Here is a 54,906-nt window from a genome sequence, read left to right on the forward strand (position 1 = left end):
GTTCGAGCAGCTGCGGAGCATGGCTGTGTACGGCGCGGATGCGCGCGCCCTGATCGTGAGGGCGATCGACGCATTGGGCTGACCGTGGTTGAGGATTTCGCGCTGCTCGCCGACAGTCCCTTCGCGTAGACGTCGTGATCCCACCTACCGGATCGAAGCCCGGGCGGAGAAGAATTCCTCCCCGTACCTGCGGGGAGGTTCGGGCGCGCGCCTGGGGCAGACGCCTTCTTTCGGGCTGGTTGTGGACTCCCAGCATTCGGCTTCTGGACGAGGTGATGCTGCCCAGGGGTACCGGTGGGATCAAGGGGGCGTATAGGCGCGACCGCCGGAGCGTCGATAGAGGGATATCTGGTCCGACCACCGGGTGAGGATGTGGAAGAGTGAGCGGTGCCCGGGGTGGTCGGCTGGTGTATGGCGCCGGATACGGAACGGCCACCCCAGGCATCCTCTTGTCCAGGCATGGTCGTCGTTGCGGCGGCGTTTGGGCTAGCCATCAGACACGAGCCGGGCCCCGCCGGGGTGCTTGGTGTTCAGGTCTTCGGCACAGTCCCCGAGCTGCTCGACATCGAGACCGCCCAGCCACCGCGGACACCCTCGCCACTCTCCACGACGACCTGCATCAGATGGCCCAAGCTTTCGGTCAATCCGACGATGCTGCCCCGGCTGGACGAGTTGGAGCTACCGCCGCTGGCGACCACCGGTCGCACGCACAGTCTCCTGGCTCGTCCACCACGGCAACCGCAAACTCCGCTACCGCGGCACCATCGCCAACAACATCTGGCTCCACACCCGTGCCGCTGCGCTCCGCCGACTGATCAACCTCGGACTCACCCGCACAGACGGAGCCTGGACGATCAACCCAGCCACCGCATGGACCGAGGGGCCGCCCGGCTTACGGCCGGACAACCCCTCACCAAGATCTTCATGAGTCTTCTAGTGTCTTTCGGATCCGGCCAGCTCAGCGGCCCCCGGCCAAGCGGCCTCGCGGCCGGCCTCGATGAGGCCGACCATCCGGAACGCGGCGTCCGTGAGGCCGCCGAAGGTGTGCCGGTGGGGGCCCGTGGGGCCGTGGGCGGGCCGGTACCCCGCCAGGTTCCACGTGTAGACCGGAATATCGGCTGGAACCGGTTCGGCCGGCCCGCCCCCGCCGGGGCCGTGGGGGGCGGCCTGCTCGTCGGTGACGATCAGGACCCGGTCGTGCTCCCGGTAATGAGACCGCACCGCCTTCGTCGTGTGGGTGCCTCCGAGAGTGTGGAACCGTTTCAGCACCTCGAGCACCGAATCGCCCGGCTCGAACGGCACCTCTGCGCTGCGCCAGCCGAACTCCACCAGATCCGCCTGCTCGGCACGCATGGCCAGCATGGTCCCGAACACAGCCGCCGCGTCCGCCCGAGTCAGCTTGGACCGCTCGGAGACGGTGTCCCAGAACATGGAGTCGGACCGGTCCACCAGGATCAGAGTCCGGCCGGGCAAGGACGGTACGTTGGCCAGGGAGTGGCCCAGTGCCCGTTCCAGCGCGACCGCCCAGCGCTGCGACGGCGCGTGCTGGTGGGCAGCCAGGTAGCGGAAGGGGAACTGCCGGGACCGGGCGACCTCGAAGGCGTCCCAGAGCCGTGCGGCGACCCGGGCCGCGACTTCGTCCGAGACCCCCGCCTCGTCGAAGTTCCGCAGGTTCCGCAGGAGCGCCATCGGCGCCATCGTGGGAATCACCGCTTCCCAGACGGCGGCGTCCATCGGTCCGTGGAGCCAGCCCGCCAGGGCCTCCCACGTCATGCCCGCCGCGGCCAGCCGCTCGGAGCCGCCCGGCCCGGACACCACCGCCGACCGCTCGTCTGCAGCCAACTCCATCAGTGCCCGGTGGGCGGTCAACACGTGGTCGGAGGCTGGCGGAACCGCCTGCTCTGGGTGGTGGCGGCGGTCCAGGACGTACCGGAAGAGCGCGCCCTGCCAGGGCTTGTCCGGGTCGGGGAAGGCGTGCACCAGGTTGAGCACGTCACCGAAGCGGAAGTCCTTGGACACGGTGTCGTACTTGAGCAGGGAACGGGACGTGTACAGCCGGCGTACGCCGTCGGCAATGCCCCGCTTCACGGGCTGGGGCACGTTCCGCCCGTACTCCGAGATCCAGTGGGCGAGCAGCTCGCCGGGCTCGTCGGCGCGCTGGAGCACCGAGTCGATCACGGACCGGTTGGACGGGCCTCCGGACGCGCCAGCCTCGAGCCGGGCCCGCACGTACGCGGCGGCACCCACCAGGGACGCCGTGCGCATGTTGCCCTCGCTGCGAAGCCAGCGCAGCAGGCCGGCCGTCCACACGGGGTCCTGGACAGCGAGTTCACCGACGAGACGGGCGTACCGGTCGTCCCGCTCCTCACCACTTTCGTAAAAGGTTCGCTGGGAGACGAAGTTGCCGACCGCAAGGAGGAAGAGCTCCTCGCGGGGCTCCCGGGCGAAGGCCGGGCCGCCCTCATAGGTGCGGAAGTCCGGCCTGGCGGGCCCATGATGGAGCAGTGGTGGGGGCAGGGAGCGGGCGGCCGCTGAGACGTGCGGGGCCACGAGCATCTCGGGCCAGATCTTGGAGACGCGTGGGGTGTAACGAGGCAGCGAATTCCCCCGGATTCAAAGGATTGGACGGCCCCGGCAAAAGGTTCGATGGGGCGAAGACGCCCGCGCCTGCCGAGATCAAAGAGGGCGGCGGCGTCACTTGGTTGTCAGAAGGAAGTAGCCGCAGCCGAGCGCATCGGAGGCGCGGTCGCGATGCCAACGTACAAGGGCCACGGGGTCACACACCAACGATTAACGCGGGCCCGTTCTCGGACTCCGACACGGGCGCCGTGGGTCCAGGGAGGGAGGGCCATGCAGGGCACACAAGCAGGGTTCTTGCGGGCACCGCCTGCGGGTCGTGCCAGGTGAGGGTGGTCGTACCGGTGAGCCGGGGGGCATGGTGTGGGTCATGGCCCAGTAGACGCGGGAGACGGAGGAGGCCGGCTGGTGTTGGTAGTCGCGGACTAGGCGCCGGTTCAGTATCAGGATCCCGTCGGTCTGCTCGACCCTCCATCGTTTCGGCTGGGGGGACGATTTCCTTGTCCTGCGGGTTGGCCTTCTCCGTCCGGCTCGCGCGGGATGCGCGGGCCGGACGGGCAGCGGTCAGGCTGGTCAGTTGGCGGAGCGGAGCTCGCGTCCGTTGATCTCTACGCGTTCGACGACGGGCTGGGGGAGGTGGATGTTGGGGCGGACGTGGACGGGCGGGGTCTGGATGTCGTTGTGGACGTGGACAAAGGAGGAGGGGCGCAGGGTCAGGCCACGCAGGGCGAGGGTAGAGACGGCGGCCCAGGTGAGGGCGGCGAGGCCGGTTGCGAGGGCGCGGCCGGTGGCTGGGGAGGCGGTCCAGATCATTCCGGTGGTGCAAGCCCCCCACATGGCCCAGGTGAGGCGGGCGCCGGTGGCGCGCAGCCACCAGCTGGCGATGAATGAGGCCGTGCCGAAGAGTTGCCAGGCGGTGTAGGCGGTGGTCGCGGAGACGGGGAGCTTGGCGGTGTGTGTCTGGAGGTAGTCCCGGACGGGCTGGTGCATCGTGGCGATCAGCCCGGTTCCTTGCGAATGCCATTCGGCGGCGCGTACGGCGCCGATGAGTGCGGTGATGCCCCACCAGGTGGCCCAGAGGATCAAGGCTGTGCCGGTCACGATGATGAGGGCCTTGAGCCAGGTGGCCATGCCCCTCCAGCCGTAGGTGGGGGCGTCGAGGATGTCCTCGATGCGGTCACTGGCCCAGTCGACCGCCGGGTCGGCAAATCGCTGCCACCCGGTGGGCGGCGGTGGTGCGGTGGGCTGTTCGTTGTCGTCGCGGCGCTTCTGCTCGGGGAAGGGGACGGTGTTGTTCATGGGCTGCTGCCTCCTTGGGTCGGTCAGTGCGAGGGCGTCGGGCGGGGTGCGGGGTTGACCGTGCTGTCGGTGCCAGGGTTGACGGGCGCGGTGTGTGCTGGCCGAGGCGTGTCGGTGCGGGGCGCGGCGTCGCTGCTGTGGGTGCCGAGGTAGATGCCGCCGATGAGGCCGAGGACCAGGAGGGCTTTGTGGCGGTTGGCCCTCCACCAGGTCGGTGGGGCGGGCTCGGTGAGGACACCTATGACGGCGGGCGCTTTCGCCAAAACGGCTGCTCTCCTTGTGGGTTGTCCGCATCCGCAGGGATGGCTGCGGAAGGGGGATTGTGTGAGGCCGGTCGGCCTGTCCGGGCCCCGGAGCCGCCGCGGTGCGCGGGGATCCGGGGCCCGGGCAGATCGGCGGGCGTTGGGGAGTTACTGCTTGTTGCGGTCGCCGACTTGGATGTTGACGTCGCCGCTGCGGCCGATGAGGCGGTTGCCGCCGGTATTGATCCGCGGGGCGAACACCATCGGCTGCGCGTTCTGGCCGGGGGACTCGGCCGCGCTGGGTCCGGCCGTGGACAGCAAGTAGCGGCCGACGAGGCCGAAGCCGAAGAAGATGACGGCCAGCGTGAGCGTGACCTTCCAGACCATCTCGAGCAGGTCCACGAGTCCTCCCAGAGCGGGTGCGGCGATACGCAGGGCGATCGCGCTTCCCAGTGCCATGAGCGTGAGGCTGCCGGCCACCGCGCAGATGGCCTTGGCCCAGCCGGGTATCGCCTCGCGCGGCGCCCCGGCAGGGGGAATGACCTCCAGCCGGGGCTCTACGGGCTTGCCCCAGGCGGTCCGCCCGTCCGGCAGGACGACAGGAACGGCTCCGGGCACCGGGACCGGGTAGAGCGTCAGGTCCGGCGCGGCAGGCAGCGGCGCGGAGAGCGGGCCCTGCGGTACGGGCTGCAGGACGGTGGCCGTGGTGTGGCGGACAGGGATGTAGGAGCCGACTGTCTGGTCGGCCTGGAGGTCTTTCTCGTAGCTCATCAGGGACTCCAGATAGCGGCGCGGTCGGTTCGGGGTCGGGGGGCTTCGGCGGATTTGCCAAGCCCCCGCGACCCGTTGTGCGCCGGGTGGCGGGGGCTCAGTGGAGCCGCCGAACCGCTGCTCAGGGTCAGGCCGCGTCAGCGACTACCGGCGCCCACGTACCGTGGGCGAGTGCTTCGACTTCTCCCTTCTTCGCGGCACGGGTGAGGGTCGAGGAGACGGTGGACAGCGGGATGCCTAGCCGGTCGGCGATGAGGCCGGTGGTGGTGATCCGCTGGGTGGCGACGAAGGCGAGGATCTGTGTCTTCTTCGTGCCGGAGGCGGGCTTGGCCTCGGCCTGGATCAGGGCCGTGAGTTCGCTGACCGGTGTCTGGCGCTGCTTGACCACAGGCGGCACCGTCGCGGTGCCGGCCTTGGCGGTGGCTTCCTCGCCGTCGTCGTTGACGCCCGGTACCGGCGGCTCTTCACCGGCCCGGCGGGCTGCCAGGCGGTCACGCCACTGGGTGTAGAGCGGGCCGATGTTCTCGCCCGCGCCCGGGGTGAGTTCGGCGATCGTGTCGGCTTTCTTCGCCCAGCGGGTGGCGACTTCCTTCGCTTCGGGGGACCATCCGCGGAAGACTGCGGCTCGTTCCTGGACGCCCTTCATGTAGCCGAGACCGGAGGTGGGCACGCCGATCTCGTCCGGCCACACGGCGGGGATGTCGTTGGGGTCGGCGGGGAGATTGATGACGTAGCCGGCTGACCGTTCCGTGGTGCGCAGGGCGATGTTGTTGCCCGCGGTGAGTGGCTGGCGGAGCTTGGAGCTGCCGAGGGATTCCAGGGTCGGCAGGTGGGTGCCGAGGCGGAGTTTGATGCCGCACTTGCGGCCCAGGATCGCGATGCGGACGGCGAGTTCGATGGCTTCGTCGCCGTAGGCGCCCCAGACGTCTTGCCACTCGTCGATGGTGACGGCGAGCAGCGGGTCTTCTCCGGGTTCCCAGTCGGTCTCGCCGTACATGGTGTCGCCGTCGGCGTCGACCCAGGTGGATACGGCGCTGTTTTTGGAGCGGCGGTCGAGCTCGGTGTTGGCGGCGATCAGCATGCCCATGCACTCGTCGGGGCCGCAGGCGAAGTAGTCCAGGTAGTCCTGCCAGAAGCCGAAGCTTTTGCCGTACTGGGGGTCGCCGCCCCAGGAGACGACGAGGCCGGATTGCTTCTCGATTGCGAAGAGGGATCGGAAGATCGCGGACTTTCCGGCGCCGGTGGAGCCGGAGATGTGGGAGTGGACGGCGCCCCAGCCTGGGCGCCACATCTGGTACATCGCCGGGGTGCCGTCGATGTACCAGCCGATCGTGGCGATCCCGGTCTTCTTGTCCAGGACCTGCGGGCCGGGAAAGACGGGCACTGCCTTGAGCGGGTTGCGCTGGTAGACCTGCAGGCGGGCCAGGGCTGCGTTGCCGGTGTGGTCGCCTTCGACGGAGATGGAGGTGACGGAGACACCGAACGCGGCGGCGATCCGTTTGGTGGCGGCGATGGCGTCGTCGGTGGTGTGCCGGACCGCGTCCAGGGCGATGGTGCCCTGCCACGCGCCTTCGACGTCCATGTCGACGGGGTCGACGAGTTCCGCGCCGGGCAGGGCGCCCTTGGCGGAGCCGACCGTGGCCAGCCAGCGCTCCACGCGCGCCTCCAGACCCTCGGGGATCTCCTCTTGGGTGGGCCGGATCCGTCGCCGGTACCACCACGGGATCGCGACCGAGGGCAGCCAGCCGAGCCACCACACCCCGGCCATCCCCGGCTCGAACGGCCCGGCGTCCAGGGCGGGCATGAGTGTGGTGAGCACGGCCGCGGAGCCGACCGCGCCGGCCGAGCGCAGCAGTTCGTCCCGGCGCAGCGGCTTGCCGGGCGGACTCGGCAGGGTGCGGTGGCGGGCCAGGAACTGGGCGGGGCGGTTGTCCCAGCCGTCCTTGGCACGCCACTTCGTCCAGGCGTAGAACGCGGCCGTCGCGGCCGCGTCGGTCGCCACGGCACCGGCCGTGCCGTGTGGGGCGGAGGTCAGGGCCTGTCCGTAGGCGGCGAGGGCGACCGACCCGTAGAGGGGGGTGAGGTGGCGGCGGTTGCGCCACCGCCAGCGGCGCACGGCGCGGAACGCCCGTACAGCGGTGGAAGCATCGGTGGCGGTGTCGGCCGTCTCCGGCTCCTTGGCCAGGACGACCCGGTCGGGTGCGGGCGTGCGTGTGGCGGACAACTCGGGACCTCCGGGAAAGGGCGCGGCAGGCCGGCCCCGCGGGGACCGGTCCCGCCGAAATGGGGCGGTGTCGCGGGAAGAGAGGGGCGGTGCGGGGTCGGGCTTGTGCGTGTGAGGCACACGGCCGCAGCCCAACCCGGTGGTGCAGTGGGTTGGGCTGCGGCCGTGCGGTCACATCACAGGCGCGTGTAGGCGGTGTTCTTGGCCGGTGCGACGGGCGCGGACTGGACGGCGGAGTGGATGCCGCCGTGGTTCTTCTGCACGGTGTCAGCGGCGTCCTGAGCGCCCGTGTTCAGGTCGCGGGCCGCGTTCGCCGCCTCGACCGCGCCGCGGGCCTGCCCCGTGAAGTTCGCCGCGATGGTGGTGATGTCGCGCCGGGTGTCTTCGTCGAAGTCGAGTTCGGTGAGCCGTCCGATGACGGCGTGGGACTCGGTGGCTTTCGCTTCGATCCGGGCCCGGCGCTGGTCAGCCGCCTGCGCTTCGGCGCTGGTCGCTGCGATCAGCCGGGCGATGGTGGCGAGCAGTTCCCGGTAGGAGATCTCTGCCATGGGTGGTGCCTCTCTGGTCAGGTGAGGAGGAACGGGGGAGGGGCAGGTCAGTCGATGTAGGTGGTGGACTCGGCCATGTCGGCCGGGGCGGCGGCGGCGGCCTCGTTGATGCCGCCGTGCCGGGCCAGCACGTTCTGGCCGGTGATCTCGGAGTTTCCGGCCGCGTCCGCGCTGTTGCCGGCGTCGTTCTCGCGGGCGGTACGGAGCTTGGCCAGTTGCTCGCGCAGCGAGGCGAGTTTGGTGAGGACCTGGCGGTCGTACTTCGCGGAGGCGGCCGCGTTGTACGCGTTCTCGACCTTGCCCTCCAGGTCCCGGATGCGGCGCACGGCCGCGACGGCGTCGTCGCGCTCGCGGTTGGCGAACTCGAGGGTGTCCTCGAGCCAGATGACGAGGGTGTCGACGGAGCGGACCTCGATGTTGCCGGGGGTCGTCACAGTGCTGCTCCCAGGGGTAGATGAGAACGGCCCGGCGGATGCCGGGCCGGAGACGGTGGGTGGGAAGGACGGTGGTGCGGGGACCATGCCGTCCGGGGCGGTGGACGATGGGGGGTCGCCGGGTCGGGGTGGCGGGACGAGGCCCGCGCCGTCGGCTTCGGTCAGCGGAGGCCGGCCGTCTCCGGTGGGGACGGCGTCGCCCTTCGCTTTTGCTTCCTTGAGGGCTCGGTTCTTCGCGCGCTGGGCGGTGACGACCTGGCGGGCTTCGGGCCAGGCTTCCTTCCACCCGTGCTTGAAGCCGGAGCCGAAGGTGTAGACAGCGGTCCCGGCTGTGAGCATCCCGGCCGCGATGTTGGTGCCCTTGCCGGCCTTGTCGCCGTTCTTCTTCGGGGACAGCTTCTCCTTGTTGGTGTCGTGGGCCTTCTTCACGTTGTTGCTGCCGTTGGCCAGGCCCTTGCCGACCAGGTAGGCGATGACGAAGAGGGTGAGTGGTTCCACGAGTTGGGCCCTTCTCAGCCGAGTCCGAAGAGGCCGGCGACGATGCCGCCGATCCCGGTGGAGATGAAGGCGATGACGGCCGCGGCGGCAGCGCCGACCGTGCCGGGGATCGCGACGACCGCGAATGGCGCGGCGGCGGCGATGCCGAGGGTTCGGGGGGCGGCCTTGTCGTCGCGGATGTCGCAGATGAGTAGCACGACCAGGGCGAGGCTGACGAGCCAGCCCAGGCCGATGCCGACCCACTGGGTCATCAGTCCGGCGACCTTTTCGTTGCACCATGACAGGACGGTGTTGATCCAGCCGCCCAGCCGGGTGCCGGCGAAGCCGAGGCCGCCCGCGATCCATAGCGCGATGTGCAGGCGTGGCATCTCCAGCTTTGACAGGAGCTTGCCGCCGCCCCGGCCGCCATTTCCGTAGTGTTTGCCGGTCTTGCTGCCGCTTCCGCCGCCCTTACGGGCGATCATCTGGAACGCGACCGACAGGGCGATGCATGTGGCACCGACGCCGGCGCCAACCGCAGCGTCCACAGTTGCCATTTGTGTCCCCTCCAAGGGTTCCGTTTCTGCCGGGTTTGGTGATCCAAAGCCGGTGCGGCCACGGCTTGCCGATTACGCAAGGCGGCCTGTACTGTCGCGCGCGCTCGTGGGCGCGCCTACGCGTTAGGGGTCCGGATACGCTCCCGACCCCGATGCGAATGGTGCGTATATGACGGTTTGTCCGTGGGGTGCGAATATCACGGCCTGGGGGTTCGCTTCCCGTCCCAGAAGCCGAAGCGCAGGTGGACGACGGCTTCCGTTTTCTCCAGCCGCCGAAGCGTCGAGGAGGCTGTGGGGGCGGGCAGTTCAAGGGCTTGGATGACCATTCGAGGTGGCCAACGTCAGGGCTTCTGAACTGCGGCGTTCTCCGCGATCTGGCGAAGGGTCGCTGCCGTCTGTCTCCACAGGTCGTCTCTCTGTTCCTGGGGCAGCCTGCCGATTGCCGAGCGCACGATGTTCCACTCCGCCTCGGCGACGCCCTTAAAGCCGCGCGCCGCGCCCTGCCGGCGTAGCTCCTGATGGTGGTTCGCGGTTCGCTGCGCCCTGACGTCCTGACGCTTCTGGGCCCGCTTGCGTTCCCAGGTCGGTCGATCTCCGTTTGTGCTGGTCAACTGCCGGTTCTCCTCCATGACGAGTGGGTTGGAATGAGAAGGTGGTGCCGGCGCTTCGGCGCCTTCGCCGCGTCCCCGAGGTGGTATCAGCATCTCGGGGACCGGTGGAACCGTCGAAGCGAGTCATTCGTGCAGCTCAGCGGCCCTTTTTAGGCCGCCACGGCGATCTCGTCGCCGTCCCGCTCGATGCGGGTGGCCCCCACTGGTGGTGCCCAAGGGGCGGATCAGGGCCGGTAGCCGTCGGCGAGCAGCTCGGCCGCCTCCTGGCGGTACTTGGACGCGGTGTCTGTGGAGGAGACCTGCAGCTCGCGCTGGATGTCGGCGAGCGGCAGTTGGTCGGCTTCGCCACTGGCGGCCGTCAGGATCATCCGGGCGACCTTGCGGACTGCGCGCTCGCGCGGGGTGAGCTTCGCGGCGTCCTCGGTTTCGACCGCGCTCCGCTCGATTTCGGCGACGGCGAGCCGCGTTTCGGCAGCGGCCATCTCCGCTTCGGCAGCGGCCTTCTGGGCAAGCAGCGTGTTGGCAACAGCGGTCTCCCGGCGCGCTTCCTCCTCCGCCCTGTTGGCGTCGAGTTCGGCAGCAGCGCGTCGCGTTTCGGAGGCAGCCCGCTCTATTTCGGCAGCGGCCTGATTCGCTTCGGCAGCACGCTTGCGGGCCTCGGCGATCTCTGCCGTCTCGAGGGCCTGTGCCTCCGCCGCGGCGACCCGGTCGGCCTCCGCCGCCTCCTTCCGCTTCTGTGCTGCCTGGCGCTCCAGCTCGGCCGCCTGGAGGTCGGCGGCAGCCTTCGCCTCGCGCTCGTGTGCCTGCATGCGCTCGGCCTCGGCTTGACGGGCGCGGGCTTCGGCGATGACGGCCGTCTCCAGTGCCTGCTCCTCCAGCTCAGCGGCCCGCTCGGCGGCGCTGACCTGGGCGCGGGCGTGGGCGCGGGCCTGGCCGGTCTGGCCCTCGACTCGGGCGCGGACGGTCTCGAGCTGGCCGTCGGCCTCCAGCCGGTCGGCCTCGGCCTTCTTCTGCGCGAGCTCCCGGCGCGTCTGTGCATCCAGACGCCGGCGTTCGGCCTCCTCCGCCCGTTTCTCCGCCTCGCGTTCCTGCTGCTCAGGCATCGCGAGGGCCTCGGAGACGGTGTAGCCGTAGGCTGCCATCTTCATCGGCAGCCGCTCATCCTCACTCGCCTTGCTCAGGTCACCCTTGTACTTGCGCTTGAGCCACTGCTCGTAGCCGATGAGCTCCTGCTGACGCCGGATCATCTCCAGGTAGCTGGTGACGCCGTGCAGCCGCATCCGTCGGTAGAACCGGGGCGTCGCAAATGGGCTCAGGATCCAACGGTGCAGCGGGATCCGGTCGGCCGCCGTCCCCGCCTCCAACCTGGCCTTTTGGATGATCAGGCGGCGGGCAGCCTCCACGCCGATCACGAAGAGGACCGGCATGACGCCGTGGGAGGCGGCCTTGACCGGGTCGGCCTGGATGGCGCCCTGCGAGGACGCGTTGAACCAGATCGTGGCCCCCGTCATGGCGTGGGCGGCCATCCGCAGCAGCGGCCAGGGGGTGTTCTTGCGGATCAGGTACAGGTCCAGCGCGAGGAACGCGATGATCGACGCGTCCACGCCGACCGGGAACCACGGTGCCAGCCTGTCGCTGAATCCCCAGCTCAGGGCAACTTGAGCGAGGGTGTCGTAGGACATCGCAAAGCCGATGACGCCGACGAGTGTTCCGCCGATCGCGGCGGCGAGCGACAGGCCGGTCATCAGCCGGTCGCGACCGGGCTGGTCCGGGTTCCGCTTCGGCGTCCGCGAAACGCCTCCGGCCGTTTCCGAAACGAAGTCGGGTGCGTCCGAAACGAGGGTCGGCGGGCGCGAAACGGGGGTGTCGGTGGCCGCGCTCTGCGGCACTTCAGTGATCGTCATGGGTACCTCCGGAATGGGCGGTTCAGGGTGTGCGCGAAACGGCGGCCGGTGCTCCCGAAACGCGTCGGGGCGTTCCCGAAACGACGGTCGCCGGACCCGAAGGCCCGTGGGTTGGGCCTTCGGTGCGGACGGTCGCCCGCGAAGCGGACACCTCGTGGCGGGGGCTCTTCCCGAACCGGACGGCACGAAGGGGCGGGCAGCCCGGGGTGCGGGCGGCTGGGCCCGAAACGTGCTGCGGGACGGGCAAGAAATTGCCTGCGGCTCCCGGGGGGCGGGAGCCGCGGGTCCGAACTTTCCGGCTCCCCTTCACCGCCCGTCCCGAACCGCGAGGGTCGATGCGAGCGGATCAGGCAACCTGTACCGTCACCAGCCGTTGAGGACGGCTTCGTAATGCGGCCAGCCCAGGTGCGCGGCCGCCGCGTGCTGCCAAAACTCCTCGGCGCCGCGCTCCCAGATCCCCGCCGCTGTTGCGTGTCCGTCTGCAGCGAGCCGGTCGGCGACCGCCTGCTGACGGGCGGCCGACTGTGCGTGGTCGGCGGCGATGGCCTGCATCTCCGCGTGGCTGTGCAGTGGCGGGGGAGGCGGGTTCATGTCCCCGGTCGTCAGGTAGCTGTCGATCTCAGCGGTGCACCAGGTGGCTGGATCGCCGTGCCGGTCGCGGAACTCGTCGAGCGTGAGCGTCATGTCTGTGCTCCTCACGGGGGTTCGGGGTCAGCGCCTGCGCAGGCGCTGGTTGTAGGCGTCCTGAAGGCGGCTGAACCGCTCGTACAACTGGGCTCCGGTCGGGCAGCGCTGGCTGCCCTGACAGGGGTGACAGTTGTCGAGGTGGGCACTCCAGGTGGCGGTGGCGTGCATGTAGCGGGTGTGCAGGTCGTCAGGCACGACGGCCTGCCGGATGGTTCGTCATGAGGGGCGGTGCCTCTCGGGGGCGCTTTGGTGCGGGGTGGGTGTCGGTAACGCGGTGGCCGGCGTCCCACGCCTTGGCGGCCGTCGTGGCAGCTGCAGCGAGCAGGGCGAGGGCGAGTGGGTGGGCCAAACCGCGTGCGGTAATGGCCCGCACCGCCCTGTGCTGGGCGGTGCGGGCACCGCTTATATGGAGGTTCAGGGCTCGATCAGCTCGTCTGACCGGAGCCGTTGCAGTCGGTGCAGGTCTGCATCTCGACGCCCTGGTAGGGGGTGCCGTCAGCGCCGATGTGGTTGACGGTGACCATCTGCTGGCCGGAGCCGCCGCAGGAGGTGCAGGTGGTCATCGGGCCACCTCCGCACTGCCGCAGCGGCACGTCCAGTAGCCGCACAACACGCAGGCGTCGTCAGCCGCCTGGAAGTTGAGCGGTCGGATGAGCCGCAGGATCGGCTGGCGGGCGTAGCCAGGCGACATCTCGGCGAGGGTGCGCCGTACCCGGCGGCCGGCGGCCCGGGCACGGTCGTCGCCGTCGGCGACCAGCTGACGCACGACCCGGTGGAACTGGTCCGTCTCGTCCCGCTCGTATCCGCGGCTGTCGTCCCCGCCGCGGTCGTCCTCGCGCCGGATGTCGTCGATCGTCCCGGCACAGGGGGTGAGGATGCTGGTCATGCCGCCACCCCCCAGCCGGTGCGCGCCCGGCGGGCGGTACGGATCTGGCGGATGCTGGCGGCGAGGGCTCGGATCCGGAGGTTCTGCTCGGTCCGGTTCGCGTCCTGGTGGAGACGGCCTCCGTTGCGGCGGCCGTCCGGGTTGAGACCGGCCTGGGTGCGGAGCTCGATGGACAGGTCGTCGAGCAGGCGGCCCTCGGTGTCGCGGTCCGCGTCGACCGCGGCCGCCAGACGCTCGGCCTGAGCGGCGTGGGCGGCGGCGAGCTGGGTACCGGAGAGTCCACCGCGCACCATGTCGTCGACACGGTGGTTGCCGTCGCCGTTACGGAGGGCGAGTTCCTCGCACGCGGCGCGGACCGGGCAGCCGTTGCAGACCCGGATCGCTTCGCCGCGGCGGGCCTGCCAGGTGATCTGGGGCTCGCCGTCGGTGCGGAACCACAGGTCCGGGTCGCTGGTGGCGCAGCGGGCGCCGGCGTCGATCGTGGACTGGAGTACGGCCCGGCGTGTATGCCGGGCCTGAGTGGATGTCATCCTGTGCATGCGCGTGTTGCCCTTCTCTAGAGGGTGACGTGCGAAGACGAACCCCCGGGGGTGCAAGCCCTGGGGGTTCGTCGCGTTCGAGGCCCTGTTGGCCCCGTAGCTGCTGTACGAGCAGCCACGGCCGCCGCCACCCGTTCGTCGGGGTGGCGGCGGCCGTGGTCGTTCGTCGGTGTTCAGCTCAAGCGGTCAGCAGTGGAAGGCCGGGGCCGCGGAACTCGGAAACCGTCTCGGCCGGTCGGATCCGGCATGCGTTGTTAGCCTCTTCGACGGTCGTGCCGCTGCGCTTGGCCGTGGCCTTCTTCGCGTCGACCGTGTCCTCGCGGTGCTTCGCCCACTCGGCTGCGGTGTTCTTCGTGGCCGTGGCCACCCGGTAGCGAGTAAGCAGTGCATCGACGCGGGCATCTTCTTGGTGCTCGCGGTCTCGGCGCGGCTGGGTCCGCTCCAGCTGCTCGTACAGTGCGGCGAGCCGGGCGCCATCGATGCAGCGGTGGGTACCACCGCAGCAATCGGCCGTGTTCCTGGCCCGGCACTTCTTGAGGTGCTCGCGGTAGGCAGTGAGCACGTCGGCCGCGTTCACCGGTGCCGGAGTCATCCTTGCGACGGGCTTGGCCAGCGCGGGGAGCGGCTTGTAGTGCTGTCGGGCGGAGCGGCGGCCGGTCGCCGTGCTGTCAGCCGTGAGCAGCTTCTCGCCCCACTGCTCGACGGTGATGTCGATGGTGATGCGCTGTGCGCTGCCGGGGCAGCGGCGACCGCCGGCCGGTTTGTCGCCGAAGTAGCGGTGGGGCCTGTCGTTGGAGGCGATGACGCCGGCGCCGGAGCGGTGCGGGGTGATCATTGAACGGGTGAGGCGGTGCCACGTCTGGCAGTCGGGGCAGACCGCCATGCGGGGATCGCCTTCGCGGAGGTTGAGGTGTTCGGGCCGCATCGTGCTGGCTAAAAGCGGGGTACGTCCGTTGTGACGCATCAAGTTCTCCCTTGCTGTTACGTTCTCCGCCGGTCAGGAGCTGGACGGGGTCCTGCTCCTGACCGACGGGCAGCGCAACGGCCACGGGTGGCACAACTGGCTGCTGCTCTCGGAGGACCGCGTCGTACTCGTCACCCCGAGCCGGCATGTAAGCCGAACAACCAGACGTATGAAGTTGAAGGAGGAGCTGGGTTGTGAGGTCCGGCTCCCACATCCGGCGCCGCCGGGGGCGGTTCCGGGTGAAGAAGCCGGGTCTGAAGACCCGGCGGGCGAGGGGCCTCAGGCCGCGAGCGGCACCGGCGCGCCCGCGACCTGCGGCGCGATGCGCAGCTGCCTGACGTAGGGGAGGAGCATGTCGACCAGGCGCTCGCGCACCAGCTCGGTGGCGGTCGGCTCGGTGGCGGCGATGTCGCGGGCGGCAAGCATGCGGTTCTCACGGGCCTCGATCGCGGCGATGGCGGCGGTGATGTCCAGGCCGTCCAGCTGTTCGTGAGGGAGGGGATCGGCGGCGTACATCTCCATCGGCGTGCCGAACGCGACGTCCAGGTCGATGCCGGTGAAGTCGGGGAGCGGCACCTCGACCGCCTCCAGGAGCGCGAGTGTCTGAGCGTCGGAGTGCTCGGTGGCGAGACTGGCGGCGGGGCGACGGGTGACGTTCATGAGGTGGTGCTCCCTTCGGATTGGCGGACTCTGCGGGATCCCGCGCCGGTGGCAGTGGAGGCTTTAGCGCCCACGTTATCGGCATAGCTAACTTAGCTGATACAGTCAGGGTCGTGTCAAGCGGTTAGTTGAGGAAGCTATGGAAGCTAGCTAAGCCAAGGGGGTCGTCCTACGATGTGGCTCATGAGCAACGAGGCCGTGCAGCCATATCAACGGATCGTCCAGGACTACAGCGAGAAGATCCGCTTGGGGCGGCTCACGGCCGGCACGAAGCTGCCGAGCACACGAGAACTGGCCGACACATACGGCATCGCGCCGGGCACAGTTCAGCGAGCTCTTACCGAACTTCGTAACGCCGGACTGATCTACTCCCATCAAGGTCGTGGTTCGTTCGTCAGCGACACCGCTGGCGACGCTGAGCAGGACGCAACTACCCGAGCCATCAGAACGCTTGAGGAGCAGGTCGCCGCCCTCGCCGCGCGCCTCGAAAAGATCGAGAAGCGCAATGGCTGACGCCCTTCCCTTCGTCTCGTTGCGCATGTTCCGTGCTCCCTGGTCCGCTTCGACTTCGTCACCCAATTGGTAAGGCTGGTGGGGGAGTTGGTTCTAGATCCGGCGTGTATCCATCCGTCGGATACACCGAGTTGGATACATGGAGGTGACTCAAAGTGGGTCAGCGGCCGAACCTGCTGAGGCCTGATCAGTCGCCCCGGCACCGCCTTGGCTACTTGATCCGGGAGCTGCGCGAGGCGCGCGGTCTCTCCATGAGGGACTTCGCGGCCAAGACGTTCGTTTCGCACTCCAAGGTGCAGCGATGGGAGAACGGTGCACGCCCCCCGAAGGACCGGAGCGAGGCGGAGCTGATCGACAAGGTACTTGGCGCTGGCGGGTTCCTGATCGAGTTATGGCAGGAGATCGGCCGGGAGATCTCTGATCCCAACCATGTATCTGATTCGGCGTTCCATGTATCCGATGCATCGCTGGCCCTAGCCACAGCCGTATCCCAGGCGGCACCGTCGGGCGGTGAAGGGATCTTCATCCCTGCACGTCTAGACGATGGAACGGTGGTACTTGTGGCGGTTGATCGACGCGCAGTGTTGCGCGCTGGGATGGGGATCGGTGCAGCGACGGCCGCTGGTTTGACCATGCCAGCAGCCGTTGCAATCAACGCGTCAGAAGATCCATTCGGCTTCGCAAGGAGCGTCACCAAGAACTGGTCCGGCCTTCGTCTATCCCGGCCTAACCCTGACTACGGTGTCGACTGGCAAGCTCTCCTTCCTGGCGGTCGCTCCATGCTCGGCTCTCAGCTCTCGCTCCAGGTCCACCCCGCCCGCATCGATGAAGGACGGGTGGTCGTATCCGTCCCTGACCAGCGACGGGTCGAGGAGTTCTTGACCCGGCCGAATCGCAGTCTGCTGGTCGCTGCAATTGCCACCGAGGATGCCTCGCAGTTCTACGTCCTCGACGGCCGCAAGGCATGTGGCAGGCTGATGAAGAACGGCGGTGTGTACGAAGTCACCGCTCCCAGCGCCTACAAGCTGGATGACCTGACGTACGGCATCCTGTGGGCTGTCGCAAACTACGACGACGCGCTCCAGGCGGATGACCAGGTTCTCGCTGAGACGCGCAGCGATCTCAAGGCATATGAGCGGTTGTCCGCGTCTGCGGTCAGTCGGGAAGCTGCACCCGGGTTGAATGCTGTCGCCCACATGTGGCTGGGCTCGGACTTCTGTGCTCGCCATATCCTCCGCGCTTTGCCGGAACTGCCAGAGGTGCCCGCGTTCTGGACCCGCGAGCAGCGTGGGGAGGAGGCCAGCGCATGGCTGATCTTCGATCACAAGTACCCGTACCTGCGAGAGACCACCAAGGCCCTCGGCGGTACGAGCACCCGAGCCTTCTGCATCCCGGAGGGCGTGGTCTGCTCCTCCCCGCGTCATGAGCGCATCCTGTTGTTCCTCTCCATGGCCCTGATGGAGGCGATGGGCATCCACACCCAAGTCACGACCGACCCCTCATATGAGGCCGTCGAAGGCTTCGTGGTCGCCCCCGACAAGGAAGCAGTAATCGCCAACTGGGTCAGGGCCGAAGGCATGTGGCATGTCGACGTGACAGCCCGATCCTCGATCGTCCGCGACTGCACGAACTCAGCGCAGGACGTCAACGCGCATTCAGTCACCGCAGCGCCGACGGCAGCTGGACGACTCCGTGCTCTCGCCCATTACCTCGATCTGCCGTGGGCCTGGCTGGTCCAGCGGTGCGCCCAACTCGCCAGGGCTGGATCATCCGGTCTGATCCAATCCCGAAGCCGACTCGTCTCAGCAGCCGGCATCGATACCGCCTGCAAGTACGTGGGATCCCTCCCTGCCGATCACTGACTCGCTGTCCCGAAGGAGATAGGAAACATGACCGACAACGTCCGGTGCGTCGCCGTGTTCTCGCTCGGCGGCACCATCGCGATGACCGCGCAGACGGGAGGCGGAGCGACGCCGACCCTCTCGGCCGACGACCTCGTCGCAGCGGTCCCGGGCCTTGCCGAAACTGGAATCGCGGTTAAGGTTCACGACTTCCGCCGACTCCCCGGTGCATCGCTGTCCTTCTCCGACTTGCTCGATCTCGCCGTGGCGATCGAGACACTCCCAGTCGACGGCGTAGTCATCACTCAGGGGACGGACACGATCGAGGAGACCTCGTATCTGCTGGACCTCGTCACCACCAGCGACATGCCGATCGTGGTCACAGGCGCGATGCGCAACGCCAGCCTGGCCGGAGCAGATGGTCCAGCAAATGTGCTGGCCGCCATCCGCGTCGCGGCCAGCACCGAAGCGCGGGGCACGGGCACCGTCGTAGTCTTCGGAGAGGAGATCCACGCTGCCCGCTGGGTCCGAAAGACCCACGCCACGAGCCCTACGGCCTTCACCTCGTACCCTGGGCCGCTCGGGTATGTCGCGGAAGATCGAGTGCGGATCATGACGCGTCCCAGCGACTCCCCGAAGGTCGATCCTCGAGGTGCCACCACGCCCGCGCGCACTGCAATCGCTACGGTCGGTCTCGGAGACGACGGGGCAATCCTTCAAGCCATCGGTGACCAGGCTGACGGCTTGGTGATCGCAGCGTTCGGCGCAGGGCATGTACCTATGGCCTGCGTAGACGCGCTTACCGATCTCGCCAAGCGCATGCCAGTCGTCCTGGCTACGCGGACCGGGTCCGGCCCCGTACTCAGGCAGACCTACGGCTTCCCCGGATCCGAATCCGACCTGCTCGCTCGCGGGTTGATCTCCGCCAGCACGTTGGATCCGATCAAGGCGCGCATCTTGCTGCAGCTACTCCTGATGATCGCCTTGGACAAGGACCAGATCACCGAGTTCTTCAGCGTCATCCCGTAACCGCCCCAGCAGCCTCCGGAGAATCATCTTGCGCAGCTTTGAACTGACCACCGGCCGGACTTTCGGCGTGAATTTTGACCACGGCGACGACTTCTTTCCGACCCTCGCCGAGTTTTGCCGCGAGGCCGGCGTCCGGCACGGCTACATCCCGATGTTCATCGCTGGTTTCGCGGAGGCCGACATCGTTGGTGCATGCGAGAAGCTCGAAGATCCCGAGGCTCCGGTCTGGAGCAAGGTGCACGTCACGGGCGTGGAGGCCATGGGGTGCGGAACGCTCGCCTACGACGCTGAGACGGACTCGGTCATGCCGCATGTCCACACAACTCTGGGCGAAAAGGCGCGGTCGGCCAACGGATACACGAGCCATCTACTCAGCGCCCGCGTCCAGTTCCTGGTCGAAATGCTCGTAGTCGAGGTCACCGCACCCGTAATGACCCGCCCGACGAACCCGGATCTCTACAACGTCCCACTGCTGGCCTTCGGATCTTGAGAGCAACGCCGCCCGTGCCGTGCGGAGGAACAACTCTGATGCCGCGTCAAGCGGGAGCTAGGGATGCTCTCCGAGGTCCCGCAGCGAGCCGAGGCCGCCGACAGGCAGCTGGAGTGCGAACTCGAGCCGAGGCATCCTGGTCCGCACCACGCGATCGGTGTCTACTCACGTCCCGTCGAGGCAGGACCGCATGCCGACGGGACGGCTGTGAGATGGGCCGACCGCGAGCGGCTCGATGTCGTGGCGTTTGCGAGGTGTCCGTCAGAAACCCGCCTGGTCAGGTCAACTCCGCGGTCTGCACCCTCTTCTCCGGGCATCCCGGGCGGCACGACCGCGACTGGACAGTGCCGGACTATTTCCGCGCGGAGGGCCAGTGATCAGGACAGAACGCGTCTATCTGATCGGCTCTCCCAACTCTCCACTCGCGAAGATCAGCTGGACCAACAAGGGTTCTACCTGCACGTTCTCACGTCTGGAACGGGACGGTCATCGGCAGAGGGAGGGAAGTCAGGTGGAGCCGGTCGGTATCTCGCACAGCAACACGCTCGTCCTCGATACCGGAGATCGCTGGGGCCGTGTATGTTTTGGGGGATGTTTCCCTACTGTGGAGGCTCCAATGTCCGATCCGCTGAGGCGAATTGATGCCCTGGTGGAGGAGGACACCCTCCCCACACCCCAGGTCCGGCAGCAACTCCGGCTCGCCGCCGGCCTCACCCAGACCGAAGTCGCAGACGCTATCGGCGTCAAGCGCCTCGCGGTCGCACGGTGGGAGGCCGGGCTCGCCCAGCCTCATCGAGGAAACCGTCGCGCGTACGCGCATCTCCTCCGACGACTGGCCGCGAAACATCCGGACGCCGTCATCGAGGAGGCGCCGGATGAGGGATGACCTCGCGGTCCCGGCCGTATTCGGGTACGCCGACTCCACCTTCGCGATCGAGGGGGTCGGGGTGACGTAGCCGCCACCGGCCGCGCGCGCCACTCAGCGGATTAACCACCCGCTCGGCCTCGCGCGGCCCTTCGCTCCGACCGGACTAACCATCCAGGTCGGCCACTCAGTCCCGGTTCGCTCCCGGTCCTGAGCTGCGGCTCACCGAGCCGCTCATTTTCACCATCGGCCCCTAACCAGGGCCATCAGCACCACCGGTCGCTAACCACGGCCACCACAGCCACAGCAGCACCGACCTGCTTTCCTCGCGGGCTCCCACCACAGGGGCTTCGCAATTCAGCAGGACCGAGAAGAGAGGAGAAATCTCCCCCACCCGATCGGTGTCGCCCGCTTCTCACGAAGGGGGCTACCCAACCCGTCCGCACATCCGGCTCGGCCCGGCCCCGAGGGGCTCTGGTCGGTCCAGCTATATGGAGAGCAGGTCGTTTCTCATAGTGCACGAGAGTGGTGTCCCCTGTCAGCTCAACTCTGTCCGTTTCACCCCGGTTCGGGGGCTGCGGATTTCCCGCACGACGGGACTGTCGCCCGATTCATGCATCTTTGCGCAGTTCGCAGCGGAAGTTTCATTTCCGGTAGGAAGTTACAAGAGCAGCGCTTTCGGGGTGTCGATGAGCGCGGTCGCGGTGTCGGCCGACCCGCTCGTGCACGCGCGGGTCGGTGCATCGGACGGTGGGGTTCGCGAGGGCGTCGTCTCGTGCGGCGGGACGGGTCTCAAGATTGTTGCCCGCCGTGTGGGAGCACCGGCTGAGCGGGCTCTGTCCACAGGTGATCTGGTCCATGGTCGCCGGATGGATCATGTTCTGACGTTCCCTTGGGGTGTCCGGTGAGCGCCATGGCGGCACCGGCCGCTGCTCAGGAGCACTCTCTCTGGGACTCCGTCGACGGGGCCTCGGCCGGGCGTCCGCGGCGTCGGCTGCAGTCGGTTCCGGCGCAGGCCGGTCCGGTGGCTCGGCTGGAGCTGGGCAACCCGCTCCAGCTGTCGAAGACGATGCGCGCGCGGCTGCTCGCCGCGGTGCGTGCGCTGGTGACGTCCCCGGCGCTGGCCGGTGCGTCGGACGGCGCCCGGCTGGCCTCGGTGGTGCTGACGGCGAAGTCGAAGGTCCGCGACGACTATCAGGCGTCCATCTGGGCGGCGGAGCTCGGTCGGTGGCTGGGGGTGTCGCAGTCGACGGTCGCGCACACGGTGCTGCCCGAGCTGCGCGGCGCGGGGCTCCTCGGCTCGAACGTCGCGACGAATGCCTTCGGGCACGCGACGGGCCTGGAGTGCTGGGTGATCCCGATGTACCGGGCGCAGAAGGCCGGCGACCGGCGGCACGCTCTGGCGCTGTCCCGCTCGGAGCTGGCGGTGCTGCTCAGCCTGATCGAGGTGCTGTTCGGTCCGGGATGGACGCCGAAGGACAAAGCGCCGGTCCCGGCCGGGCTGCTCGCCGGGCGTACGGGGCGGGGGGCTGCGACGGATCGGCTCGGGCTGCTGCTGATGGTGCTGACGACGGGGTCGGCGGGCTGGCTGCAGCTCTGCCCCGGGTCCGTGGACACCGACCGCGGGCGTCCGGCCGCGACCGTCGCGCGGCTGCTGGGCTGCACGGCGGCGGCCGGGGCGAAGGTACTCAAGCGGCTCCAGAAGCACGGCGTCGCGGAGTTGGTCCGGCAGGAGACCGGCGCGGGTCTGCACGCGCGGTCGCGGGTGCGCCTGGTGCCGGTGGCTGATGCCCATGGGCTGGCCGTACGGGAGGCCCGCCGGGTGGCGAACGCCGTGTTTTCAGACCTCGCCGGTACTGCATCCGGAGATCTTGAGTCGGTCAAGAGGGGCGAGACCCGTGGGACGACTGGGGTGGAGGACACCAGGCAGAACAAGAAGGCCGGATCGGCAGACCTCGCCGCAACTGCACAGCACCACGCTCTCCACGCTTCTGTGGTTACTCCTGGTGGGTCTCTCGCGCTCTCTGGTGGCTTTTCCGGCGAAGGCCGTGGTGGGTCCGGTGAACTGCCGGACCGCGCGTGCGTGCGCCAGGATGGCGGCCCGCTCCGCGGGGAACAGCGGAAGAAGTCCCCGGTCGTCGAAGGCGTGAAGGGCAGCCGCGGGCCGGTGGCTGGTACCCCGGTGTGGGTCGGGGACGGTGCGGGCCAGGGCAGACAGCAGCGGGGGAGGGTGCTCCTGCCGCCGGAGGAGCTGCGGGTCGTCCTGGCTCCGGTCGACCTGGTGTGGGCGCGCCTGGAGCGTCCAGCCCGGAAGTTGGTGGAAGACGCCGCCCGTAGCGAGCTGGACAGGGTGGTCGGGTTCGCCGGTCGTACGGATGCGCCGCGGGTCCTCGCCAACCGGGTCGCCCGGCGCCTGGAGGAACAGATGCGGCTGGCCGCGCCGATCAAGAGTCCGGTGGGCTGGCTGATCGGCCTAGCGCTGCCCCAGCGTCAGCAGTGCGGCGACGTGCGGTGCGACGACCGGGTGCTGCTCGACTCCGGGCAGGACTGCCCGCGCTGCGCGGAGAGGCAGGACGACCGCCGCGACCAGCGCCGTGCGGTCGCGGTCGCCGTCGACGCAGCGATGCCCGGCGCCTCCGAGACCGAGCGCCGCGCGGTCACCGAGCAGCAGCTGCACCAGGACGTGACCGCCAGGGCGTGGGCGAAGGCGCACGAGTGGGAGCAGCACCGTTCCCGGCAGGCCGCCGCAGCTCAGGTCCGTGCTGAAGCCGCGGCCGCGCAGTTGGCCGACGACGTCCCGGCCGCGCCGATGGTGCCGGTCGTGCTGCCCGCGCCGCGTCCCGTCGCCGCGCCCGACCCGGTCGTCGACGACGTCGACCTGGAGCAGGAGCTCGTCCTCGAGGACCTGACCCACGAGCACGTCCGCGCCTGGCGAGTGCGGGGATTGAAGGATCACCAGGTGGTGTTCGACCACATCGACCAGTACGGCGAGCCGTCGGCCAGGAGGCTGTTCAGCCACCAGCTGGTCGACCAAGCTCAGCGCCTGGCGGGCACGCAACACCTGGTCCTCGGGCACACCACCTGGGGGCAGGCATGAGCGACGGCGAGGTGTCCGGGGTCGACCTGGCCCGGGTCGCGCTGCGGTCCGCGATGGAGCAGGCCCGGAAGAACGGCGCCGGCCAGAAGACAAAGAAGAAGCCGCGGCCGGTCCGTACGGTGCGGCGCGACGGGCGCGAGCCGATGGGCCTGGGCGCGGCGATCGACGCGCTGGTCACCGAGCGGGCCTGGGCGCTCCCGGCCGCCGGCGCTTCCCTGCGCCAGCGGTGGGCGGCTATCGCCCCCGACCTCGCCGGGCACGTGGCCGCCGTCGGCTTCGATCCGGACTCCGGCCGGCTCACCGTGTGCCCGGAGTCGTCGGCGTGGGCGACGAAGGCCCGCCTGGAGCAGACCCGCGTCATCGCGGCCGCCAACAAGACAGCGGGCCGCACCGTTGTGCGCGCCCTGCGAATCCTGCCGCCCGGCGCCGTACCCGCACCGGGTCCGGCAGACGTCGCTCCGGCAGACCCGGCCCCGGCCGCGCCCACCGGTCCGGGGAAGACCATGGAGACGGCGCGCGAGGGCTACCGCCGCGCGCTCGCCGCGCACCAGGCGGTCGCCGCGCCTCGCCGGGTGGACCCGGGGATCGCGGAGGCGGTGGAGCGGCAGAATTGGGCGATGCGCGAGCTGAGCCGACGCGCGTTTCCCGAGCCGGAGGCCACCCCGGACGACCAGCCGTCCCTGATCGAGGGCGCCCGCGCCCACCGCTGCCGCAAAGTCGCCGCCACCTATGCGGCCGCGCTTCGCCGCGCCCGTGGCGAGCGCGCTCAGCAGGCCGAAGCGGAGCCGCTGGGTCGTACGGCATGAGGCTGTCGGAGTTACCAAGGGCGTCTTCCTGGGCGAGGTTCGCAGGTCGGAGATAGCCAATGGGTAGGCGGTGTTGGGGTGGTTGGATGGCCGGGTGTCAACGCCCGTTCCGGTTCGTTGAACATGCCGTCCCGCGTCTGGTGGGAGCGGTTGGACGGCGGGGAGGTAACTGATGAGCGATCGAAGCGCAATTGAGTGGACCGAGGCGACGTGGAATCCGACGACAGGATGTGACCGGGTTTCTTCCGGGTGCGACAACTGCTACGCGCTGACGTTGGCCAAGCGGTTAAAGGCGATGGGGGCGGCGAAGTATCAGAATGACGGGGACCCGCGTACGTCGGGGCCGGGATTTGATCTGACCGTGCATCCCGATGCGCTGGATGTTCCGTACGGGTGGAAGAGCCCGCGGACGGTGTTCGTGAACTCCATGTCGGATCTGTTCCATGCCCGGGTGCCACTGGACTTCGTACGGCAGGTCTTCGAGGTCATGGCGGACACGCCGCAGCATACGTACCAAGTGCTGACCAAGCGGGCCCGCCGCCTGCGGCAGGTTGCCGACCAACTGGTGTGGCCGGGGAACCTCTGGATGGGTGTCTCGGTGGAAACGGCGAAGGAACTTCTCCGGGTTGATGATCTGCGGCAGGTGCCCGCCGCAGTCCGGTTCCTGTCCTGTGAGCCGCTGCTGGGTCCGCTGGACGGGCTGAACCTGGACGGCATCCACTGGGTGATCGCCGGCGGCGAGTCCGGCCCGCGGCACCGGCCGATGGAAGAAGCCTGGGCGACCCAGATCCGTGATCTGTGCCTGGACGAGCAGGTCGCCTTCTTCTTCAAGCAGTGGGGCGGCCACACGCCTAAGGCCGGCGGCCGCACCCTGCAAGGCCGTACCTGGGATCAGATGCCTGCGTTTACCGACGCCTGACGGTTTTCACCGAGGGGGTTCCACGATGAGTTCGTGGGTTCTCCCTCCAATGCCCGTGCTGGCCGTCCGGCCGCTGCTGTGCAGCAGCTTGACGGCTTTGCGCGCAGCGGGTTCGGTGACCTGTCCGTAGTAGTCGCCGAAAACGTCCAGCGTGTGGTTGAGCAGTTTGAAGGGCCGTTGCTGCCGGTGCAGGATCTGTTCCATGTTGTCGGCCATGGCGGGCACGGCAGCGTCAGTGACCTCCTGCGGGTCCGGGCGGACCACCGAGGTAGCGGAGAAAAGAGCGTCCGGGTCTTCCCGTTCCTCCTTGATCTCAAGTCCCTCCCACCACGCGTCCCGAGCCCGAGCGACGGCGTCGCCGAAGAACCACAGGCCGTGCTCGCTGCGGGTGCCGAAGACCAGGTGGTACACCGCCTTCTGCCCCGGCTTTCTGGCGACTGGCACCGACTGCACGAACATGCCGGTCTTCTCCCTCAGCCGCTGGGCGTACTGGGCGGCCACGACCTCGTCCACGTCCGCTTCGGCTGGCTCGTCCGGCCGGAAATACTCACGCCACCACCGGCCGCCGCACGCCTCATCAAAGCGCTCGGAGGAGCGTTCCAGACCGCGGGCGGACCGGGCATTGCCTCCCAGGCGCCGTACCGCGTCCATGCTGAAGTTCATCAAGAACTCGGTCGGCTGCCAGAGCCGCGGAATACTGCGCCGCTGGTTCAGCGTCTGAACGATCCGGTCGAATGGCAGCCCCAGGCCGCACGGATCAAGGAACAGGAACAGCGGGAGCCCGTCGGCAACCCGCAGCACCTCGCCCAGAACTCCGTCCACGTCACCGCAGTGCACCCGCGCGTCCACGCCCAAGGCGCGGTAGTGGGCAGCGACCTGGTCCAGACGGGCAACGGAATCGGGTTTCTGTTCCACGAAGAAGCAGTTCCATAACAGCGCGTTCTTCTCCAGGTGATGAGCGGCCACCTGCATCGCGATCTCCGCAGAGCCGCGGTCGCCGCTCTCGTACCGCCCCTCGCCCGCATAGCCGTCGAGGTACACGACCTGGTGCCGACCACGCGAGCCGGTCATCCCGCCGAAGCGGGGAATGTACTGGCCCAGCAACTTGTGCTTGAGAACACTCGGCAGCGCCTGCGAGGCCCAATAGTCCTTGTCCGTACCCGTTGCCATGGCTTCTCCCCCCACCCCGGAATCCACTGCGATAACCGATATTGCGGTAAGCATCACGCACCGTAAAGAGGGCGCCAGGTGCTGGCTACCGGACTGAGGAGCATGGGCCTGTCCGGAAGAACGGCGGAGCGCCGGGGAATCTCTTCGTCCAGGTGCACAGCGGCCGACGGCCGTAGGGCGGACCCTGGTTCGCGAGGAGTTGAGCCAGTGGGCGTTCCCGGAGCCGGAGACCGTGCCGAAGGATGCGCCAGCCCCCTTCGCCGCGGCCCGCGTCCAGCGCCGCCGTGAAGCCGCCGCCACCGAGGCGGCCACCCTTCGGCGGGCGCGAGCCGAGCGCGCTGCCCAGCAGGCTGGAACCGCGGCCGTTGTCGCGCACCCTGTCCCGGTGCGCACGACGGCTTGATCCCAGCGATGACCTGTTGGACCAACGCCCGAACTGACACGATGAGTTGGGACGGAAAGGTGGGGGTTCGTGCAGGGTGACAGGCGGCAAATTCAGACGGCGGTGATGGGAAGTGCGAACTCAGAGGAGCCGCTGATGCTGCCGCTGGAGGCGATCGAGCTGGACGCCTTCCGCCGGCGGCACGGTGACGACACGTTCTGGTGCGGACTGCTGCTCGGCGGCTGCGGCGGTCAGCTGACGACGAAGCTCTACACCGACCGCGTGTGCCACTTCGCTCACCACCCGGGCCCGGACGGACTGCCTCACGTCTGTGGACGGCGTGCCCGGGGCGTTGCCAGCGCCGACCACTTGTACGTGAAGTCTGCGGCCGCGGCCTGGTTCCGGGGCCGCGGCGATCAGGCCGACTTCGACTTCGCCCGGCCGGACGGCGCGGCGATCGGCTCCGTGGTCGACATCCGGTTCAAGGCACGTGGGCTGCGCGTGCACCTGGACCGGGCGGTGGAGCCCATGTGGGACGAGGATGGCCTGGAGCCGGTGCTCGGGGTCTCGGTGCCGGTGGACCAGGAAACGCTGATCCGCCGCTGGTATGTCCACCGCATCCGGCTAAACAGCGAGGGCACTGCCCGCAGGGTCAGCATCGGCACCGAGGCGTTCGCGCGGCCGACCGAGTGGTTCGGTCTGGACGAGTGCGAGATGACGGAGCGGGGGCTGTCGACACCGATGGTGGAGCAGATCGTCCGTTCGCGCAGCACGCCGCCCCCGTCCCGGTGGACCGCCGTGGAGACCAAGAAGCGTGTGCCCAGTACCGAGGCGCGCCGCCGCCTTCTGTTCTTCCACCTTGACAAGGCGGTGACCGCACGGGACACCAAGCAAGTCCGTCGGCTACTGAACCGCGCCAAGGTGGCCGCAGGCAGCGGCCGGACCGAGAAAGAAAACAACATCGCGGATGCAGCCGCTGACTACCTTGCCGAGCGCATTCAAAACAGAAGGAACCGGGCGACAGCCCGGAAGAGCAACGCGGAGGTCACAAACGAGGCGGAGGCCACGGTCGAACGCCCCCGGCCGACGCGGACGGTTCCTCTGCACGAGAAGGTTGCCCGGCGGTTCTGGATCCGCCGGGCCTGCCCTGTCTGTAACGCCCGGCCCGGCCAAGTATGCGTCGAACAAGGCGAGGACGGCGGCAAGGGTGTCCAGCGGAAGCACGGCCACGATGAGCGAATCATGTCCATCGTGAAGGAACGCGAGGCGGCCGCGAAAGCCAAAGCGGCGCAGCGGGCGGAAGACCAGCGAACGCTCCGCGGGACCGCGAGCATGGTGCCCGGCTTCCGGCTGCTCAACGTCCCGTGCCCCGTGTGTCACGCCAGACCTGATCAGGAATGTGCACTGACTGTGGGAGTTCACCAGTTGAGGAAAGACATCCTCTTCCGTCGGCTTCGCGGCAGCGGCCACCGTCGGTAACCCAGCCAGTCTGAGCAGGCAGACGGCTCTCTGCCGCCAGTTGCCGGGGTAGCTCGGGGATAGAGGAGGCTGCGCTCTTGCGACTACCACCGCGTCGGAGACTTGGCTGTGTCCGGCGTGGCCGTTCTCCGCCCGGTGGGCGGCCAACTCGCCGGTGGAGGCCATACTGGTACGCAGCCAGCTGACCGTCCATCCCGGCTCGCCAGATACGGTCCAGCCGCTGGCGCCGGGCGAGCGGCGTGCCCGCGTCAACCGTTGAGGTGCTGTCCTGGGTGCCCGGCTCTTGATGATGGCTAGTGCTGTGACCGCATAGGTTCGCCGACATCGTCAGGCTGCAGGCCATCACATGATTTGAGCATGCTCAATTTTGAGCGCGTTCAATATAGTGTGGGGCGAGCCAACGGGGCCTGGTCGCGGGCGGCTGCCCGTGCGTGTGGGGGAGGGATCTGCGTGGTCCGACAGATCTGGCGGTCGGCTGCCTTCACGGCGGTGGCGATCGCACTGACAGTGTCGTGCGGCTTGGCGGCGGCGATCTACGCAACCGAGATATCAGCGGATCAGCTTGCGGGGCGATGGACCAACGAGGCGGGGACATCCTTGACCTTCCACGCGGATCACACCTTCACCAGCGAAAACTTCGACAAGTTGCCCGTCGCGTCTGACTGCACCCACCCTTCGGACCTGTCGTCCGGCAGTTGGGTGTTCTACTCCGAGACCAGCGCTGACGAGACCGCCTCACGCGGCACCGTGCTGTCCCTGACCTTCTCGGCCGACGACTGCAGGGTGGACACTTACCTCTTCGGCGACGAAGACGACCCTTCGATGTGCCCCACCGCAGACCCAGATGAAGGCTGCGATTCAATCGGCTATCTCCACCGAACCAAGTAGGCCACGAAACAAGCCACTTGCTACGAATCCATCCATACGTGGCCGGGCAGCGCCAGCGCACCCGCTGCCATAGACACCCCAGCCTCAATTTGCTGGCTCTCCAACGCCCTCTGCAGCGCTAGGACCGCAAACGTTCACGGTGTCGGATGGGGTTCGACCGAACGGCGTGAGCGGTCGTGAGGCTTTGGCACTGATGGTGTCTGGACACCTGTGCGGGTGGCAGCATCGTCTCGTGATCACTCGTGTTGAAGAGGGCGAAGCTGTGGTTCAGGGGAACGAAGTGGTCAGGGCCCTTCTGACGGCGATGGCGACCTTGGAGGATCTCGTCGCGGTGGGGCATGACTCGCATTCGGCGTTGAGCACCCTGGAAGACATCGCCCATGAGCTCGGCAGGATGGATTCGGGTGAGCGCCGGCGGTTCATCGAGGTCCTGGAGCACGTCGCCGCGGAAGAGCCGGGCCGGGCCGCCTGGATCCGGGGCATTCCCAATGCGCTGGGCCTTGATCGTTGAGGCCTGGGGCCGAAGGTCACGCGGCTTCAGGGACGGGGCGTCCGCCCCAGCGGATGCCCTTCTCACTGCGGACGCGGGCCCGCTCGCGGCGTTGAGCGGCCAGCACGTCGGGGTGGCGGGCGTTGGCGTTGCGCCAGCGCAGATAGGCGTGCAGGGCGCGGGTCTGGACGGTGTGGTTGCGGTGGTGGGAGTTGGCGATGGTGAACTGCCACAGCGGTCCGAAATGGGCTTCGATCGGGTTGGCCCATGACGCGTAGGTCGGGGTGAAGCACAGTTCGACCCGTTCTTCTTCGCCCAATGGCGGATCTTTCCGCCCTTGTGGGCGGACAGGTTGTCTCGGATCACGTAGATCGGGGCGCCGTCCGGGCGGGCCGCGCGGATCGACCTCAGCGCGGCCAGGGTGTTCACGGCGCCCTTCTTGCGGCGGTTGAAGCCCCACAGCCTGTCGTCGCCGACCGAGTAGCAGCCGTGGAAGTAGCGCACGCCGTGGGTGCGGTGGTAGGTCGCGGGATGCCGCTCGGGCCGGCCCTGCTCGGCCCAGCACGACCCGGCGGCGGGCCGGATCCCAAGCGGCCCGAACTCGTCGAACGCGAACACCCGGTCCGGGAATTGCTCCAGGACCTCCTCGATGCGGTCCAGCTTGGCGTCGCGGTCGGGGTCGGGTGACTCCTTCCACGTCTTGGTGCGCTGGAAGGTGATGCCGCGGCGGGTGAGCAGGCACCGTAACGCCTCGCGGCCGATCCGAATGACACGGCCGTGCACTTTCCGCGGGTAGGCGGCGAGTTTGCGGATGGACCAGCGAGTGAAGGGCTGGCCGAGCTTGGTCGGGCGGGTGGTGGCCGTCGCAACGACGAAGTCCTCGTCGTCAGGACTGAGCAGGCGGGGACGGCCTCCCGCCCACCGAGGGTCCAGACAGGCCAGGCCGATCTTGTTGAACCGGTGGATCACATCCCGGACGGTGTCCTCATCGGCCTGCACCAACTTCGCGACCACCGGCACCCGGTTCCCGCCGGCCGAAGCGAGCAGCATTATCGCCCGCCGGTACCGAACCGAACTGGTACCGCCCCGGTGCACGATCTGCTGCAGCTTCTGCCCCTCCTGGTCGGTCAACCTGCGCACACGGACAGGCTCAGCCACCACACCTTCCAGCAGTCGGACGGACGTCACCGCACATCCAACCGCCGAAACCGCCAACCCGGCGAACCTTCCCGGTCAGAGCACTAGCTGTACAGCAGCCAAGTACAGCAAGAGGGCGAGTGCAGGACGCGGCGCCGACCAACCCGCGAGATGTGCACCAGAACGGGCGGTAAGCCACGGCCAATACCGGGCAGCAAGGGTCAGCAGGAAAGCGTCAACTAGCGGCTTTCCCCAGTTCAGGGGCGCTATCGTCGTTTTTGACACTGTGAGCGCCCGCCGGTAGGGAAAAGTTGTTGCCCGAGGGAGCCGGCGGGACGATCATGACGAGGATGTCGGACCTGCTTGAGCGCGTGACCGCCTTCCGCGCTGCCTTTGCCCGCCGCCAGGCTTCTGAGACCGTCGAGCTGCCCGGCGCCTTCGTCGTCCGCGACCCGGACTTTCCCCACTCCCAGGAGCACAACCGACTGATCGTCGATGCTTCAGATGCCAACCCGGGGGCACTGCCCGAACTGGCTGCACAGGGCCTCGGATCGCGTCAGCAGTACCGGATCGCGGTACTGGACGAGGCGCTTGGGGAGCGGGTCGCCCCGGTGCTGGCGGCGGTCGGCTACGACCGGGACGCCGAGCTGATACTGGCCCGGGAGACGGCTGGCTGCGCGCTGCCCGAGCCTGCCGCGCACCTGGTCGAGCTGGCCGAGCTGCGAGCGGCGGTGTTCCGCCAACAGCTGGACTGGGGCTTGGACGAGGATCTCGCTCGACAGCTCACCGAACGCCGCACCGCCCGTTTGCGCGGCGCCGAGCAGGTGCACTTCCTGGCCACCCGGACACCGGATGGGGAGATCGCGGCCTGGGCGGACCTCTACCTCGACCGAAACACCGGGCTGGCTCAGCTGGAGGATCTCGTCACCGCCGTGCCGCACCGTAAGCAGGGCCATGGAGACACCCTGCTCGCCACAGGTCTGGCGTTGGCCGCCGCTGCCGGGATCCCGCAGCTCTTCCTTATCGCGGACGCGACCGACTGGCCGCGCGAGTGGTACTCCTGCCGCGGCTTCACCGAGCTCGGCCGCAGCTACTCCTTCCTCAACCGTTGACGGCGGGGATGAACCGGGGCCCACTGCTGCCAAGCACTCTGAACCCGTGTTGGGCCACAAGCGACGGCGCGCCAACTTCCCCAAGGTGTGTGCGAGCCCGATCATGGAGTTCTCTATGCTCCCGGCGACGGCAGATTCAGCACACGATCCCCGAGCGTCGGGACCAGCGAGCCAACCGCCGCCGGCGCGGGAGCCGAGGCGGTCACCCCACGGGTTTCGACCGTGCACGGTATGCCCGAAGGAAGGAGGTCGAGCGGTGCATCAACGCGCTCAAAGGATCCAGAGCCGTGGCGACTCGATATGACAAAAGGGCCTATGTTTTCCATGGCACGGTGTCTCTGGCCGCCCTTCGGCTGTGGCTTCGTCCCTGATCTCTCAGGCGTCCTTCCGCGGCGGCTATGCCGATCGACTCAGTCGTCGGCCGCGACGAGGAGCGTGATCCGCCCAGCTGAGCGGTCGATGAGCACGAATTCATGGAAGCAGTCGTGCACACGCCCCCAGTCGTGGATGGCCTCGTCCCCGAGCCCGCTCAGGTAGTAGATGTGGTCGGCTGCGGACAAGCGGTCGAACACCTCCTGCTGCAAATCTGCCTCCAGCTCGGCTGGCACGTCGCCGAACTGGTTCACCCACTCCCAGAGGATGTGCGCGGTCTTCTCACAGCTGACGGCTTCGTAGACCTCGGGGGTGACCAGCCTCAGCCAATAGGGGCCGTGCCTGGATCCCTCCAGCAGAACTCCACCGCCTGCATAGTCGTCCCGGAACTGTTCATGCCCGATGAGTGCCGCGAGCAGTTCCCCATCGTCGACGGACTCCGCGGGGAGCCGCAGACGCTTGACGTCGACCCACCTGAAGCCGTGCGACTTTGAATCCTGGAACTTGTAGTCCCGGAAATTGATGAAGGCGCTGGCCTCGTGAGTGAGCTTGCTATCCATAGCGCCACAGCTTAGGAGCCGGACAAGGCGCACCATGCCGACCCATCAGACAAGGCCTACGACTCCTCGGCCATGGCAGCTCCCGCCCTGCAGTGCCGCGGGCGGGAGCGCTCAACCTTGATCAGGGGTGTGCGTGAGCCGGCGCCCTCCGCCGCTCACCCGTCACCAGAGCGTGAGTGCCTCTTCTGGTGCGCCGGGCATGCTGGGCGGAACGGCCGCCGCTACGAGCTGATCCCAGGTCTTGTAGCAGCTCGCCATCGCGACGAGGAGCTGCGCGGTGGCGTACGCGTCGTAGGTAGCACGATGCCTGCGAGCGGGGGCTGCTGAGAGGTCCGGCTGAACATGCTCGATCAGGGCGTCGAGTCCGTATGACGGCAGGTTCGCGTACGTGGCCTTGGCGAGGCGGAGGGTGTCAATGACCCCGGCCGGCGCCCACTTCGGCAAGTGCGCCGTCAGCGCGCGGTAGTCGACGTGCGCGTTGTGGGCGCAGATCCACGCTGCGCCCAGGACACCGTGGACCTGATCGGCGATCTCCCGCCATGCCGGGGCTTTCGCCAGAACCTCGTTGGTCAGGCCGTGCACCCGGGCTGCATAGGGCGTGACAGGGCGGGGCGGGCAGATCAGCCACGCCCCGGCTGTGCTGGTGTCCAGATTCCCGTCACGAACAGGCAGCGCGGCGACTTCCACCAGGTCCGGCGGATGGGTGCCGTTGCCCTCAACGTCCACGACGAGCAGTGCGGGCCAGGTGGAGAAGTTCATCATGCAGACGTCTCTCAGTTCTTCCGTGCGGCAAGGGCGGGTCAGCCCTGCAGCTCTGCCCGTGCCTTCTCCAGTTGCGCCACCGTCACCGTGCCGGTGCCCGGGAGGGGCTGCGCTCTTCCACACTCCCTGAACACGGGCCACGACACAGGTTGGAAAAACTGGTTCTGGCTCAAGTTCCGTGACGCGCGCCCGCTGGGTTGCGGTCGACCGCCGGCGTGAGGTGGTGTCACGTGCTGGCGCTGTGGCGCGTCCGCGGCAGTGGGCGAATGCACTGCAGATCTCGTTCATAGACGTCGCCCAGGACGTCGATGACCTGGATTCTGATGTCGAGCACGGCCAGACGCTCAAGAGCCTTCGACCCGAGAGCGAGCAATTCCATACCTTCTCGACCAGCGTTCGTCATCGGGATAGCCGCGCCGGAACCGAGGTGAAGGAGGAAGAAGTCTTGGTCCCAGTCGAGCCCCAGTGCTACCAGCGAGTCGATGGCGTTGCGCCAGGACATCCAGCCGGAGGGGATGGCAGCGCTGCCCGCGTATGGCCCGGATGCCCGGATCCGGTAGGCGACGGAGCACACCACGGATCGTCCCCCGCCAGCATTGGCGAGGGAGACTGTTCGTAGTGAGTCCGTCAGTTCGTGGCTGCGTCCCGCGAACCCGGACCAACTCAATACGGGCTGCATGGTCTGGGACAGTTGGGATCGGGTCACAATGATGCCCGTCAGCAGAGCGACCACGGCTGCGCATGTGGACGCGTCCAGCACCGTGAGTCGCCACGGCCAGTCTCCGCGGACATGGCTACTCAGATTGGCCTTGACGATCTCCCAGGTCAGATCGACGAGGGCGAAGGAGAGCAACGCCCGAGGTAATCGCAGTGTCTTGTTGCTGGTCGAGACCCGCCGCTGAATCCACTGTGACTCTTCCACATGGTCTCCCAAGCCTTCGCACCCGCTGGGTCTCACCATGCCGCGCGCCGCGTCATGGGGGCAATAGCCTTAGGTCTGGCCCACCCGCAGGTGACCTGGTGCAGCGTGCATTTCGCGTGGTGAGCAGCAACGTCAAACTCTGCGCCTTGGCGGGGCAGTGGTCGAAGGCTTCGGCCAGGTGCACGGTGTAGCCGTCCTCTTCCATCAGGACGACGGCAAGGCCGAACGGCTCGGGATGGTTCAGCTCGACGGGGTGAGGGCGAAGTCGACTGCGGCTTGGACTGGCGGCACCAGCGCGCCACCCTCAGCCGATCTTGTCGCCGCCCTGGCCGCTCAGGTCGGCAACGCCGTGACCCGAGCGGGGAGGCGCTGGCTCCCGAACGGCGGACGCCGCGGCGCCGCAGGTAGTCGCGGACGGGGCCGTTGCTGTAGGCCTTGTCCGCAGCGAGACTGTCCGGCTTCCTGCGGGGCCTGCCCGGCCCGAGACGGGGGACCCGGATCTTCTCCAGCACCGATTTGAACTGGGTAAAGTCCGCCCGCTGCCCTGGCGTGACGACCAGGGACAGCGGACGGCAGCGGCCATCCGCGCTCAGGTGGATTCTGCTGGTGAAACCGCCCCGCGAGCGGCCCAAGCCCTCGTCTCCAGCACCACCTCCACCAGGCGGCCGTGAAGGCTCTGCCACGGCGTCTCGTCCTGGTGTTCTGCCTTCGCGGCCCCCTTTGAAGCGGGGGCTGGCGGCGGGTCGGTGCGGGCGCCGGCCGCATGCTGATGCGCACCCACGACGGTGGAGTCGACAGAGATGTCCCAGTCGATCTCCCCGACCGCGTCGGCCTCGGCCTGGACCTGCTGAAGCAGACGCTCCCAAGTCCCATCGGCCGACCACAGACGGTGGCGTTCATAGACGGTCTTCCACGGTCCGAACCTCTCGGGCAGATCACGCCACTGCACCCCGGTCCGCACCCGGTGCAGAATCCCGTCGATCACCTGCCGGTGATCCCGCCACCTGCCACAACGCCCGTTGCTGACCGGCAGGAACGGCCGCAGCCGTGCCCACTCGGCATCCGTGAGACCGCCCCGCCCCATGCTCACCTCAACGATTCAGGCACGGCGTCCGTCACGTGGACAGCACGACACCTGCGTACTGGCCGCTCTCTGGCCTGGAGAGGAGCACCCGGCGCTTTGGCAGCTCGATTTCCGCGACGACGACGGCAATCTCCTCTCCGACCTCGAAGTCTTCTGCCGGACTCGCCGCAGGGCGGCCGTCGATCTCTCTGAAGGGGACCAGCCCGAAGATCCCATCCCGAAGGTCGACGAGGATGCCGATGGGAAGCACCTTCTCAACCGTCCCGCGGAATTCCTGGCCAACCACTGTGCGGTCGGCGAAAACCTGGAGGGGGTCGGGCTCCAGTGCCTTCAAAGACAGTCTGGCCTCAGCGTTGTAGGTGTCGGACCCAATGAACTCGCAGGCGACACGCTGCCCTACCTGAACAACATCGGTGGGATCATCGAAGCGCCGCCAGGACAGTTCGGGGAGCCCGAGGAACCCGACACCGGGCAGGGTGGGGTGGCCAGGCCCGTCGTCCAGGGCCACGAAGACCCCGAACCGTTCGATCGCCGCGACGGTGCCGGACAGGATGTTGCCGCGGTGCAGGGACTCCAGGAACGCCCAGAGTTCCGGGCTCTCAGACTGCCAATCCATACCCGCAACCCTGGCACACGACGTCGTGTGCCAGCCATGTCCTCAAGCTGAAGCGACCGTCCGCAACCCCATGCCTCAGCCGCCAGCACCTTGATTGCCCGGACAAGTCCTAGACGATTGGTCCAACTCTGGGGGCCGGGCGTGCAACGCGCCCGGCCCCCAGGCTGGGAAAGGCTGCCTTTTCCCTCTGCCTCGCAGAGACCCTCGCTCTCCGGCTCTGACACCTGGATGAAGGCCCAGCGTCCCGCGGGTCCATGCCGGTTCTCGGCGCATGCGTACCCGCTAGCGGCTGCGGGCTGGTGGCGGGGGCCCGATCCTGCAGGACCTCCCGCTGCGTGGCAGGCGACGTCCGGCCGGGGTGGTCTGATGGCCGGCGAGCTGGACTGGGTCGCGCTGCACGCGGCGCGGGAGGCCACGAAGCCTGCGCCGCGTGGGGGGCAACGCGAAGCGGCGGCGCCGTGCAGGGGTGCGGCGCGACGGGCAGGAGCCCATCGGTTTCGCCGCGGAGTTCCAGAGCCTGATGGTGATGGCCGACCCCTGCGGCCTCCCGGCCGCTCGCGGCGCGGTCCTGGGCTTTCTCTGAACCAACGGCACGAGCCGGCGGCGCCTGTTTTCTATACGGTGGACGTGGCCGTGGGTCGATGAACCTCCAGGACAACCGCCGTGCCTGCCACGGATTGGTCCTCGTGCATGGTGATCACTTGGCCGGGCTGAAGGTGCTGCCACTGCGAGGGGTTAAGAGGAGCAAGTCGCACCGAGGCTTGCCCACCGGGCTCCAGGACGGGCGCGAACTCCACCCAGAGCTTGGCAATGTTGAGGGCCGGTTCGCCGGTCCGGGTTCGGTTCCCGACGTTCCACATCGGTCGAAGGACGCCGGCACCGCAAATGGGTGTCTGCCGTCGCGCTTCGGTGGCCGGGCGGAGGGTGAGGTCAGCTCGGATGGTGCCATTGCAAGTCTCGTAGCAACGCCAATGGCACCAGGCCGCGCTCTCATCCAGCCGCATCTGTTCGGCTGCGGCCGCCAGGGTCTCCCAGAAGCTGAGCGGAAGCGGGCCCACGTCACCGAGTTCTTCCAGCAGCCCGAGGGCTACTTCCCACTCGTCCCGAGTGAGGTACTCCCAGACATCGTTCACCGTGATGTCGTTCTCGGTGGCGATCTCCTCAGGAACCAGCAGGGAAGCGGCTTCCAGCAGCTTGGGGACGTCCATGCCCTGATTCTGGACCACGGACTCCTGCCGATGGAAGGAGCCGCCCGATGGGTCCCATCGAGCAGGTCTCGACACTCGCGAGGCTCCTAGAGCAGCGCGTGAAGTCGACCGGATCGCCCAAGACGGCGCCGGACGCCTATCTCAGCTGAGAACCTGGCTGGTACCCCTCATCGTCTGCGAGGGAAAACAAGGGTGCACACAACAAGAGACAGGGGCGTGACGATGGACGCCGGCGACTCCATCTCCGCTGCCAGCGCGATCGTTGCTGCCGCCGCGGCGGTAGTGGGCTGGTGGCAGGCGCATAGCGCAAGACGCACCGTCAAGGCGTCCGAAGAACAGGTCAATGTGATGCGCGACCAGCTCGCGCTGGAGCGCTCCCTGCGAGACGACAGCATCAGGCCCCGTTTTGAAGTCGCCCACACCACGGCCATGCTGCTCCCTGGGGGCGGAGGGCGCCTGACAGTTGAGGTCATCCAGACCACTGGTGTGCCGCTTGATGACGTGAAGGTGGAACTGTTTGCGGGCGGCCGGCAGATCGTGCCCGATGAGTCAGCCGACAGCGTCTACCTGTACTCCGCACCCGGCAGTAAGATCACCGTCCGGGCACACCTCGATGAACAGACCGCGCAGGCCCCAGCCATCCGCGTCGAACTGTCCGGCACAGAGGCCCGAGGCACCCGGCAGTGGGCTGCGAGGCTCGTCGCACATCCTGCTGTCACAGCTAGCAGACTGCTTGGCGCTCACAGGGACGAACATCCGGGGGTGACCACCTCCGGCCTGCCGCGGCGGGTACCCAGGGCCGATCAGGTCGCGGGACCCCGTCATGGTGGCCCACAGGTCTCCCGAGCCCCCGACGATGTCAGGGGCAGGCTGAGCAACCTGCGCCGGGGCATCCAGCGGGGACGCAATACGGGGAGTGACACGAACAGCCAGAGCTCTGTTCCTGACAGCAACCAACACCAGAAGCGTTCTGGGATTGGCCCTGGCGGCGCTGCGTCGGCGAAGGACGTGCCCCCCAGCGGTGCCCCGGCTCCGAAGAAGGCACCGCCCGAGAATCCGTAGCGACGTGCACCGTGACGGGATCAACCTGGATCATCATGATGGCCACCGGCCAGACGCGCGGCGCCTTGCCGGGCACGGAACTCTGGGTACGTGCCCGGCTCGACGTCCGAAGAGAGGCCGTTCTGGCGCTACAGAACTGGGCGCCGACCGGGCAGTTGGCACCCTCACTCCCCGTTGCCGAAGCCGGGTAACGAGACCGCTTATGGCTCAGCTCGGCGGGCTGGCCAGGACCTCAAACGATCGGCGATGTCGAAGGTGTCCAGCCGAAGGGCCTTGATCTCCTCGATCAGTTGAATCCACTGGGCTTGACTCGCGTCGACGGTCTCGCCGGAGGCCTCGATGTACGCCACTGCGACCGCGTACCCGTACAGCTCGTTCCGGGCGGGCAGCGGCCGCGTCAGCACAATCGTGTCGAGCAGGGCTGCGGCCCGCCAGTAGACATCGGGGTCGGCCATGTCCAGGTGGGGCGTGTTAACGCGATGCCGGGCGACGGCCGCGACAAGCCCCGAGTAGTCGCGGACCTGCAGGTGCTTGCCGAGCACGCGCTCTTGCCGGTCGAGGAGCCAGCGGACGTCGATGTGCAGTTCCAAGATCAGGCCGCCCGGCTACTGGCGGGCGCCTCGGGGAGGCCGCCGAACGCCTTGTCGAAGGCGTCGACGAAGCCCGGACGGCCGAGCGCGGCGTCGAACGAGACCGTCGCCCTGACGGACAGGTGCAGCCCCCGCACCGTGGCGTTGCCGCGGCCCTTCAGGTTGCCCGTCGTCGACAGGACTCGGAGGAGAGGAAGGACCGGGTTGTCGGCGTCGAGCTCACGCAGGCAGGCCCGCGCGGTGCTCGCGGGCGGTCCTCCTCCCCTCACGCCGACGGAAAGGGAACGAAGTCGCTACGGCCTCACCTGCTACATGGACGACCTGGTCGACACCCCGCCAACCAATCGGTATGAACAGCTTTCCCTCGCCGACTTCACCCTGCGCGAGGCGGCACACCTGCTCACAGCCCACCACGGTGCGTGGACAGGCATTGGCAAGTGGCTGCCCCGCCGACTGCTGAGTGCGGACCCGGTACGTGGCAAGGCTCTACTGGAAGGCCATCAAACCGTGGCCGATCGCGCCGACCCCGCGCCGTTGGCGACTGCAGCCGAGCAAGTTCTCGATCTGCTCGGCGGACCGCTGCGCGAAGAATACGCACTCCCCTGGCGCACCCTGATCCGCGAGCCACATTTCGCGCTCTGGGCGAACGCTCAAGAATTTCGATTCAGCGGGCTGAGTCTTCACGAAGCCATCGCGCATGTCGACGGACGCGCGATGCGTCCTCGGGGAAGTAGCTGGCCCAGTCCTCGTCCAGGGGCGTCCAGGCCGCTGGCTGTCCGCTCTCTGGGACCAAAGGCTTCGCAACATCCACGATTGCGACAAACGACAATCCAAGGGTGGCCGGCCACTCCGAGCGATAGGACCGCACAGTGGCCGCGGCAGGTTCCGGCAGCAGCCCCGCCTCGATGCCGGTCTCCTCGAAAAGCTCGCGCCGCCCGCCCTCCCGAGGTGTCTCCCCCGGCTCAACGCGCCCGCCTGGCGGGACCCAACCGCGCCACCGGTGATGGACCAGCAGCACTCGAGCGAGCACCTTGTCGAACACCCACACCTCTGCGGCAAGAGGCTCCGAAGGCCCCTCGCCGACGGAGGTCAGCCACTGGCCAGCGCCGTCGAACTCCATTCTCGCCAGCTGGACATCGGCGGCTGCGGCCTGTATCACCCGTTGGTCAAACACATCACGAATCACTGAGACAACATAGGGCGACGGTCTGACACTGGGATGGTGCCGGACAACGTCCCGGCCGCCTACACGACGCTTCGGCCCAGGTCACGGTGAAGGTCCTCTCGTTTGGTGTGCTGCTCACATGCCGCGCTCCGGGCCGCGGCCATCGCGGGTGCGTTGGCCCGGAGCGGTAGGCAGGTACTCCAGTAGGACGGGGCCGGGGTCGTCCTCGGACGCGCGCACGCCTGGAGCTCCGCGAAGAACGCCGTCACGGGTGTGACGACTGCCCCCTCCGAGTCCAGCAGCATGTAAGGCCGCGCCGGGTCCGTCGTCTCCACCAGCGCACCGGTTTGCGGGGGAATGAAGCCCACCAGGTCTCGGGCAGAATCGCCTGTCTCAAGCATGGCCGGAAGCTAGCAGATACCGTCTCTGACCTGCGAATATTCTTCTCTTAGTTCAGTCAACGGCACGATCCCGATCCGGGTCTCGTCTGCCACCGAGAACCGCTCGATCTCGTTCCACCAGTACCACCTGGAAGACATGGGGCGAATCCGCACCCGGAAGATCTGCCAGCTCGACGGCGAAACGCTCGGCCAGGAGGACATTGGCAAGGGGTACGAGCTCACCAAGGACCAGACGGTCCCGGTCACGGATGAAGAGTTCGACCAGACGCCGCTGCCCACGGCAAAGGCCATCGAGATCGTGGCATTCGTCGACCGTGAATCGATCGACCCCGTCCGTATCGCAGACAGCTACTACCTTTCGCAGACGGAGCCGTGGCCGCCAAGCCCTACGTGCTCCTGCACCGCGCCCTGAAGCGGAACTTGAAGGCGGCCATCGCCAAATTCGCATGGCACAACCGGGAGCGCCTCGGTCTGCTCAGCACCGGCGGAGATCACTTATTCCTGGCGTGCGGTATTCCCTGCGCTCAAGCTCTGCGACGCTGCGGCCAGGGGTATCCGAGATGCCTGGCGAACTCTGGTGAGCCACCGCAGACCTCGGCGGCTTGGCGCGGGTCAGCTGCGACGAGTTGCTCAGCGAGCCGTTCAGCTTGGTCTGCCGGGTCGTCACTGGAGACGGCGAGGATCATCCGGAACTGCAGCCAAGGATGATCTTCCCTGATAGCCGAGCGGCCTGGATGGAAGAGGAAGACGTTGACCTGGTCTGGTTCCCAGGGCCAGGCGGACACGGCGCCGAGTTCGCATTCCCACCTTGCGAGCCACTCAGTGCGCTCTCGGAGGCCTTGCTCCAGCAGCCGCGCAACAGTCCGCGCCGGCCATTCCCAGCTGCGGTCCGCGGTCGCCCGCTCGACTTCTCTTTGGTACTCCTGAGCCTCGAAGCGGAAGGCAGGCAGGTCAACCTCCTCCTCGTCGGGATTGCGCCACTCGTCCCAGAGCACGTAATCGCCTTCGCGCTGAATGGTCACGTAGAGAGCGCCGCAGCAGCCTTCGGTGCACGATGCCTCGGCCAGCCGTACCTCGTGTGGTACCGATGCAGCATAGAGAGGGCCGCCGGGCACCAAGAGGTACTGGGGATCTTCGCCCGGACCCTCTGTAAATGCGTCAGCCAGGATGTCCCTACCATCAATCAGCGCCCGAACCTCCACGTTTGCACCCCTCTGCGCGGGATCGGGAGCGGCAACGCGAAGGGTGAGTCAACGCTTCTCATCAGTCACCGGACGATTGTCGAATACGCCGGGACCGGGCGTCGCGCCAATTCTCACAATCTACCTTCCTGGGCAGAGATCACCTACTCCAACGCTGCGGCGAACCCTTGTGGTTGAGGTCCTCGGCTCGCGTTGTGATGTAGCTGCTCCAGTCCCTCTTCGACCGCTGCAACCAGCGGACGGCCGTGTTGATGTGCATGTCGGAGAGGTCAGCGAGGACGGCTGCGGGGAGATCGGGAGCCAGCGTGATGCGAGCGGTGTTGCGGACTGCCGTGATCTTGATGTCGTGCCGGTTGAGCTTGTTAGCGAAGGAAGTTGCATGGGCAGGTCGGCCAGGTACCCTGCCGGGGAAGAGGAACTGAGTGGTGCCAACGGCTCGGCCCACAGCCGATCGATCGCAAGGCGAGTCGGCAAGCTCAAGCACCAATTGAGCCAGGCGTGGTGGGAGCCTGACAGGTTTATCCCCAAGCATGAGATCGATGCTCGATGCCGCTATCACCGTAGGTCTTCGCGAACGCCTCGACCTTCTCGGCGTGCGCGCGGTCCTCGGCGTTGTAGATCTCCTGCATCGCCTTCGCCGCGCCCGGCTGCGCGGACTTCGGCAGGGCGTCCGTAACATCACGGGCCTTGTGGACCCAGCACCTTTGATGCCGGGTCAGCGGGAAAGACCTCGGCGGGCGCCTTCCACAGGCCCATCGCGCCGTCGCCGACGACCAGCTCGGGATCGCGCATGCCGCGACGGCGGCAGTGGCGACGCTGCGCCGAGCTCCTCGCCCAGGACGACGGGCACTCCATGGGGCCGCTGGGCCCGTACGCGCCGAGCTCCGTGATGAGCGCCGCCCCGTCCTGCAGCTGTTGGGTGCCCGAGACCACAGCACGGCACTGTGCCCCGTATCCGCCCAGGTGGTTGCGGGGCACAGTGCCGCGTCTCGGTGAAGCTGCGGCTTACTTGTCAGCCTTGTCCAGGCGCCACCCGACCATTCCCGTGGCCCCCGGCATCCCGTCGCCGTCGATCTTGATTGCTGCCGCTGACGCCGCGAGGTGCTGCCGGAATGTGACACCGTCGCAATCAAGGGTCTGGCGAACGGGGTTTTTCACAGCTATGGAGAGGCTGATTCTGCCCTTTCCGACGCAGACTACCGACAACTTGTACGAATGCCCTCGCGTCAGATCCGGCACCGAGTGGAAGCCGTCGCTGACACGCTCAAGGCCAGCCTCAACGAACAGCGGATCACTATCGCTGACCTCGGCCGTGTCGAGGGTCTTCTCGACTTGCTTACCCAGCTTCTCGTCGGTGAGGTCAGACCCGTTTGAGGGGCTCTTCTGTTGCTGGCTCGGGCTGCTCGCCGATGTGCTCGGCCCACCGGAGTCGCTCGTGCATCCGGTGACCAGGGCAACGGACAATGCGGAAGCGCAGAGGATGAGGCTTCGACCCAAAGGGCGCGGTTGTTTCGTCATGAGCTCGTCGACCAGTAGCGCCACCCGACTTCTCTGGTGGGAAGCTTCGCGGTGCCTGACCCAATTTTCACCTTACCGCAGCGGTTTGCACTGGTTTTGTACTTTGTCCAGTTCACCTTGTGGCCCCAAGAGCCGTATTGCAGGTGACCGTACTTCTTTGCAGGTATGTCGTGGGTGTATGTGTGCCCCACGGTGACTCCCACTTCGGCCACGACCTTGACGCTGTACTCCGCCTTGACCTCAGCGAGAATGACACTGGCGGTGACTCCGGCGGTGCCACTCACCTCGACCCCGATCTTGCCCGCCTTTTCCACGCTCACCCTCATCGATCCGCCTGGACCGTCTTTGTAGCTGGTGCCGTTCCACCATGACGGAACGTGGTAGTGGTCCTTCTTATTACTCACTTGCACCCACTGCTTGACCGGATTGTCGCAACGCATGGTCCCGACATCACCGTCGGCGCTCACCTCAGGGAGCGCGGAAAGGGTGTGGTCGACGGCGACCTCGGCGGCCGACTTGGACGGGCCTTCCACCATGCTGTCAGCTGATTCCCGCGAGGCGATCTGGTCGGAAGTGACATCTTCAGGCGCGACGTCAGACGACTCCTCGACGGCGCCGGCCGTGGTGGCCAGTACCAGAGTGAAAGCCAGAGTCGTGACTGGAGCGAATAAGTACCGCAGTGCTGTCTTTCGCACGTGATTCCCCCTACAAATGACGCCCAGACGTCTGGGCGGGTCTGTGAGTAACCTACGTAACTTCCGCACCTTGATCGGTCACTTATCCGATTTCCTGAGGAAGACTTGAGGAATAAGATCCAGAGTTCAACTAAGGCCGGTCCCGTAACGGGCATGCAGCACGACGTCGCAAGCGGTTGTCGCCTGGCTGAGGAGTCAGTCCAGGCCAGTCGCCCATTCCGTCAGCCCCGCAAAGTCGTCGACGGCAAGGCCGCATCGGGGGCCGCCCGGGCGAACCGGCCCGACGCTGTGCTGCACCTGGGGGCGCCTGATTGAGTTCCCCTTTCCCTCGCCCTGGCGGAGGCAAGGGGGACACGGCGTCAGTTGGCCCGTCCGTGGGTGCTCGCGGGTCTGGCGGCGCGGTATCCATAGCGGGCTCGGGCGCGGTCGATGACGGCTTCGAGGTCGCGTATCCGCTCGTCGGTGGGGTCGAGGGTGAGCTGGTGGGTGGCGGTCTCGGCGGGCTGTAGTCGCTCGACTCGGACGGAGATCGCCCGGACACGAGCCCGTTGCAAGCCGAGGGATGCGAGGAGGGCGAGGCCGGTTTTTGTGAGAGCGGGGGTGTGGTCGGTGGGCTCCGTCAAGGTTCGGGTGCGAGTGGTGTGTGTGCGATCTGCGTAGCGGACGGCCAGGGTGATGGCGCAGCAGACGCTGTTCTCGGACCTCATCCGGGCGCCCAGTTCGTCTACGAGGCCCAAGACTGCCTGGCGGTGCTGATCGGGGTTGAGCTCGTCGACGTCGAAGCGGTGCTCGGCGGACGCGGAACGAGGAACCGCCTGTGGGACGCCGAGGCGGTCGTCTCGGCCGTGGGAACGGTCGTGGGCCTGTCGGCCGACGGCGGTGCCGAGGAGCCGTTGGAGGGTGGCGAGCGGTGTGTCCGCGATGTCGCCGACGCTGTAGATCCCGTACCGGGACAGGGATCGCGCCGTCGCGGGGCCAACTCCTGGCAGGGCGGCTGCATGCTGGGGTCGCAGGAACGCGGCGATGTCGTAGGGGGAGTTTCCGACGACGGTCGTTGAGCCGGGCGGGGAGAGAACGGCCGCCATTGCTGCGACCATCCGAGAAGACCCGATACCCGCACTCGACTGGATCCCATACAGGGCGAGCGCGCGCAGCCGAATCACCGCAGCGAGCCCTTCGGCATCGTGCTTCCAGTACCGCAGGGCGCCGGTGAGGTCGACATCGGCGGACCAGTCCGCAGGGTGGGCCTGGACCCGCGGGGTGATGCCCTCGAGGAGGGCCAGGAGTTGCTCGTACATCTCCTCGTCCGGCTCCGGGAGGTGGAAGTAGATACGCATCACGGTGCGCGGGCTAGTGGTCATCCGGCGCTGCCGGGGCTGCGGTGGCCGAGCCGACCGAGGTCGGCGGAGCGGGTGCCGGCGGGCTGGAGGTCGGCGTACGGATGGAGCTTGGCCCCGGCAGTCCCGTTCGTGAGCGTCCGGGCCGGTACGTCGGCCGGCTGGGCGGGAGTGGGTGCGGGTTCGCGGCGGCCGAGGAGGTCGAGGACGGCCTGGGGGCCGTGATCACGTCGGGCCGCAGCGAGGGCTTCGAGGTCCCAGGCCATCTGCCCAACAACCGTCCGGCGAGGGCCTCGGGCTTCGACGGTGCCGCGGACGAGCAGCAGTCCGTTGTGGAAGATGGTGTGCGCGCACGCCTCGTGGGAGTCCTCGAAGAACGCGATGTCGACCAGCCCGAAGCCGTCTTCGAGGGTGACGAAGATGACGCGCTTGCCGGACGGGATGGGCGGCGTCTGAGTGGAAGCACGAACCCCGGCGACCAGGACCTGCTGACCGGGGTGCATCGCGTTGAGGTGCTTGGCATCGGTGGCACCGATCTCCCGCAGCAACCGGTGGTGGTGCTCCATCAGGTGCTGGGAGACATCGATCTTCAACACGCTGAGTTCGGCGTCGAGAGTCTCGCGGCTGCTCATCTCCCGCAGCCCGGACGGCCCGGCGGTCATAAGAGTGTCGTCGATCGGGAGCTGTCCGGCGCCGGGACGGGTACGGGTGTGGCGGTGGAGCTCGGCGGCCTGGAGCAGCAGGTCACGCCGCGTCTGGTCGCCCTTGAGCTGGTCGAGCGCGCCGATCTGGATCAGTCGTTCGGCGATCGCTAGCGCCGGGTGGGCCCGCTGCCAGAAGTCCTGCAGGGAGTTGTAGGGCTGGCCAGCAGCGATCCGGGCAACCTGATCCTCGCTGATGCCTTTCACAGAGGACAGCGAGAGTCGGACGCCGAAGCCTGTGTCGGTCTGCTCGACCTGATGCGCGGGCGCGGATCTGTTCACGTCGACGGGCAGCACGGGCACGTTGTGGCGGCGAGCGTCGGCGACGATCACACGCAGCGGCCACATGCCGGGGTCGTGCTCCAGCAGCCCCGCATACAGCGCGGCAGGGTGATGGGCCTTGAGCCATGCCGACTGGAGGGCGGGTACCGCGAAAGCGACGGCGTGCGCGCGGCAGAACCCGTACGCGCCGAACGAGGCGACGATCTCCCACACCTCGTCCACGACCTCCGTGCTGTAGCCGCGGGCGCCGGCCTTCTCCCGGAACCACACTTCGAGCTTGGGGAGGCGCTTCTCGTCGGCGAGTGCGCGTCGGGCGACCTCGGCCAGGGCACGGTCGCAGCCGGTCATCACGGCCAGGATGTCGATGATCTGTTCGTGCCAGATCGTCACCCCGTACGTGTCCTGGAGGACCGGTTCGAGATCGGGGTGCGGGTAGACGGGGGCGGCGCCGTGCCGGGCGGCGATGTAGAGCGCGGGCATCCCGCCCTGCACCGGACCCGGCCGGAACAGGGAGATGTCGGCGATGACGTCCTGTGGGTCGCGGGGCTGGAGCCGACCGACCAGGTCCTGCTGACCGGGCGACTCGAGCTGGAACATCCCCACGGTGTCTGAGTCCTGAATCAGGGCGAAGGCGAACTGGTCGTCCAGCGGCACGTGGTCAGGATTGTCGAGGTCGATCTGCCGCCCGGTCGTGCGGCGGATCTCGGTGACGGCGTGCGCCATTGCCGACTGCATCCGCACCCCGAGCACGTCGAGCTTGAGCAGACCGAGGTCTTCGACATCTTCCTTGTCGGCCTGGACCATCGGGTACTGCCCACCCGGCGTCGGCTGCACCGGCAGGCGGTCCAGCAACGTCGCGTTCGAAAGGATCACACCGCACGGGTGCATCGCGATCCCACGCGGCAGCGCATCGAGCCCTTCGGCGAGCTCCCACAACGGACCGTACGAATCAGCCTCCGCTGCCAGCTGTCGCAGCTCGGGCAGCTCCTTGAGCGCTCCGCGGATGTCGCAGGCCCGGATGTGAGGGAAGGACTTCGCGATCCGGTCGACCGTCCGCGGCGGCAGCCCCAGGGCAAGGCCGGTGTCACGAAGCGCATGACGCGCCCGCCAGGTCTCCGGCATCCCCGTCACCGCGACCCGCTCCGAGCCGAACCGCTCGAAGATCCTGTCGTACACCTCCAGGCGACGGGCGGACTCCACATCGACGTCGATGTCCGGCAACGAGGCCCGACGCTCCGACAGGAACCGCTCGAACAACAACCGGTGCTCCAACGGGTTCGCTGTAGCCACGAACAAGGAGTGATTGACCATGGAACCGGCGCCGGAACCGCGGGCGGCGACCCGGATCCCCATGTCACGGACGTCGGCAACCACCTGAGCAACAGCGAGGAAGTAGGCCTCGAAACCGAGCCGGCCGATGATGCCGAGCTCGTAGTCGAGTTGCTCGACCGCCCGCCGGTCACGGTCCAGGCCGCGGGCAACCATCCCGGCCTCGCACCGCTGCCTCAGCAGCCGCATCGCCCCACCCGCACCCGGCGCAGCGCCGACCACGGTCGGCTCGGGAAAGTGCGGGGTACCGAGCCCAAGATCGGCGACCGGATCGATCGCACACTGCTCAGCGGTCTGTGCGGTCACGGCGAGCAGCTCCGCCGCGCGACCCGGGCCGGCACCGGCGGCCGCACAGATCCGATCCGCCGTAGCCGCCATCTCGACTGGGTCCCGGAGCCAGCGCTCGCCGCAGTCCAGGCGCCGCCGGTCGATCGGCCGCAGCAGCCGGGCCGAGTCCAGGACGTCCGCGATCCGGTGTTGAGTGGGGTCGGCGTAGCGCACCGCGTTCGTCAGCACCGCGGGGATGGAGAGCCGGTCGGCCAGGCCGAGGGTGTGGGCGGCGAGCCGCAACGATCCGGGGCCGAGGCCTTCGAGCCCCCAGTGGAGGACCTCCAGGCGCAAGTTCGGCCCGGCGAGCTCCCGCCACGGCACCAGGAGCTGCTCAGCGATGTCCGGACGCCCGGCCGACAAGGCCCGGATCGGTTCCGACACGGGCCCGAGCAGGATCGTGAGGCTCCGGTCTGCGTACTGGTGGAGCACTGGCCAGGCCACGATCGGCGGGCCGCCGGAAGCGGTCGCGTGGGCGGCCGACACGACCCGGCACAGCCGACCCCACCCGGACAGGTCCTGCGCGAGGAGCGTGACTCTCAGCGGTGCCTCGGCAACGTGGGCGCCGCCGCGCACCGGCGTCCGCGGTCTGGCGGCGCGGCCGGCCGGGGTGTGCGGGGCGACCGCGACGTCCACGCCGAGAACCGGCCGCACGCCCGCTGCCATGGCGGCTTTCGCGAAGCGGACGATGCCTGTGACGGTGTCGCGATCGGTCAGCGCGAGCGTGGTGATGCCGCGCTCGGCGGCACGGGCGACCAGGTCGTGCGGGTGGGAAGCGCCGTAGCGGGCGGAGTAGCCGCTGGCGACATGCAGGTGCACACCACCACCCATCGGGACCTCCGGCCACATACCCCCAAATACGCCCTAACCACCCTGGCTAGGTCTCCACCTTACTCGAACAGAAATCGAACACGCGATTTTGTTCTCCAGCTCTCGTGTCGCGACTCCCACGCCCACACCAACTCGCTGACCTGCAAAAACGTCCAGTCGTGACAGGCGGTAGTCGTCGATAGGCCAGCTCGCCAGTGCCGGCACATGCGAAGCGGCCCGTGGCCGAAACGGACCTCCAGTGTCCGGCCCCCGTGATGCGTAGGCAGTCCCACTCGTTTGGGGGCGAGTGAGCGGCGTCGACACGCCGTCCTCGCCGAGGTGCGTGAGCCGGGAGTGCCGTGCATCCGCAGACCGAACCCGCAGGGGCCTGGTACCTGATCGTGTCCGACGGCGTCGCCTTCGACGGCGGCCCGGACTACGTGGTGGGCCCGTACGAGAGCGACGACGAAGCCTGGCACGCCCACGACCGCATGAACCCGCGGCCCTGCCTGCTCCACTACGACGTCCCGCCGCCGGCCGGCCGCCGCGAGCTGGAGTGCTACTGCGTGGTGCTCGAGGCCATAAGGGAACGGGCCGCCGCATGATCCACGCCGACCCGTACATGGTGCGCGACCACTGGATGCACCAGGGCCCGCGCGGCTACGCCCACGAGACGCACGAGGGCTACGGCCGCGACCTCGGCCGCCTGGACGAGCGCGGCCGCTCGGTGGACCTGGCCAAGCTGACCGAGTGGAAGGCCCGCCGGGACGCCACGGCGCCCGGGGAGGTGTTCGACGAGACGCCTCCGGCCCTCGGCTGGATCCCGTTCATCGCCGCGCCTCGCGACCGGCTGCTGGTGTACCTGCTGCTGGCCGGGCTGCGGCCGTTCCAGGTCGCGCAGAAGTCGGCCTGAGCGCGGGGGCATTACGGGTGCCAGTTGGCGGGCCAGGCGACCGCCAGCGTGCACGCCCCGCACGCTGGGCGGCCGGGAGCACGGGCTCGTCCCGGCGGGCCTGCCCTCTCTGGTCGTGCGCCAAGAGGCTGTCAGACACCTAGTTGCGCAATGGATAAAACACCCAAATGTACCCAATTGGTATGAGAGGTAGCTTGGTGGAAGGGGCTCCTAAAGAAGGGAGTTCGGCAATGCCTAAGGACGTCGGGGGCAACTGGACGCTGTGGCAGAGTGATGGGTTCGTGCTGTACATGGAGCTGCGCCAGGACGACCTGTCGGGCAACTTCGCCGGCAGGGTGAACATCCGGAACAAGGCGGGGTATACCGACGTCACGGACGCTCACGTCAGTGATGAGGAATTCACGTTCCTGATGGGCCCGGGGCGGTACAACGGGCGGTTCGATTCGAACGGTTTCCTGTCGGGGATTACGTACGACACGCGTGAGTCGCAAGGGATGCCGCAGGCCACTTGGCACGCGGGAGAGAAGAAGTTTGGCCGGCGGTGATCGGCCGGGCAGTGTGAGCTGTCGATCCAAGGTGGCGGCGCACCCGTACTGGGCGACGCTCGGGAGCGTGAGTCCGTCTCCTCAGACGGAGGGGTCGAATCCGTGGTGCAGGTAGGCGGTCGTGCCCTGGGTCAGGGCGCGGGAGCACGCGTGAAGGCGGCGGACCATATGCGGCGGCAGGAGGGTGTCCCACTCCCCGAGCGCCGCCAGCTTCCAGTCGGTGAGTTCACCGGCGGCCAGGCGCACCTGCAGCCGGGCCTCCTCCTCGGTGAGCGTGCCGCCGTCGAAGAGGAAGTTGCACAACGGGGGACGTGGACGGCTGCCGGGCCGCTCGGGCATCCAGTCGACGACCAGCAGGCGCCCCGGGACGAGGTCGAGGCCCAGCTCCTCTTTGACCTCGCGCTGACAGGTCTGCCTGACGTCCTCGCCCGGGTCCAGCGCACCGCCCGGAATCTCCCAGTGGTCGCGGTACGACGGCCGCACCAGGAGGACCCGGCCGTCGGCGTCGCGGATGACCGCCCCCGCCGCAGCGAGGATCCGGGGGAGGGTGGCGTAGTACTCGGCGGGAGGCAGATGCACATTGGTCATGGAGCGGGACGTTATCCGTGCCGCTCGCGGGGTCCGGAGAGCATCACCTGCCTGGCGCGGAACGGTGACAAACCGCTCTCCTAGCCGGGCCTACGTGGAGTGCCCGTTCGGCTCAGGCGCCGGGGCGGGAGCGGAGGTAGCCGGGCAGGTGGCCGTCACAACAGGACCACTTGGTACCGGACTTGTCGGTGACGGTGTACTTGGGCTCCTCGGGGCAGGGCTTGTTCTTGCTGCCTCCCCAGGTGCACCGCCGTCGGCTGGCATCACCGGCGAAGTCATCGGGGTCGTAATCGCTGATCTCGACTGCGGCGGGGCGCCGGCCGATTAGGTCCCCGACGGCGAGGACCTCCTTGGCGCCGAAGGCGCGGCTGACGCCGGAGGGCGTGAGGCCGGCAGCCTCGCCGAGAGTTTCCAGCGTGTGCGGGCGCGGGGTGACGTAGACCCGGCCGTAGGCCAGGAGCAGCCGCATCTGCTCATCGGCCGCCTTCTTGATCGCGATGAGGTCCTCAAGAGAGGCGAGGAGCGGATCGTAGTCCGGGCCGTGCTCTGCCCGCGCGGCACCCCATGTGTGGAAGAAGGCCGTGCGCGGCCTGTGCGCGGCGTCCACCGCGGCGCCGCGCTGGTGTCGAGGGGTCTGGTCGTCCTCGTCGTAGTGCGGCAGCGGCCAGCGGATGGCGAAGACGTCGTCCAGCAGTTCCTGATGTGGAGTCATGCATTGAAGAATGCACGCAATTTTGAATGAGTACAAGAGACTTGCTGAAGGCAAACGGATCCTGTTCGGCGACGACGACCCCGAGCCGCCCGCGCAGCCCCCGGCCTCGACAACCCGGAATGTCACTCAGCGTTACTCGCCACCTGGCCGTAGCTATACGAGAACAGGGCCCATTACGTATGCGCGGACGTAGTCGCGGGTGCATACTGGGTGGCATGGCTGACACGACCGTACGGATCAACACGGACACGAGAGACCGCCTCGCGGCCCTCGCCAAGGCGCGGGGCATGAGCCTGGCCGGCTACCTCGAAGAGCTCTCCCAGCAGGAGGAGCAGCAGGCGCTGCTCGGGCGCGCGACCGCCGCGTTCAACGAAGCGATCGAGCGCCCCGGCGTGCTCGAGGCCTTCGACGAGGCGTTCGGCGGCCTGCCCGAGGCTCCGGCTCGTAGCAGCCGGGCGGCCTGACCTTGAACCTGTTCATCGACATCCGGTGGCTCCTGGACCGGCAAGAGCGTCTGCTCGGTAAGGACCTGGAAATCCGGGACTACTCGGGAATGGTGGCGGCCGTCGCCCGGCATCGGGTGAACACTCCGCACTTGGACTTGGCCGATCCCGACGCCTACTGGCGGGCGGCCGCACTCCTCGACACGATCGTGCTCACGCGCCCGCTCCCGGCCCGCAACGAGCTCTACGGGTACGCGGTCGCCCTGGCGTACATCGAGGCCTCCGGCGAGAGCGTCGACCCGGACCCGCAGCCGTGGAAGCAGTTGATCCTCGACATCAAGGCGTTGCGGCTGGACACCTTCGACATCGCCGACCGGCTGCGGTCCTGGCGCACCCCGTAGTCGACTACGTCACGCGGGCGACAGGACCCGTCCCCGCGCCCGGACGCGGGCTACGCTGCGGAGCGCAGATGCTGTCGGCCCCCACGGGCGGCGAGACCGTGGGGGCCGAGGTGTGCCGGGGGCCGGGAAGACAATTTGTCTCCCGGACAGCTCACTCCTGGAGGGCGACGGAGCCCAGTCCGTTGTGCCGGCGCCGGGCGCGTGGCCCGAATCTGACCAAGAGATCGTCGCCGAGCTTGATCGTGGCTTGTCCCTGGTTGATCAGCCGGACGCGCAGGTTCATGTCCGCGCTCCGCTCGGCGGGGAAGGTTATGGAGACGTCGGCTTTGATGCCCAGTCGGGGTCGTGCCCGCCTGTATCGGGGTCGTGACCGCCTGTATGTCGCATACGAGATCGTCATGGTGCTCGCAGAGGCGAGCGCACTTGCGGTCGCGATGAGGCGCGCAACGTTGTCTGCCATGCTCCCCGCTCCGGTAGTCGATGGGACATCACTGCAGTCACGCGGGTGGGACAGGAGTCGGTTCCCTGGCAGGCAGCGACATTTGATCTGGGCCATGCCCGCTGCTCGGACCGCCTGCGCTGCGGCGTAACACTTCCGGCCCCGGCCCCGTATGTAGGGGTGACGCGCCCCCGGGGCAGGCGAAGCAGGACGGGCCTTCCCCGCGGGCGCCGACCAACTCCTGGGTCGGGATAACAGCAGGATGCGTCAGGGACACCCCAGGGCCACAGGCCCCGTGCCGGGATGCCGGAGGGGCGCGATGACCGTACCGGACCGGGACGTTGCGATTCGGTTCGACACGGACCGAGACGAAAGCAGCAGCCGAACGGGGAGGAGCCCCGTGCAGCACTTCGCTCAGAACGAGCCGTCGGCTGCTACGTCCTGCTCGAGATCACCCCCAACGTTCTCGCTGCCGCCGCCCGCCTGCGGAATCAGTACAGGTCACTGCGGCTCAACCTCTCGGACGCCGTCGCGATGGCGCTCGCAGTCGCCTACGACACCGAATGCGTGTTGACCGTCGACAACAGGGAATTCCGTAGCGTCCCCCTGACCTCGCACACCGCACTCCGCCTGCTCCCGGCCAAACCTGTATAAACACAGCCACCCGCCTCCGCCGGTTATCGACCGGCGGGGGTCCTGCGATCAGGGGCGGGTGGGGCGCAGGCAGGTAGAGGTGAACTCGGCCAGGGCGTACAAGGCCGGCATCTGACCCCGGGCGATAGCCAGTCGTAGCAATTCGGCAACTCAGCCACCCCCACCAGCAAGATCGCGATCTCAGCTGAGTACTAGGCGCTTCTCGGCTTCCGACCGGCAGTCTTCGTCGTCGTGGTCTTCTTGGCGGCAGCCTTCTAGGCAGGCGCCCTCTTCCCCATCTTCTTCGCGGCCGCCTTCTTACGGGGCTTCATCTCGTGGACGGTGGCATGCTCGTCCGACTCGCCGCGGGAGTGTTTGGCCCTCTGGACGGACGCGTTCAGGGCTGCCAACAGATCGATGACCTGGCCGGGCCGCTGCGCCTGGCCCTCGGCAGGCTGGGCTGGCTCCTGGCCCTGCGACTTGACGGCGATGAGCTCTTCCAGTGCCTCGCGATAGTGGTCGCGGTAGCCGCTGATGTCGTCGGTGGTCATGGAATCCATCAGTTCGATGGCCCGCTGGATCTCGTCCTCGTCCAGATCGACGGCATCCGGGGCCAACTCGGCAGGCGAGCGCACCTCATCCGGCCACTTCATCGAGTGCAGGACAAGGGCGTCGTCACGGACGCTGAGCAGGCCGAGGCGCTCCCGGTTGTGCCACGCGAATTTGGCGATGGCCGCCTTCGAGGTCCGCTCCAGGGCGCGGCGCAAAAGCACGTAGGGCTTAGCGGCCACGGCTCCGTCTGCCGAAAGGTAGTAGCTGTCGGCGATACGGACGGGGTCGATCGATTCACGGTCGACGAACGCCACAATCTCGATGGCCTTCGCCGTGGGCAGCGGCATCTGGTCGAGCTCTTCATCCGTGACGGGGACCGTCTGCTCCTTGGTGAGCTCGTACCCCTTGCCAATGTCCTCCTTGCCCGAGCGCCTCGCCATCAAGCTCCCAGACCTTCCGGGTGCGGATTCGCCCCATGTCCTCCAGGTGGTACTGGTGGAACGAGATCGAGCGGTTCTCGGTGGCAGACGAGACCCGGATCGGGATCGTGCGGTTGACTGAACTAAGAGGAGAATATTCGCAGGTCAACGGCAGTATCTGCTAGCTTCCCGGCCATGCTTGAGACAGGCGATTCTGCCCGAGACCTGGTGGGCGTCATTCCCCCGCAGACCGGTGCGCTGGTGGAGACGACGGACCCGGCGCAGCACACGGCCGTCGACCTCGGCATCCCCACCACACGTGGCGATCGATGAACCCACGAAGGTGGCTGCCGCATGGCCCTCAAACAAGATCGAGAACAAGTTCAAAGAAGCGTGCACTAAACGCCCTTCAGAACACGATCAAGGGCCGCCCGGCCTGCAGGTCCCCAGTTCGGCTTGCCGCCGGGAAGGCCCCGATCTCCGTTCTGCCCCATGAGTATCAGGAAAAGACTCTTCATAGCGGCCAGCCCGCGGGCGCGCCGGATCGCCGCCTCGTCTACATGCGCGTACATGTCGAAGAACCGTGAGGCCGTGCCCGCGGGTAGCAGCACCCATGCGGCGGCGAGGTCCCACGCCGGATCGCCGGCGAACAGGCCACCGAAGTCGACGATGCCCGAGAGCGTTCCACCCGAAACGACGACGTTCGCGGGATGGAGGTCG

59 protein-coding genes and 7 pseudogenes (2 of these 66 running past the window's edge) are annotated in these 54,906 nt (G+C 68.0%); 25 read left to right on the forward strand and 41 right to left on the reverse strand.

Annotation, left to right across the window (positions count from 1 at the left end; genetic code table 11):
• Together OG963_RS43085 and OG963_RS43090 are read left to right on the forward strand one after the other, a co-directional pair.
• Positions 1-82, forward strand: partial view of a helix-turn-helix transcriptional regulator gene (locus OG963_RS43085; protein WP_331749868.1) — the final stretch only. 770 nt of this gene lie to the left of the window's left edge; 82 of the gene's 852 nt are visible here — the last part of the coding sequence; its start codon lies off the left edge, out of view; its stop codon occupies positions 80-82.
• A gap of 597 nt (positions 83-679) precedes the next feature.
• Positions 680-928, forward strand: a pseudogene (locus tag OG963_RS43090) (hypothetical protein); the annotation flags it as partial.
• Positions 929-933: 5 nt separating this feature from the next.
• On the opposite strand, the gene OG963_RS43095 reads toward OG963_RS43090, so the two are convergent.
• The 18 genes and pseudogenes from OG963_RS43095 to OG963_RS43180 all read right to left on the reverse strand — a co-directional run bounded on the left by OG963_RS43095 (position 934) and on the right by OG963_RS43180 (position 15,380).
• Positions 934-2,556 (reverse strand): TROVE domain-containing protein, encoded by a 1,623-nt coding sequence (locus tag OG963_RS43095; RefSeq protein ID WP_331749871.1) that lies wholly within the window; start codon positions 2,554-2,556, stop codon positions 934-936.
• A 319-nt stretch (positions 2,557-2,875) separates the two neighbouring features.
• Positions 2,876-3,066, reverse strand: a pseudogene (locus OG963_RS43100) (IS5/IS1182 family transposase); the annotation flags it as partial.
• Between the two features lie 84 nt (positions 3,067-3,150).
• Positions 3,151-3,876 carry a hypothetical protein gene (locus OG963_RS43105; protein ID WP_331749873.1) on the reverse strand — a complete coding sequence of 242 codons (726 nt, stop codon included), beginning with the start codon at positions 3,874-3,876 and terminating at the stop codon, positions 3,151-3,153.
• 23 nt (positions 3,877-3,899) lie between these two features.
• Positions 3,900-4,139, reverse strand: coding sequence for a hypothetical protein (locus OG963_RS43110; protein ID WP_331749876.1), 240 nt, complete (start codon positions 4,137-4,139; stop codon positions 3,900-3,902).
• 147 nt (positions 4,140-4,286) lie between these two features.
• Entirely contained in the window at positions 4,287-4,889 is a 603-nt protein-coding gene (locus OG963_RS43115) for a hypothetical protein (protein ID WP_331749878.1), read from the reverse strand.
• 127 nt (positions 4,890-5,016) lie between these two features.
• On the reverse strand, positions 5,017-7,113 hold the full coding sequence (locus OG963_RS43120) for a helix-turn-helix domain-containing protein (RefSeq protein WP_331749879.1): 2,097 nt from the start codon (positions 7,111-7,113) through the stop codon (positions 5,017-5,019).
• Between the two features lie 176 nt (positions 7,114-7,289).
• Entirely contained in the window at positions 7,290-7,661 is a 372-nt protein-coding gene (locus OG963_RS43125) for a hypothetical protein (protein WP_331749882.1), read from the reverse strand.
• Between the two features lie 47 nt (positions 7,662-7,708).
• The gene (locus OG963_RS43130; RefSeq protein ID WP_331749884.1) at positions 7,709-8,593 is read right to left on the reverse strand and encodes a hypothetical protein; all 885 of its coding nucleotides are present in this window, start codon (positions 8,591-8,593) and stop codon (positions 7,709-7,711) included.
• Between the two features lie 14 nt (positions 8,594-8,607).
• Entirely contained in the window at positions 8,608-9,129 is a 522-nt protein-coding gene (locus OG963_RS43135) for a hypothetical protein (protein WP_331749887.1), read from the reverse strand.
• Positions 9,130-9,470: 341 nt separating this feature from the next.
• Complete coding sequence (locus OG963_RS43140; RefSeq protein WP_371800380.1) at positions 9,471-9,758, reverse strand: hypothetical protein; 288 nt, start codon at positions 9,756-9,758, stop codon at positions 9,471-9,473.
• A 206-nt stretch (positions 9,759-9,964) separates the two neighbouring features.
• Positions 9,965-11,644 carry a DUF2637 domain-containing protein gene (locus OG963_RS43145; protein WP_331749895.1) on the reverse strand — a complete coding sequence of 560 codons (1,680 nt, stop codon included), beginning with the start codon at positions 11,642-11,644 and terminating at the stop codon, positions 9,965-9,967.
• Positions 11,645-12,007: 363 nt separating this feature from the next.
• On the reverse strand, positions 12,008-12,328 hold the full coding sequence (locus OG963_RS43150) for a hypothetical protein (RefSeq protein WP_331749898.1): 321 nt from the start codon (positions 12,326-12,328) through the stop codon (positions 12,008-12,010).
• A gap of 27 nt (positions 12,329-12,355) precedes the next feature.
• Positions 12,356-12,526, reverse strand: a complete 171-nt coding sequence (locus OG963_RS43155) for a hypothetical protein (RefSeq protein ID WP_331749901.1) — start codon at positions 12,524-12,526, stop codon at positions 12,356-12,358.
• 230 nt (positions 12,527-12,756) lie between these two features.
• Positions 12,757-12,894 (reverse strand): hypothetical protein, encoded by a 138-nt coding sequence (locus OG963_RS43160; protein ID WP_331749906.1) that lies wholly within the window; start codon positions 12,892-12,894, stop codon positions 12,757-12,759.
• Entirely contained in the window at positions 12,891-13,217 is a 327-nt protein-coding gene (locus tag OG963_RS43165) for a hypothetical protein (RefSeq protein ID WP_331749909.1), read from the reverse strand. Before OG963_RS43165 ends, OG963_RS43160 begins: the two co-directional genes overlap by 4 nt.
• Positions 13,214-13,747: a WhiB family transcriptional regulator gene (locus OG963_RS43170; protein WP_331749912.1), complete on the reverse strand. Its 534-nt coding sequence runs from the start codon at positions 13,745-13,747 to the stop codon at positions 13,214-13,216. The genes OG963_RS43165 and OG963_RS43170 overlap by 4 nt, the downstream gene beginning before the upstream one ends.
• A 187-nt stretch (positions 13,748-13,934) precedes the next feature.
• Positions 13,935-14,720, reverse strand: a complete 786-nt coding sequence (locus tag OG963_RS43175; protein WP_331749913.1) for a hypothetical protein — start codon at positions 14,718-14,720, stop codon at positions 13,935-13,937.
• A 279-nt stretch (positions 14,721-14,999) separates the two neighbouring features.
• Positions 15,000-15,380: a hypothetical protein gene (locus OG963_RS43180; RefSeq protein WP_331749915.1), complete on the reverse strand. Its 381-nt coding sequence runs from the start codon at positions 15,378-15,380 to the stop codon at positions 15,000-15,002.
• Between the two features lie 183 nt (positions 15,381-15,563).
• Here OG963_RS43180 and OG963_RS43185 point away from each other — a divergent pair, with 183 nt between their 5' ends.
• The 8 genes from OG963_RS43185 to OG963_RS43220 all read left to right on the forward strand — a co-directional run bounded on the left by OG963_RS43185 (position 15,564) and on the right by OG963_RS43220 (position 24,940).
• Entirely contained in the window at positions 15,564-15,893 is a 330-nt protein-coding gene (locus OG963_RS43185; protein WP_331749917.1) for a winged helix-turn-helix domain-containing protein, read from the forward strand.
• 215 nt (positions 15,894-16,108) lie between these two features.
• The gene (locus OG963_RS43190; RefSeq protein WP_371800381.1) at positions 16,109-17,755 is read left to right on the forward strand and encodes a helix-turn-helix domain-containing protein; all 1,647 of its coding nucleotides are present in this window, start codon (positions 16,109-16,111) and stop codon (positions 17,753-17,755) included.
• 27 nt (positions 17,756-17,782) lie between these two features.
• Positions 17,783-18,763, forward strand: coding sequence for an asparaginase (locus OG963_RS43195; RefSeq protein WP_331749924.1), 981 nt, complete (start codon positions 17,783-17,785; stop codon positions 18,761-18,763).
• Between the two features lie 28 nt (positions 18,764-18,791).
• Positions 18,792-19,253, forward strand: a complete 462-nt coding sequence (locus tag OG963_RS43200) for a PCC domain-containing protein (RefSeq protein ID WP_331749926.1) — start codon at positions 18,792-18,794, stop codon at positions 19,251-19,253.
• 616 nt (positions 19,254-19,869) lie between these two features.
• Positions 19,870-20,139, forward strand: a complete 270-nt coding sequence (locus tag OG963_RS43205; RefSeq protein WP_331749932.1) for a helix-turn-helix domain-containing protein — start codon at positions 19,870-19,872, stop codon at positions 20,137-20,139.
• 892 nt (positions 20,140-21,031) lie between these two features.
• Positions 21,032-23,215, forward strand: a complete 2,184-nt coding sequence (locus tag OG963_RS43210) for a hypothetical protein (protein ID WP_331749937.1) — start codon at positions 21,032-21,034, stop codon at positions 23,213-23,215.
• Positions 23,212-24,021, forward strand: coding sequence for a DUF721 domain-containing protein (locus OG963_RS43215; RefSeq protein ID WP_331749940.1), 810 nt, complete (start codon positions 23,212-23,214; stop codon positions 24,019-24,021). The genes OG963_RS43210 and OG963_RS43215 overlap by 4 nt, the downstream gene beginning before the upstream one ends.
• Positions 24,022-24,193: 172 nt before the next feature.
• A complete protein-coding gene (locus OG963_RS43220; RefSeq protein ID WP_331749943.1) occupies positions 24,194-24,940 on the forward strand; it encodes a phage Gp37/Gp68 family protein in 747 nt (248 codons plus the stop codon).
• 6 nt (positions 24,941-24,946) lie between these two features.
• On the opposite strand, the gene tcmP is transcribed toward OG963_RS43220, so the two are convergent.
• Positions 24,947-26,164, reverse strand: a complete 1,218-nt coding sequence (gene tcmP, locus OG963_RS43225; RefSeq protein ID WP_371800423.1) for a three-Cys-motif partner protein TcmP — start codon at positions 26,162-26,164, stop codon at positions 24,947-24,949.
• Positions 26,165-26,648: 484 nt separating this feature from the next.
• On the opposite strand from tcmP, the gene OG963_RS43230 reads away from it, so the two are divergent.
• From OG963_RS43230 to OG963_RS43240, 3 genes are all read left to right on the forward strand, one after another.
• Entirely contained in the window at positions 26,649-27,971 is a 1,323-nt protein-coding gene (locus tag OG963_RS43230; RefSeq protein ID WP_371800382.1) for a hypothetical protein, read from the forward strand.
• Between the two features lie 450 nt (positions 27,972-28,421).
• Positions 28,422-28,859: a hypothetical protein gene (locus tag OG963_RS43235; protein ID WP_331749952.1), complete on the forward strand. Its 438-nt coding sequence runs from the start codon at positions 28,422-28,424 to the stop codon at positions 28,857-28,859.
• A 232-nt stretch (positions 28,860-29,091) separates the two neighbouring features.
• The gene (locus tag OG963_RS43240; RefSeq protein ID WP_331749955.1) at positions 29,092-29,370 is read left to right on the forward strand and encodes a hypothetical protein; all 279 of its coding nucleotides are present in this window, start codon (positions 29,092-29,094) and stop codon (positions 29,368-29,370) included.
• Between the two features lie 16 nt (positions 29,371-29,386).
• Here the strand turns inward: OG963_RS43240 and OG963_RS43245 are convergent.
• Positions 29,387-30,507, reverse strand: a pseudogene (locus OG963_RS43245) (IS630 family transposase).
• A gap of 329 nt (positions 30,508-30,836) precedes the next feature.
• On the opposite strand from OG963_RS43245, the gene OG963_RS43250 reads away from it, so the two are divergent.
• Together OG963_RS43250 and OG963_RS43255 are read left to right on the forward strand one after the other, a co-directional pair.
• Entirely contained in the window at positions 30,837-31,598 is a 762-nt protein-coding gene (locus OG963_RS43250) for a GNAT family N-acetyltransferase (protein ID WP_331749958.1), read from the forward strand.
• Positions 31,599-31,720: 122 nt separating this feature from the next.
• Positions 31,721-31,969, forward strand: a pseudogene (locus tag OG963_RS43255) (IS5/IS1182 family transposase); the annotation flags it as partial.
• 39 nt (positions 31,970-32,008) lie between these two features.
• Here OG963_RS43255 and OG963_RS43260 read toward each other — a convergent pair.
• The 6 genes from OG963_RS43260 to OG963_RS43285 form a co-directional block, all read right to left on the reverse strand.
• A complete protein-coding gene (locus OG963_RS43260) occupies positions 32,009-32,530 on the reverse strand; it encodes a hypothetical protein (protein ID WP_331749961.1) in 522 nt (173 codons plus the stop codon).
• A 162-nt stretch (positions 32,531-32,692) separates the two neighbouring features.
• Positions 32,693-33,292: a 3'-5' exonuclease gene (locus tag OG963_RS43265; RefSeq protein ID WP_331749963.1), complete on the reverse strand. Its 600-nt coding sequence runs from the start codon at positions 33,290-33,292 to the stop codon at positions 32,693-32,695.
• Between the two features lie 226 nt (positions 33,293-33,518).
• Complete coding sequence (locus OG963_RS43270; protein ID WP_331749966.1) at positions 33,519-34,214, reverse strand: hypothetical protein; 696 nt, start codon at positions 34,212-34,214, stop codon at positions 33,519-33,521.
• A gap of 32 nt (positions 34,215-34,246) precedes the next feature.
• Positions 34,247-34,897: a transposase gene (locus OG963_RS43275; protein ID WP_371800383.1), complete on the reverse strand. Its 651-nt coding sequence runs from the start codon at positions 34,895-34,897 to the stop codon at positions 34,247-34,249.
• A complete protein-coding gene (locus OG963_RS43280; RefSeq protein ID WP_371800424.1) occupies positions 34,804-35,298 on the reverse strand; it encodes an IS5 family transposase in 495 nt (164 codons plus the stop codon). The genes OG963_RS43275 and OG963_RS43280 overlap by 94 nt, the downstream gene beginning before the upstream one ends.
• 31 nt (positions 35,299-35,329) lie before the next feature.
• Positions 35,330-35,914 carry a S1 RNA-binding domain-containing protein gene (locus tag OG963_RS43285; RefSeq protein WP_331749969.1) on the reverse strand — a complete coding sequence of 195 codons (585 nt, stop codon included), beginning with the start codon at positions 35,912-35,914 and terminating at the stop codon, positions 35,330-35,332.
• 430 nt (positions 35,915-36,344) lie between these two features.
• On the opposite strand from OG963_RS43285, the gene OG963_RS43290 reads away from it, so the two are divergent.
• Positions 36,345-36,497: a hypothetical protein gene (locus OG963_RS43290; RefSeq protein ID WP_371800384.1), complete on the forward strand. Its 153-nt coding sequence runs from the start codon at positions 36,345-36,347 to the stop codon at positions 36,495-36,497.
• 31 nt (positions 36,498-36,528) lie between these two features.
• Here OG963_RS43290 and OG963_RS43295 read toward each other — a convergent pair whose 3' ends face one another.
• Positions 36,529-37,122, reverse strand: a complete 594-nt coding sequence (locus OG963_RS43295; protein WP_331750311.1) for a hypothetical protein — start codon at positions 37,120-37,122, stop codon at positions 36,529-36,531.
• A 216-nt stretch (positions 37,123-37,338) separates the two neighbouring features.
• On the opposite strand from OG963_RS43295, the gene OG963_RS43300 reads away from it, so the two are divergent.
• Complete coding sequence (locus OG963_RS43300) at positions 37,339-38,184, forward strand: hypothetical protein (protein ID WP_371800385.1); 846 nt, start codon at positions 37,339-37,341, stop codon at positions 38,182-38,184.
• Positions 38,185-38,384: 200 nt separating this feature from the next.
• Here OG963_RS43300 and OG963_RS43305 read toward each other — a convergent pair whose 3' ends face one another.
• From OG963_RS43305 to OG963_RS43315, 3 genes are all read right to left on the reverse strand, one after another.
• Positions 38,385-38,774 (reverse strand): toxin Doc, encoded by a 390-nt coding sequence (locus tag OG963_RS43305; RefSeq protein WP_331749972.1) that lies wholly within the window; start codon positions 38,772-38,774, stop codon positions 38,385-38,387.
• Between the two features lie 2 nt (positions 38,775-38,776).
• Positions 38,777-39,043: a hypothetical protein gene (locus OG963_RS43310; RefSeq protein WP_331749976.1), complete on the reverse strand. Its 267-nt coding sequence runs from the start codon at positions 39,041-39,043 to the stop codon at positions 38,777-38,779.
• Positions 39,044-39,438: 395 nt separating this feature from the next.
• Positions 39,439-39,960 carry an NUDIX domain-containing protein gene (locus OG963_RS43315; RefSeq protein ID WP_371800386.1) on the reverse strand — a complete coding sequence of 174 codons (522 nt, stop codon included), beginning with the start codon at positions 39,958-39,960 and terminating at the stop codon, positions 39,439-39,441.
• A gap of 405 nt (positions 39,961-40,365) precedes the next feature.
• Between OG963_RS43315 and OG963_RS43320 the strand changes: the two are divergent.
• Positions 40,366-40,817 (forward strand): annotated as a pseudogene (locus OG963_RS43320) (Ku protein); the annotation flags it as partial.
• A gap of 47 nt (positions 40,818-40,864) precedes the next feature.
• On the opposite strand, the gene OG963_RS43325 reads toward OG963_RS43320, so the two are convergent.
• The 6 genes and pseudogenes from OG963_RS43325 to OG963_RS43350 all read right to left on the reverse strand — a co-directional run bounded on the left by OG963_RS43325 (position 40,865) and on the right by OG963_RS43350 (position 48,562).
• Complete coding sequence (locus OG963_RS43325; RefSeq protein ID WP_371800387.1) at positions 40,865-41,362, reverse strand: hypothetical protein; 498 nt, start codon at positions 41,360-41,362, stop codon at positions 40,865-40,867.
• Between the two features lie 737 nt (positions 41,363-42,099).
• Positions 42,100-42,403, reverse strand: a pseudogene (locus tag OG963_RS43330) (transposase); the annotation flags it as partial.
• Between the two features lie 144 nt (positions 42,404-42,547).
• The gene (locus tag OG963_RS43335; RefSeq protein WP_331749985.1) at positions 42,548-43,006 is read right to left on the reverse strand and encodes a hypothetical protein; all 459 of its coding nucleotides are present in this window, start codon (positions 43,004-43,006) and stop codon (positions 42,548-42,550) included.
• Positions 43,007-43,056: 50 nt separating this feature from the next.
• The gene (locus tag OG963_RS43340) at positions 43,057-43,755 is read right to left on the reverse strand and encodes a hypothetical protein (protein WP_331749988.1); all 699 of its coding nucleotides are present in this window, start codon (positions 43,753-43,755) and stop codon (positions 43,057-43,059) included.
• A 359-nt stretch (positions 43,756-44,114) separates the two neighbouring features.
• On the reverse strand, positions 44,115-45,116 hold the full coding sequence (locus tag OG963_RS43345; RefSeq protein WP_331749991.1) for a hypothetical protein: 1,002 nt from the start codon (positions 45,114-45,116) through the stop codon (positions 44,115-44,117).
• Positions 45,113-48,562: a DNA polymerase III subunit alpha gene (locus OG963_RS43350; RefSeq protein WP_331750315.1), complete on the reverse strand. Its 3,450-nt coding sequence runs from the start codon at positions 48,560-48,562 to the stop codon at positions 45,113-45,115. Before OG963_RS43350 ends, OG963_RS43345 begins: the two co-directional genes overlap by 4 nt.
• A 338-nt stretch (positions 48,563-48,900) precedes the next feature.
• Here OG963_RS43350 and OG963_RS43355 point away from each other — a divergent pair, with 338 nt between their 5' ends.
• From OG963_RS43355 to OG963_RS43365, 3 genes are all read left to right on the forward strand, one after another.
• Positions 48,901-49,146 carry a hypothetical protein gene (locus tag OG963_RS43355; protein ID WP_331749994.1) on the forward strand — a complete coding sequence of 82 codons (246 nt, stop codon included), beginning with the start codon at positions 48,901-48,903 and terminating at the stop codon, positions 49,144-49,146.
• A complete protein-coding gene (locus tag OG963_RS43360; protein ID WP_331749996.1) occupies positions 49,143-49,454 on the forward strand; it encodes a hypothetical protein in 312 nt (103 codons plus the stop codon). Before OG963_RS43355 ends, OG963_RS43360 begins: the two co-directional genes overlap by 4 nt.
• Positions 49,455-49,684: 230 nt before the next feature.
• Positions 49,685-49,999, forward strand: a complete 315-nt coding sequence (locus tag OG963_RS43365) for a hypothetical protein (RefSeq protein ID WP_331749999.1) — start codon at positions 49,685-49,687, stop codon at positions 49,997-49,999.
• Between the two features lie 81 nt (positions 50,000-50,080).
• Here the strand turns inward: OG963_RS43365 and OG963_RS43370 are convergent, their stop codons facing one another.
• Both OG963_RS43370 and OG963_RS43375 read right to left on the reverse strand, forming a co-directional pair.
• The gene (locus OG963_RS43370; RefSeq protein ID WP_331750002.1) at positions 50,081-50,587 is read right to left on the reverse strand and encodes an NUDIX hydrolase; all 507 of its coding nucleotides are present in this window, start codon (positions 50,585-50,587) and stop codon (positions 50,081-50,083) included.
• A gap of 112 nt (positions 50,588-50,699) precedes the next feature.
• Entirely contained in the window at positions 50,700-51,299 is a 600-nt protein-coding gene (locus tag OG963_RS43375; protein ID WP_331750004.1) for a hypothetical protein, read from the reverse strand.
• Between the two features lie 215 nt (positions 51,300-51,514).
• Here OG963_RS43375 and OG963_RS43380 point away from each other — a divergent pair, with 215 nt between their 5' ends.
• Together OG963_RS43380 and OG963_RS43385 are read left to right on the forward strand one after the other, a co-directional pair.
• Positions 51,515-51,763 carry an antitoxin MazE7 gene (locus tag OG963_RS43380; RefSeq protein WP_331750007.1) on the forward strand — a complete coding sequence of 83 codons (249 nt, stop codon included), beginning with the start codon at positions 51,515-51,517 and terminating at the stop codon, positions 51,761-51,763.
• A gap of 2 nt (positions 51,764-51,765) precedes the next feature.
• A complete protein-coding gene (locus OG963_RS43385; protein WP_331750010.1) occupies positions 51,766-52,143 on the forward strand; it encodes a toxin Doc in 378 nt (125 codons plus the stop codon).
• A gap of 151 nt (positions 52,144-52,294) precedes the next feature.
• Here the strand turns inward: OG963_RS43385 and OG963_RS43390 are convergent, their stop codons facing one another.
• The gene (locus OG963_RS43390) at positions 52,295-52,426 is read right to left on the reverse strand and encodes a hypothetical protein (protein ID WP_371800388.1); all 132 of its coding nucleotides are present in this window, start codon (positions 52,424-52,426) and stop codon (positions 52,295-52,297) included.
• 459 nt (positions 52,427-52,885) lie between these two features.
• On the opposite strand from OG963_RS43390, the gene OG963_RS43395 reads away from it, so the two are divergent.
• Positions 52,886-53,236: a PIN domain-containing protein gene (locus OG963_RS43395; RefSeq protein WP_371800389.1), complete on the forward strand. Its 351-nt coding sequence runs from the start codon at positions 52,886-52,888 to the stop codon at positions 53,234-53,236.
• A gap of 191 nt (positions 53,237-53,427) precedes the next feature.
• On the opposite strand, the pseudogene OG963_RS43400 reads toward OG963_RS43395, so the two are convergent.
• Positions 53,428-54,361, reverse strand: a pseudogene (locus tag OG963_RS43400) (Ku protein).
• 20 nt (positions 54,362-54,381) lie between these two features.
• Here OG963_RS43400 and OG963_RS43405 point away from each other — a divergent pair.
• Positions 54,382-54,519, forward strand: a complete 138-nt coding sequence (locus tag OG963_RS43405; protein WP_331750015.1) for a hypothetical protein — start codon at positions 54,382-54,384, stop codon at positions 54,517-54,519.
• A gap of 65 nt (positions 54,520-54,584) precedes the next feature.
• Here the strand turns inward: OG963_RS43405 and OG963_RS43410 are convergent, their stop codons facing one another.
• Positions 54,585-54,906: the 3' portion of an aminoglycoside phosphotransferase family protein gene (locus OG963_RS43410; RefSeq protein ID WP_331750019.1), read on the reverse strand. It continues 575 nt past the right edge of the window; 322 of the gene's 897 nt are visible here — the last part of the coding sequence; its start codon lies beyond the right edge, outside the window; its stop codon occupies positions 54,585-54,587.

The sequence above is a fragment of the Streptomyces sp. NBC_01707 genome (assembly GCF_041438805.1).
Classification (GTDB): Bacteria; Actinomycetota; Actinomycetes; order Streptomycetales; family Streptomycetaceae; genus Streptomyces.

Bases quoted from the DNA above. Each gene is read 5' to 3' on its own strand.
- OG963_RS43280 (WP_371800424.1), bottom strand. From the start codon at position 35,298: ATGGGGCGGGGCGGTCTCACGGATGCCGAGTGGGCACGGCTGCGGCCG.
- OG963_RS43295 (WP_331750311.1), bottom strand. From the start codon at position 37,122: ATGGACGTCCCCAAGCTGCTGGAAGCCGCTTCCCTGCTGGTTCCTGAG.
- OG963_RS43145 (WP_331749895.1), bottom strand. From the start codon at position 11,644: ATGACGATCACTGAAGTGCCGCAGAGCGCGGCCACCGACACCCCCGTT.
- OG963_RS43185 (WP_331749917.1), top strand. From the start codon at position 15,564: ATGAGCAACGAGGCCGTGCAGCCATATCAACGGATCGTCCAGGACTAC.
- OG963_RS43370 (WP_331750002.1), bottom strand. From the start codon at position 50,587: ATGACCAATGTGCATCTGCCTCCCGCCGAGTACTACGCCACCCTCCCC.
- OG963_RS43095 (WP_331749871.1), bottom strand. From the start codon at position 2,556: ATGCTCGTGGCCCCGCACGTCTCAGCGGCCGCCCGCTCCCTGCCCCCA.
- OG963_RS43160 (WP_331749906.1), bottom strand. From the start codon at position 12,894: ATGACCACCTGCACCTCCTGCGGCGGCTCCGGCCAGCAGATGGTCACC.
- OG963_RS43210 (WP_331749937.1), top strand. From the start codon at position 21,032: ATGGCGGCACCGGCCGCTGCTCAGGAGCACTCTCTCTGGGACTCCGTC.
- OG963_RS43350 (WP_331750315.1), bottom strand. From the start codon at position 48,562: ATGGGTGGTGGTGTGCACCTGCATGTCGCCAGCGGCTACTCCGCCCGC.
- OG963_RS43405 (WP_331750015.1), top strand. From the start codon at position 54,382: ATGCTTGAGACAGGCGATTCTGCCCGAGACCTGGTGGGCGTCATTCCC.
- OG963_RS43250 (WP_331749958.1), top strand. From the start codon at position 30,837: ATGTCGGACCTGCTTGAGCGCGTGACCGCCTTCCGCGCTGCCTTTGCC.
- OG963_RS43170 (WP_331749912.1), bottom strand. From the start codon at position 13,747: ATGACATCCACTCAGGCCCGGCATACACGCCGGGCCGTACTCCAGTCC.
- OG963_RS43360 (WP_331749996.1), top strand. From the start codon at position 49,143: ATGATCCACGCCGACCCGTACATGGTGCGCGACCACTGGATGCACCAG.
- OG963_RS43365 (WP_331749999.1), top strand. From the start codon at position 49,685: ATGCCTAAGGACGTCGGGGGCAACTGGACGCTGTGGCAGAGTGATGGG.
- OG963_RS43165 (WP_331749909.1), bottom strand. From the start codon at position 13,217: ATGACCAGCATCCTCACCCCCTGTGCCGGGACGATCGACGACATCCGG.
- OG963_RS43115 (WP_331749878.1), bottom strand. From the start codon at position 4,889: ATGAGCTACGAGAAAGACCTCCAGGCCGACCAGACAGTCGGCTCCTAC.
- OG963_RS43195 (WP_331749924.1), top strand. From the start codon at position 17,783: ATGACCGACAACGTCCGGTGCGTCGCCGTGTTCTCGCTCGGCGGCACC.
- OG963_RS43285 (WP_331749969.1), bottom strand. From the start codon at position 35,914: ATGGATTGGCAGTCTGAGAGCCCGGAACTCTGGGCGTTCCTGGAGTCC.
- OG963_RS43150 (WP_331749898.1), bottom strand. From the start codon at position 12,328: ATGACGCTCACGCTCGACGAGTTCCGCGACCGGCACGGCGATCCAGCC.
- OG963_RS43260 (WP_331749961.1), bottom strand. From the start codon at position 32,530: ATGGATAGCAAGCTCACTCACGAGGCCAGCGCCTTCATCAATTTCCGG.
- OG963_RS43125 (WP_331749882.1), bottom strand. From the start codon at position 7,661: ATGGCAGAGATCTCCTACCGGGAACTGCTCGCCACCATCGCCCGGCTG.
- OG963_RS43180 (WP_331749915.1), bottom strand. From the start codon at position 15,380: ATGAACGTCACCCGTCGCCCCGCCGCCAGTCTCGCCACCGAGCACTCC.
- OG963_RS43175 (WP_331749913.1), bottom strand. From the start codon at position 14,720: ATGCGTCACAACGGACGTACCCCGCTTTTAGCCAGCACGATGCGGCCC.
- OG963_RS43265 (WP_331749963.1), bottom strand. From the start codon at position 33,292: ATGATGAACTTCTCCACCTGGCCCGCACTGCTCGTCGTGGACGTTGAG.
- OG963_RS43215 (WP_331749940.1), top strand. From the start codon at position 23,212: ATGAGCGACGGCGAGGTGTCCGGGGTCGACCTGGCCCGGGTCGCGCTG.
- OG963_RS43220 (WP_331749943.1), top strand. From the start codon at position 24,194: ATGAGCGATCGAAGCGCAATTGAGTGGACCGAGGCGACGTGGAATCCG.
- OG963_RS43375 (WP_331750004.1), bottom strand. From the start codon at position 51,299: ATGACTCCACATCAGGAACTGCTGGACGACGTCTTCGCCATCCGCTGG.
- OG963_RS43105 (WP_331749873.1), bottom strand. From the start codon at position 3,876: ATGAACAACACCGTCCCCTTCCCCGAGCAGAAGCGCCGCGACGACAAC.
- OG963_RS43140 (WP_371800380.1), bottom strand. From the start codon at position 9,758: ATGGAGGAGAACCGGCAGTTGACCAGCACAAACGGAGATCGACCGACC.
- OG963_RS43230 (WP_371800382.1), top strand. From the start codon at position 26,649: ATGCTGCCGCTGGAGGCGATCGAGCTGGACGCCTTCCGCCGGCGGCAC.
- OG963_RS43135 (WP_331749887.1), bottom strand. From the start codon at position 9,129: ATGGCAACTGTGGACGCTGCGGTTGGCGCCGGCGTCGGTGCCACATGC.
- tcmP (WP_371800423.1), bottom strand. From the start codon at position 26,164: ATGCTTACCGCAATATCGGTTATCGCAGTGGATTCCGGGGTGGGGGGA.
- OG963_RS43345 (WP_331749991.1), bottom strand. From the start codon at position 45,116: ATGACCACTAGCCCGCGCACCGTGATGCGTATCTACTTCCACCTCCCG.
- OG963_RS43390 (WP_371800388.1), bottom strand. From the start codon at position 52,426: ATGAACCTGCGCGTCCGGCTGATCAACCAGGGACAAGCCACGATCAAG.
- OG963_RS43205 (WP_331749932.1), top strand. From the start codon at position 19,870: ATGTCCGATCCGCTGAGGCGAATTGATGCCCTGGTGGAGGAGGACACC.
- OG963_RS43395 (WP_371800389.1), top strand. From the start codon at position 52,886: ATGCCGGAGGGGCGCGATGACCGTACCGGACCGGGACGTTGCGATTCG.
- OG963_RS43380 (WP_331750007.1), top strand. From the start codon at position 51,515: ATGGCTGACACGACCGTACGGATCAACACGGACACGAGAGACCGCCTC.